Source organism: Shewanella oncorhynchi, from assembly GCF_030848765.1.
GTDB lineage: Bacteria > Pseudomonadota > Gammaproteobacteria > Enterobacterales > Shewanellaceae > Shewanella > Shewanella oncorhynchi.
This window is the reverse complement of sequence record NZ_CP132914.1, coordinates 1,153,427-1,211,097: the sequence shown is the minus strand read 5'-3', so window position 1 is coordinate 1,211,097 and position 57,671 is coordinate 1,153,427. Positions and strand designations below refer to the sequence as shown.

Sequence of the window (57,671 nt, the reverse complement as noted above, 5' to 3'; positions counted from 1 at the left end):
TTCTAATGGTGATTATGAAGAAGTAGTCGTATTTGCAAAAGAATTATCCTCCCGTGAAATTTCTACTGAAGTAATATGTGCAGCTTTAGGCCGTGCACTGTCAATCCCAATACCTGAGCCAGTTGTACTTTTTGATGAAAACAACAAGCTTTTCTTTGCTAGTGTTGATGCAGCTTATCCCAGTCTAGCCCAATACGTTATTGACTCAACAGATAGCACTGTAATGGAAAAACTTACCAATTGGCCGATTTTAAGAGACGCGGCTCTTTTTGATGAGTTAATCGCAATGGGTGACAGGCACGATGGTAATTTACTCTTTAATGGTGAAGACTTCATATTGATCGACCATGAAAATGCTATTCCACCTGGGCTAGGCTTTGACCAATGGGGGGTAGATTACTATTTAAATCAATTGTTAGATGTTGTTAAATCAAACATTGATCCACACAATGAAATTGCTCTGCAAGCTACAGTTAAGCATTCTAGAGATTGGGCTGATGCCAAAAAGCATATTGTAGTCGATGGGCTAAAAGATCAAATTCCCGATTCATTAATCGACGCCAAGACACAACATCAGATGCTAAACTTCTTAGCATTACGAATCGGAGTTATAAGTCATTTGCTCTATCAGCAGATAAAACCAATGCAGACACAGATGAATTTCCCATGCTAAACATTGATTTTATTCTTAAAAACGTACCTCCATTGCCTTCCATCAAAGCAAAGTGGGTATCTATATATTTAGAGCCTATCTTGGGTTCAGGCGAACGTTTGACTATTATCGTTGCAACAATAACTTCCACTGGCAATGTATTAGTAAAGCCTGCTATCAGGAAAGAAGTTGTTGATGCCATGTATGATGCTAAAGCTCCATCATTTAATAAGATGGTCGAGATGATAGCTAATAGCCTTGAACAGCACTTAAAAAGAACTGGAGAATTTCATAGTTGGGTTGCTCCAGTTTCTGGTATAACACTTGGTATCGAAAGAGCAGCAGCCTCAGCTACAACAGCAGGCATCTTACGCCAAGCTGTATCATTATCATCAAGCTTGTCATCATTACATGATGAAGCTGAGAGCATCGCACTAAAATCAGACATTGGAAAAGATAAATGGTCTACCCAGCTAATTGATGCAGTACTTAGTAAAGACCCCAGAAGGCAGATTTTTTTCAATCAAAACTATAGTTTTGAAGATGGACATCGACCTGCCAAAATCTTCTACCTAAGTGATACGGCGGCTATTAATACAGGGAAGCTTTTCCCCCAGAATTTAAACACTTTAGTTATTGATAGTAAGGCAAAAATTAGCGATTTATCACTCATAAAAAAACATGGGAACTTTTTTGAGCGCGACAGTCATGAGATGCTAATTTTCCGCCCGACGGATGATGACCCGGCATACAGTGATAAGAATATTCAGACAATACACAGTGCTTTTTTAACACTTCAAGATTTAGCTGATACTTATGATGTAAAAATTCAACCCGTTTACTCTATAGAAGAAGCTGCGAGCATCATTTTAAGCACTGCTGCATAAACGTAATATGTATAAAAACCTCTATGGCGGTTTTTATACATCCCCCTGCTGTGTTTTACGGCCTAATTTTTTAAATCGTAAAACTGACATCAACTCACCACCACCTCTTCCATAAAATTCATTACCAAACGAAAAATAAATCACTTTTTAGGACAAACGATAATACCCAAAGCAATATTTATTGCTTTAGGCATTTACACCTCGAATAGCTTTAGCTATATTATTATGGAGATTACCAATAAGATTTAACCAATCAGAACCAAAAGTGGCTTAACTGTGCAAGTGATCAGTAATACGTTCAACCATGCTCCGTTCTGACGGCATTGACGGGAACTGTTTTAACACTGCCATTTGTCAAATTTTGCTTGAACACAAAGCTAACCGAATGATTGGTATAGCTAAAACTAATCTAGATCAACACAACTTAAAATTCGACAGCCGAGGACAAGGAAATGATTCTAGCGAAAGTTCACACCACACCTAAGCAACGCGATGAGTTTCGTCTACTGGTTGCAATACGTTTTGCCTGCTTGATGGCGCTAGCCAAGGGCCACACCGACCCGATGGATTGCCCACGGGTGCAAGTCCGTTGCGCCGAGCTAGTCAAGCATTTTGCCTATCACCACCCTAGCGCTGCGTTTTATCGCCAGTTCATCCGCCACACGGGCGAACTCGGGCTCAATTTCTGCCTGCGCTTCACTGAGCCCCAACAAGGCTTGTACGGCAAGGTGATGGTGTGGCGCAACGATTCGCAAGCCGTCACTAATGTGCATCCGCTGCATCCGCTGCACACGATGACGCCAGCCGCGCCCGTCGGCCGCTAAGCAGCAGAGCCGCTAAGCCGCCGCGAACATTCACGATTTAGGCTATCTAGGCAAAGCAACCAAGGGGTGATGGTCCATATCCCTGTAACGATTACGGCGACAGTTTCACCTTGTTGGAGGCATTTATGTTTTTTGTTTACGGCGTGTCCATGACCTTAGCGAAAAATCAAGCGGCCAAAAAATGCAGCACCTCTGTAGGCGTGCATCCTAACCGCCGTCAACTGAGCCCCGATGAGTACCAAGCCAAGTTGGATGATATGGCGCAGCACTTGTTTGAAACCATGAAGCCACAACGTCTGTCGCATTCGTTATCGACGCCCGCGCTGTGCCAGCAATATATCGTTTTAGCCATGACCCAAGAAGCCCACCGCGATGTGCATATTCGCTATCACAAGCTGTCGGACAAGGTGAACCCAAAAACCAAGAAACCCATCATCAATCTGGTGGTGTTTAACGGCGAAGCCGCAGCCTAGCCCTGCTAATTCAAAAGGAAGGAATAGCGTATGAACCACCCAACGAGAACATCATTTTTAAACGATGTGGCCGAACATCAACTCACCATTCTTAAAGATGATGGAGTGTTCCGTCACATGGTACTCAGCCAAGGCAGCTTTGAGCATCGCTTTGAGATCACCACATGGCCGCAGCATCTGTGCATCAGTGGCGATATGGGCTGTTACGTATTTTCTCGGGTGCAGGACATGTTTAGCTTCTTTCGCCAAAGCGGTGATGACTGGGGTGTGAATGCGAGTTACTGGGAAGAAAAGGTACTGGCTGAGTGTAAAACCGACGGCACTCGCGAGTTTGATGCCAAGGAAGCCGATCAACGCCTTGAGCAGTTTTTGCAGTGGTTTATTGAAGGGCAGGATCCAACGAATGAAGAAGAGGCAGAGGCGATTAACAGCGCGACCAATGCCGTTAAGGAGTTTACCCAAAACCGCGAGAACGCCGAGTGGGATGTGGTTTATCGCCTCAATAACTGGGATGAAGGAGATGCGGGTGGCATGACATTGGATGATTTTTGGGATGGCTGGAAAGACCCCTTCACCTATCGCTTTATCTGGTGCTGTTACGCCATCGTTTTTGCCATCCGCCAATACGACGAAGCGACCCAAAGCAAGGAGGCAGCATGAGCAACGAACATGATTTTTATGCCAAACATTACCCTTGGCTCAATGCAGATCAACGTGAGTGTTTTGATTTCCTTTGTGACATTCACAACGGCGGCAATCACATGTTTGGAAAAATCCAAGCCTGTGGTGAGCTGGGGTTATCAATCAACAGTACTAGCGCGCATTACATGTCTACCTTCGACTATAGCGCCCTCACAACTGCCGTCGTTCTTGCACATGACCGCATGATCCGCTTTCAAATCGAGCCATCGGGCCCACGCATGTTGAAGCTCGTTGCACATAAACGCCATCAACGTGAGGGCCGAATGAATGAGCGTCACCCCACAATGGAAGACGCGATTAACAATGTAAGGAAGCAATACCCATGTGATGAGGTGGCAGCATGAAACAACGCCCTATTATCTTCAACACCGAAATGGTGCGTGCCATTCTTGATGGCCGTAAAACACAAACGCGGAGAACTGTTAATCCTGCTCAAGTTCAAAGCGAAAGACTTCCGCTAGAAACATCAAAAGGAATATTCAAGTTTTGGTGTTCTGATGAAGTAAGTAGTCCATTTGGCTTGGTTGGTGATCAGCTTTATGTTCGTGAGACTTGGCGACAGTTCAATTCATCTGATGAATGTGGTTGCAGTGAATCGCCTTGCTCATGTCCGGCTAACGGAACGGTTCTATTCAAAGCAACGGGTGATAGTGGCGAAAGCAAATGGAAACCATCTATCCATATGCCTCGTTCTTGCGCTCGTATTCTGCTTGAAGTCACTGCCGTTCGGGTAGAAAGGCTAAATGATATTAGCGAGCAAGATGCAAAAGCAGAAGGTTTGCAATATCACGCCCTTTACCAAAAGTGGGGTGGCGTTGAAAAGCATTCAAGCCATAAACCTCACTCGCCTCATTGGCGTTGGTATAAAAACCCACAGCATGCTTTTAAATCCCTATGGAACTCAATCTATGAAAATTGGGATGCCAACCCGTGGGTGTGGGTGATCGAGTTTAAGGTGATCAGTACCACAGGCGGTGCTGCATGAACCACTTACTCCCAGGCTTTGAATCACAAGAGCGCGTTGCGTTATTGCTGTCACTCACCCGCATTAGTTCGCCCGAGGTGATTGCCGCATTAACGCTGCATTACACCAGCGCCCTGCCCGCCGAACGTGCGGCCGCTCGCCACGGCATTGAACTGTCGAACTTTATGCGCGGGCAAAAGAAGCTAGAGCAAATCGCCGCCACGGTTGAGGCCATTAAGGCCATCGACTGGGCCAAGCTGCAATTAACTCATTTGCAATCAAGCTCTTTGCAACCGAAGCAGGTGGCCTAAATGACTCAATCAGCGGCGTTTCGCCATCTGCTAAATCATTATCGCAGCCATAAGTTAAGCCTGTTACTCAAGGCCAAAACGGGCGACAGCATCAAAATCGCGCTGGCACTCGGCGCGTTAGATTGCCTCTACTGGCAAGCATTGGGCAACGGTTTAACCAACCTCGCCAAGGGCATTAGCCGCACCATAGTGTATTCGTACCGATATCACCCTATGCGTCTGCCCTGCCATTCGCCTGTCAGCCAAGCAAGCGACAACCAAAACAAGGAGGCGGCATGAATACGTTTAGCACCAAAGATGGCGTGGTCACGTTATCTAAGCCCTACTCCACCTTGATGTGCGATCAGCAACAAATCGAAGTGAAGTACACCCCAAACAACTATCACGGTTGGGGTATTTGTAAGTCTTTTAACGCCATCGAGTGCAGCGACTTCGGCCAAGCCGACGCCGAAGTATTCGCACTCAACGCAGAATCAAAACTCAGGATAAAAGGAGAAGCAGCATGAGCACACCCAAGATTAAAGCGTTTCAAGTACAAGAACATTGCGAGGGCGCCGCGTGCATTGTGTTTCATCAACATGCTGCCGCCGCTCGCCGCATAGGTGCGGGCGAACTCAATCTGACGTTTGAAGATGATATGTCAGTGACTCGCTGCCCTGAATATGACCAATACGCTGAGCAAGGCAACGTTCCTTATCAAGTGTTACTGGCGGATGGTTGGTGTTTTACCTGTTACCACTGCGGCAACCCAATTAAAGCCGAAGACGATGAAGGCAATGCAACGGACATTGAAACGGTGATCTGCATCGGCGAGGCGTTTTATTGCAACGCGGCGTGCTATTCACAAAAACAAGCTGACATTACGCAGCACAATGCTAAGGCAGAAGCCTTTAAGCAACGACTGTTATCACTGTGCCCTGATCTGACCTTCACGGCGTTTAACGGTGCATATCCACAACTGTATTGCACTGCGACATTTACTTTTGAGGGTGCTCAATATGGCGGCTCAGTGGCCTATGACAAGGCTGGCGAGCTTGATTGGCGAGTATCAAACACTGATTTGCCCGCATGGCAAACATATCAAGCCCCGCGCCAAGGAGAAGTAGCATGAAGTCGATACAAGCAGCAACAGTAGAACGTGAAGAAGGTTATTGGACCCATCCCGATATGCCCGAGTGGGATGAAGGTGTGACCCGTGTGGAGTGTGAAGCATGGGCAGCACGCCAAGGCGGCGAGTTTGTAGCGATTTGGTTTGAACTAGATGCCACTGAACATCAGATCGAGCGCTACTTTGACGAGGGCGATAACGATATCAGCGATTGGAACCCCGTTTGCGACAAAGCCGGCTCATTCTTACTGAGTATTCACGATACCGAAGATGGCCCCGTCGCGCTGTTCTTCGCGCCGAAGGATAAGGAAGCAGCATGAAGCAATCTGCAGTGATCAAAGACGCTTTACGCCAGTGGTATACACTGCCCCGCAAACAAGCCGGCAGCTGCCAACAATTTTTAAAACGACTCGCCGAGGAATTGGCAAAGGAAGGTAAATGATGATTAAGTCTACTGCTAAACCCGTAATTAAAGGCTATTGGACCACTAAGGATTTAACTGCGCGCTATAGATGTTCAAGTCGCACAATTGTTCGGTGGATGCAGCGAGAAAAACATCCTTTCCCACTACCCAGAATATTAGCCATTGGAAGTTATAACCGATGGGCAATTGATGATGTAGAGGAATGGGAAGCAGCCGGAGTCGATACATCACAGCATGCAGCCTAATGCTAGGCCGTGATTTTACGTAGTCTTTCTACCCATCCACTATATGCGTTAGCTTGTTCTTCTAGATATTCATAGTGGTCATAAACTTGCCATTGCCCTGGCAGTTTATGGCCCAACATGATCTCGGCGACATGCGGCTCGGTTAAAGTTGAAAAGTTTGTCCGCGCCGTTTTACGCAAATCGTGTATTGACCAGTGTTCCATTTCATAGCTCATGTTCTTCTTAAGCCATTGGATAATATTGTATGGCAGAGAAAGCGATGAAGAACGCCCCATTGGCTGATCTGTGCCTTCATTATTAAATAAAAACTCACCGTCACCACTCAAAAGCACGGCTTCTTCAATCAACTCCTTTGTCTCTGGAATGATTGGCCTTAGCAATGGTTTTTTTGTTACCTTACCTGTTTTATGATTTTCAGGAGGTACAGTCCACACCATAGTGTTGAAGTCAAAATCTGATTTTTTGCTTAACCTCAATTCACCATTACGGCAGCCATAGATAAGATTGAGCTTGAGAAAGATTTTATTTTTTTGTGCAATTCTGGATCCTTCTATCGCTAACCAAAACAACCGAATTTCATCATTGTTAAGTGAGCGATCACCCACATTCTTAGTTATTTGTAGGTCGCTCTTGGCGCTGATATCAACCAATACGTTTGACTTAAGTAATTGCCGCTTGACGCCCCACTTGAGTAATTGCTTTCCATTTGTGAGTAATCTATCGGCAATTGAAGGTGAGGTTTTTGCTTTGGTCTCGATAACATCAAGCCAAATATGTAGCGAGACTTTATCTGCAGGCAAGTGACCTATCTTTGGCAGAACGTGTAATTTGAAGGATCTTAAAATTTCAGCGTGACTGGTTTTATTTGCCACACAATAACTCTCATACCACTGCATGAACAACTCAGACATTGTTAGCGCTGTAGAAACGGCTTTGTGCTCAAGTTCCTTTACGGTCTTCGGGTTATTGCCTTGCTCAAGCTCTGCACGCAATCTAACGCATTCAGTTCTTGCATCCTTAAGTGACATAAGTGGGTAAGAGCCTAAGTCAACTCGGCAGGCTTTTCCAACATAGCGGTATCTGATTTGGAAAGTAATCTTACCTTTCGGAGACACCCTAACACTCAGGCCATCACGGTCTGCGCGTTCAAAAGACTTGGGGTAACTTTTAGATAAATTAGCCTTTAACCATGTGTCAGATAAGGACATTTTAAACTCACTGTGTACAAATTTTTTAAACCGAGTGTGTACAGTCTAAATTTGTACGCAAATTTGTACAAGTTTTTGGTGTCTATAGAGAAGGGAGGACGTCATGAGGTGTCTAGCGTGAATATTCTTAACTATTGATAATTATAGCTAAATTTAATAAAAATTAACTGTTTGTCATATCGAGTCAGTAGGGGCATCTTTTGGGTGCGATATGATCGCGAAGGTGCGACGTTTATCGACCTCTACTTTATTGCCTGACATGTTAACCTATGCACTTGTATCGCTAAAAAGGCGCAAATTATAGCGCCTCAGTTCGAGCTTGGCTAGGCAAAGCCCGAGATGAACTCGGGCTGAGAGAGGTTATTTTGTGGCTTCGAGCAAACCTTTGACTTTGGCGAGTTCAATACGCGCATATCTATGTTCGACAAAATCATAGATATTGGTTGCCAATGCTAAGCGAAAATAGTTTGCAGCATCTTGATATTGCTTAGTTTCTATCGCCATTTTTGCAAGGTAAAAATAAGCTTCGCATAAACGTTCAGCATATTCTTTCGGATATGTTAAGCCTACTTTAGCGGCAGAAAACACCTCATCACGGCTTTTTTTACCTAAATAATAATCGACGATAACGGTAGCCCAAGCATCATTTTCTAAATTCTGACGATGCTGCGCTAACTGTTTTTTAGCTTCAACGGAGTCAGCTTTCAAATCAATCAAATACAGCCATAATGCCCGATAACCGTCTTTATTATCGCCAGCATAAAACGCCTGCATATCTTTAGTCGCTAAATCAATACGGTCGCCATAGTACAAAGCAATACCACGATTCAAATAGGCATAATCATAATTAGGTGCTAACTCTAATACGCCATCGAAGGCTTCATAGGCGCTGTCGTATTCACCTTCTTGGGTGTAATAAATTCCAAGGAAATTATAGGCATCAGCGAGATCAGGCTGAAGTTTTAACGCTTGCATAAAATCAATCCGTGCGAGCAGTCTTAAGCCCACACTGTCGTAAATCACACCACGATCGTAATGAAATCTGGCTCTCTGTTCATTCGTCAGTTCGACCGTAGCCAAAATCTCGTTGAGTTTTGCCAATGTCACTTCGACTTTATAATCAGGCATAACCGGCGCAACAACCAATTTACCTTCAACATCATTATGGTTATCTAAAGGAGACTGGGTGGTTGCGCATCCGGCTAACAACAGACTGGCACTCGCCAGCACAGCAACGACAGCGGTTCTAATTTTAAGACTCATCCATTTCTACCTTTTTAGATTCCCAACATACGCAGAAGAATCTTCATGATAGCAATCCCACCACAGGACCGCTATTAGGGAATTAAGATTAATACTGACTTTCTTAATACCAAAACAAAAAAGGAGATCATTTGATCTCCTTTTGATGCAATCACTTAAAAAGTGTGTGCCTATAAATAAGTCAAAGACTCATTATTCAGCAGCAGCTTCTTTCGTTTGTGCTTCTTTAATTGACAGACGGACGCGGCCTTGACGATCCACTTCCATCACCTTAACGGCAACTTCTTGGTTCAGCTCAAGGTGATCAGACACGTTAGCAACACGTTCATCACTGATTTGTGAAATGTGTACTAAACCGTCTTTGCCCGGCAGAATGTTCACGAACGCGCCGAAATCAACGATACGGATAACCTTACCATTGTAGATACGACCCACTTCAACTTCTGATGTGATTTCTTCGATACGACGGATAGCTTCTTTAGTTGCTTCGCCGTTTGAAGAAGCGATCTTCACAGTACCATCATCTTCCAGTTCAATCGTAGTGCCCGTTTCTTCGGTCAGAGCACGGATAACTGCGCCACCTTTACCGATAACGTCACGGATTTTTTCTGGGTTGATCTTGATAACTGTGATACGTGGAGCGTGATCAGAAATATCATCACGGTGTGAACCAATCGCTTGATCCATCACGTTTAGAATATGTACACGTGCACCATAGGCTTGTTGCAGTGCGATATCCATGATTTCTTTAGTGATACCTTCGATCTTGATATCCATCTGCAGTGCAGTAATACCATCACGCGTACCAGCAACTTTAAAGTCCATGTCACCTAAATGATCTTCATCACCTAAAATGTCAGAAAGAACAACGAAATCATCGCCTTCTTTCACTAGACCCATAGCGATACCCGCTACAGAAGTCTTGATAGGTACACCGGCATCCATCAGCGCGAGAGAAGTACCACATACTGACGCCATAGAGCTTGAACCGTTAGATTCAGTGATTTCAGATACAACGCGTACGCTGTATGGGAATTCAGCCGCTGAAGGCATAACAGCGTTAATACCGCGCCAAGCTAACTTACCATGACCGATTTCGCGGCGCTTAGGTGATCCCACCATGCCTGTTTCACCAACAGAGTATGGAGGGAAGTTATAGTGCAGCATGAAACGGTTAGTGCGCTCGCCCATGATGCTGTCGATCTTCTGTGCATCACGTTCAGTACCTAAAGTACAAGTTACCAACGCTTGAGTTTCGCCACGAGTGAACAATGCGCTACCGTGAGTACGTGGCAATACGCCCGCTAACACACTTAAGGCACGGATCATGTCTGGTTCACGACCATCAATACGTGGCTCGCCACGGATGATGCGACCACGAACCACTTTCTTCTCTAAGCTACCCAGTAAGTTGTCAACTTCACGTAAATCAACGCTTGGATTGCTCGCTAACAAGGCTTCTTTTGCTGCTGCTTTAACAACAGAAACTTGAGCATAACGATCTTGTTTAACTTGGATTTTATACGCATCACCTAAACCAGCTTCAGCAAGCTCTTTGATTTGGGCGACTAAATCGGCATCTTGCGTTGGTGCAGTCCAATCCCAAGTTGGTTTACCGGCTTCTGCTTTAAATTCAGCAATCGCCTTGATAACCACTTGTTGTTGATCGTGACCGTAAACTACAGAACCTAACATCACTTCTTCTGGTAATGCTTGGGCTTCTGATTCCACCATTAATACTGCACCAGCAGTACCAGCAACCACTAAGTTCAGTTGGCTGGTTGCAAGTTGTGCAACACTTGGGTTCAACACGTATTCGCCATCAATGTAACCCACACGTGCAGCACCTAAAGGACCGCTGAATGGAATACCAGAAATAGCCAGTGCCGCAGAAGTACCGATCATGGAGATGATATCTGGCTCGATTTGTGGATCGACAGATACTACGGTAATGATAACTTGAACTTCGTTTTTGAAACCATTAGGGAAAAGAGGGCGAATTGGACGGTCGATCAGACGAGCGATTAATGTCTCATCTTCTGAAGGACGGCCTTCACGCTTAAAGAAACCACCAGGAATTTTACCCGCTGCGTAGGTTTTTTCTTGATAGTTAACAGTCAGAGGGAAAAAGTCACGGCCTGCATCTGCATCTTTTTTACCGACAACAGTGACTAACACTGTCGTGTCACCCATACTCGCTAAAACGGCTGCATCAGCTTGACGCGCTATAACACCTGTTTCCAGGGTGACTGTATGTTGACCATACTCAAAACTCTTTACAATAGGATTCACGTGACCCATTCCTTAATTAATGACCTTGAATTACGCGCGTAAGTATACTGCAATTCGGATCAATAGATAAAGAGCAGATAATGATGACAAATACGTAACTTTTCACTAAAGTGGTTAAATCAACAAAGAGTTGCAGTTTATATTGATACGGAAAATCTCGCCGATGGTGAATAATTATCATGAAGGATGCGCCCGATGACAGGCCGTTTTAAGTCACTGACGTGGAAACAAACTAACCTAGTCGTATTTACTGCCCTATTTTTTGCCATTGCCATTTTTATTGTTGAAATCGCTTTAGTCGTCGTATCAACCAAACAACAACTCACGACCACTCAGCAAGAACTCCTTGATTCAGTTGAACAACCTGCAGCAAATGCCGTATGGGCATTAGATGATAATTTAGCCCGTCAAACTTTAGAGGGTGCCATCAAAGTCGAACATGTTGGCTCGGCGGTGATTGAGCTGGACGATGGCTCAATGTTTGTTTCTGTCAGTAATAATAAGCAGAATAACTCACAGACTTTTATCAGTTTAAGTAATAAATTATTTGATGATCTCAAAGAAATTTCTCGCCCTTTGTATAGACCTTTTTATTTTGAAGGTACCCAACAACAGCAACTCATTGGTACATTAACGGTTTTCTACGATACCCAAGAACTAACAAACACCCTCTTCTCGCAGTTAAGATTTAGTTTTTTTGCTACTCTCGCTCGTGCACTCTTACTCACCTTAGTGCTGTCAGTGGTATTCCATCGCTTCCTGACTCAGCCTATCGCACGCATCAGTGAGGCCATCGATAAGATCGAACCCGACTCTCCAGATGAAAATCTCTTACCTATGTCCAACGCACACAAGGATGATGAACTCGGCTTAGTAACCTCAAAATTCAACCAAATTCTTATTCAATTTAGCCAAACCCAGTCCAAACTGCGCAAAATGGCGACCCGAGATCCGCTAACAGGCTTACCGAACCGTACATTATTGCTTGAAACCATCGCAGTCACTATCCAACGCTCGCGAGTACACAAACGCAGCTTTGCATTGATGTTTATCGACTTAGACCGTTTTAAGAATATCAACGATTCCCTTGGCCACGCATTAGGCGATCAATTCCTCGCTCGTATCGCCCGCATTCTCGAACGCTTCGTTGGTGATAAAGGCACTGTTTCCCGCTTAGGTGGAGATGAATTCGTTATTCTGGCCGATACAGTTCACACCCCAGACCAAGCGGCAGATTTTGTAGATAAGCTACTGATCCAGCTCAATGTCCCGATTCAATTAAATGAACATGCAATTCATCCTGCGGCATCGATTGGGATTTCTATTTATCCCGAAGACGGTAACAGCGCTGAAGATTTGATCCGTCACGCTGACATTGCCATGTACAGCGCGAAAGCTGCAGGCTCGAATCAATGGGCCTTCTTCAAACAACAGATGACTGAGCGAGCAGCAGTTCGCTTACGCACTGAAGCATCTTTACATGATGCGTTAAAAAACAATGAATTTTTACTGTATTTCCAACCGAAACTTGATCTGCAAACAGGCAAAGTCATCGCCTGTGAAGCCTTGATCCGTTGGCAAAAAGACGGACGACTCATCAGCCCCATTTCCTTTATTCCCGTCGCGGAAGAAACCGGTATCATCATTCCTATAGGTCGTTGGGTGATAGAGCAAAGCTGTAAAGTACTTAGGGAATGGCAGAAAAAATATAACTATGCCATCCCAATTGCAATTAATGTTGCCTCACAGCAATTTGCCGATGCTAGTTTAGTTCCCGATATCAAACAGATGGCATTACGCTATCAAATCCAACCTGAGTTGCTGGAAATTGAAATCACTGAAACCTCTTTGATGAACGACATTGAACTCGCTATCGCTAAGCTTGAACAATTGAAATCAGCCGGATTTGGCATTGCAGTCGATGACTTTGGCACAGGGTATTCTTCACTCTCTTACCTGCGCCATTTGCCTATCACTACCATGAAAATCGATCGTTGTTTCGTTTCCGATCTACCAGGGGATAGCGCAATTGCATCGACCATTTTAATGTTGGGAAAGCAGCTTAATTTGACCATTGTGGCCGAAGGCATTGAAAACGAGCAGCAATTGGATTGGTTGAAAGAAAATCAGTGCCAAGTCGGCCAAGGTTTCTATTTTAGTCAGCCTCTACCCCAAGCAGAATTTGAAGCCCTGTATATAGCAACACAAACAGCAACAATAAGCAGTCTTGATGGTTTACGTGGGGCTTAGGATACTTACATTGGCACTTAAGTATCGATTCGATGCTTAATCACATCAAGCTCAGCATAACGGACCTAAACATTAGACTGATTTTGACTGTAACTTCTTTATATCTCTCGTTTACACAATAAATATTCTGTTGAATTTTAGGCAATAAAAAAGGAGGCTAAGCCTCCTTTTTCACGTTAGTCGACGCGAAATTAACGACGTAGACCTAACTTTTGGATCAGAGCAGTGTAACGTGCTAAATCAGTACGTTTCAGGTAAGCAGTTAACTTACGACGTGAGCTAACCATACGTAACAGACCACGACGTGAGTGGTGATCATGAATGTGCTCTTTGAAGTGATCTTGCAAATGGTTGATTTGCGCAGTTAACAAAGCAACTTGAACTTCAGTTGAACCAGTGTCGTTTTCACAACGGCCAAAATCAGCCAAAATTTTTGCTTTTGCTTCAGAACTTAGTGACATGTATATCTCCAAATAAATAATATGAATCTCTAGCCGATCACTAACTCAGCCAGAGGGCGCGCTATTTTACCCATAAACCCACTCTAGCGCAATAAAAGGCGGGGACTAATGCATCAACTAATTTAATCATTTGTCGATGGATAACGGGCTAATGCGTTTCTGCAGGTTCGTCATGGATAACAATGAGTCGTTTCGGCGCTAATAAGCCATCTTCGTTCATTGTGCCAATCCCCACAAATCGGCGAATGTCACCTAAAGTGATACGTACCAACTCATCGGTTTTCAAATCTGCATTAACCGGTACCCGAACTGCTTGACCTTGCATTAAGTAAGGAGCTATCGCATCCGGCACATTCACCTCTGGGAAATCGGCCACGGCCGTGTCCATAGGCAATAACAGAGGGTCGAGTAATACGCTCGGATCTATCTGTTGTTCATGTGCTTGAGCAACTAGCGCTTCAAGTTGTTCTAAAGTGACCATTCTGGCATAGGGATACTGCGCAACTTGGGTGCGGCGCAGCATAATCACATGGGCGCCACAACCGAGCATCTCACCGAGATCGTCTATGATAGTGCGAATATAAGTGCCCTTAGAACAATGAATGTCTAAGGTCAGCTCATCGCCTTCAAGACCGATGAAATTTAGCTCAAATACCGTAATAGGGCGAGATTCACGCGGCACTTCTATGCCTTCACGGGCATATTTATACAGGGGCTGACCCTGATATTTCAGCGCGGAATACATAGAAGGCACTTGCTGAGTTTCACCACGGAAGAAATCAAGCGCGGTTAATAACTGCGCCTCGGTAAAATCAATGGCGCGGGTTTGCACCACTTCACCATCGGAATCACTGGTATCTGTCCGTTCGCCAAGCTTTGCAGTGACTAAATAGCGTTTATCGGCATCCAATAGATGCTGAGAAAACTTAGTCCCTTCGCCTAAGCATACAGGTAACATACCTGTCGCTAACGGATCGAGTGCGCCCGTATGCCCAGCTTTATTCGCATTAAAAAAGCGCTTTACCCTTTGCAATGCAAAGTTAGAACTCATGCCAGTGGATTTATCCAGCAGCACTATCCCATCGATAAAACGACCTTTTGGACGACGAGCCATTAATCTTTACCTTCCGTTTCATCTGCGTCATCAGCAATATCATCACCTAAGACTTCATCTTCAACCGATGCGTCTTCGCTGCCAAATTGCTGTTGCTTCGCTTTGTCTTGGTTGATCACTTGGCTAACTAAGTTAGACATGCGCATACCTTCAACCAGCGAGCTATCGTAGATAAAACGCAGTTCAGGCATGACACGCAGCTTCATACGACCCGCCACTAAAGTGCGGATATAAGGAGCTGCGCTGATCAAAGCGTTTAGCTTTTCTTGAACGACAGCTTTGTCTTCTTCAAAAAAAGTCACAAACACTTTGGCATAGCTGAGATCGCGAGAGACGTCGACGTCATTCACAGTCACAAAGCCAATACGAGGATCTTTCATGTCGCGCTGTAGCACTTGAGCAAGTTCTTGCTGAAGCTGCTGAGCGATTCGACGAGTACGACTGAATTCTTTTGCCATAATATTTCTTACCATAGCTTAAATTGATAAGGGCGGCTAAAGCCGCCCTTATTATCGTTACAGAGTACGAGCAATCTCGACGGTTTCGAATACTTCGATTTGGTCGCCTACGCGAACATCGTTGTAGTTCTTAACGCCAATACCACATTCCATACCATTGCGAACTTCAGCAACGTCGTCTTTAAAGCGACGTAGCGATTCGAGTTCACCTTCGTAGATAACAACGTTATCACGTAGTACGCGAATTGGCGCGCTACGCTTGATGGTACCTTCGGTCACCATACAGCCAGCAATTGCGCCCAGCTTAGGTGACTTGAACACATCACGAACTTCAGCCAGACCGATAATTTGTTGTTTGAACACAGGAGACAGCATACCTGTCATTGCTGCACGAACTTCATCAATCAAATTATAGATAACGCTGTAGTAACGTAAATCAACACTTTCACTTTCGATAGTCTTACGGGCTTGTGCATCGGCACGTACGTTAAAGCCAACCATGATAGCGTTAGAGGCAGCCGCTAAGGTTGCATCCGTTTCAGTCAGTGCACCCACACCGCGAGCGATGATGTTCACTTTCACTTCGTCGGTAGACAAACCTGTTAACGAATCAGTAATCGCTTCCAGTGAACCTTGTACGTCTGCTTTAAGAACGATGTTCAGTTCTTTCACTTCGCCGTCAGTCATGTTCGCAAACATATTTTCTAGCTTAGATTTTTGCTGACGTGCCAGTTTCACATCACGGAACTTACCTTGACGATACAGGGCAACTTCGCGAGCTTTACGTTCGTCACGTACGACTGTTGCTTCATCACCTGCAGACGGAACGCCTGACAGACCTAGAATTTCAACAGGAATAGATGGACCCGCTTCAGTGATTGAACGACCGTTTTCGTCTTTCATTGCACGAATTTTACCGTACTCAAGACCACACAGAACGATATCACCTTGGCGCAGCGTACCTTCTTGAACCAGAATCGTAGCCACAGGGCCGCGACCTTTGTCCAATTGTGATTCAATGACCACACCGGCAGCCATACCATCACGTACCGCTTTCAGTTCGAGAACTTCAGCTTGCAGTAAGATACCTTCTAACAGTTCATCAACGCCTTCACCTGTCTTAGCTGAAACGAAGGCAAACATGTTGTCTCCACCCCAATCTTCAGACATAACACCGTGTTGTGACAATTCGCTCTTAACGCGATCGATATCCGCTTCCGGTTTATCCATCTTGTTCACAGCCACGATTAATGGCACGTTACCGGCTTTAGCATGTTGAATAGCTTCGATTGTTTGCGGCATTACACCGTCATCGGCAGCAACAACTAGCACAACAATATCCGTTGCCTTGGCACCACGGGCACGCATTGCGGTAAACGCGGCGTGACCAGGAGTATCAAGGAAAGTGATCATGCCATTTTCAGTTTCAACATGGTATGCACCGATATGCTGAGTAATACCACCGGCTTCGCCAGCAGCCACTTTAGCGCGGCGAATGTAGTCGAGTAACGAAGTCTTACCGTGGTCAACGTGACCCATGATAGTCACAACTGGTGCACGAGATTCTAGCTTAATGCCATCTTCATCATCACGGTCTTGTAGCACTTGGTGCTCAAGCTCGTTTTCACGGATAAGCACAACTTTGTGACCCATTTCTTCAGCAACTAGCTGGGCAGTCTCTTGATCTAACACTTGGTTGATCGTGACCATAGAACCCATTTTCATCATCTGTTTGATGATTTCAGTCGCTTTCACTGCCATTAAATGCGCAAGTTCAGAAACAGTAACAGTTTCACCGATACGCACATCACGGCTCACGGCTGCCACAGGCTTATTGAAGCCATGCGCCATAGACTCAGGTGCAGTACTGCGGTTACGCATGTGTTTTTCACGGCCGTCACGGGCATCTTTGCCGCCACGTTTTTTCGCGTTGCTCTTGTTACGAGCACGACGTCCGCGTTTTTCTTCATCCAGATCAGAAGTATCTTCAGCAGCACGAGCTACTTTAGATGTCGTGATGTGATGATCACCATTTTTCTCAGCTTCTAAACGTTGGCGCTCTTCTTCGGCCCAGCGCTTAGAATGTTCTTCAGCGAGTAAGCGAGCAGTTTCTGCCGCTTTAGCCGCTTCTTCGTCTTGCTTACGTTTAGTTGCCGCTTCTTGCGCCGCTTTCAAACGTTCAGCTTCTAGACGAGCCGCTTCTGCTTCTGGTGACATATCTTTAACCACTTTCACTTCGGCTGCTGCTTTAGCTTTCGCCTTGGCTTCTGCTTCTACTTTTGCCTTAGCATCTGCTTCAGCTTTCACTTTTGCTGCCGCAGCAGCTTCTGCTTCGGCCTTTGCTTTTGCCAAAGCTTCTGCTTCGGCTTTCGCTTCTTCTTCAGCCTTCAGAGTAGCCTCATTAGCATCACGCTTAACGAAAGTTCGTGTTTTACGAACTTCAACTTTAACATCTTTAGATTGACCACCATTACCGGCCACACTTAGGGTCGATACTGTTTTACGCTGCAGCGTCATTTTCGTTGGCGCATTTTCGCCACCGTGCTGCTTTTTCAGATAATCCAGTAACTGCTGCTTTTCAGCTTCAGTCACTTTATCAGCTTGGCCTTTCTTAATTCCAGCCTGAGAGAATTGCTCAATCAGACGTTCAACACTTTTACCCACTTCCGTGGCCAATTTCTCTACGGTAGTATCTGCCATCAGTTAAATCCCCCTGTTGATCGACTTATGCTTCTTCGCCAAACCAACAGATATTGCGGGCTGCCATGATGAGCTCACCTGCTTTTTCTTCTGTCAATTCTTCAATTTCGATCAAATCATCAATGCCTTGTTCAGCCAAGTCTTCTAGAGTCACAATACCTTTGCTAGCGAAAACATAGGCTAAGTGTCTTTCAACACCTTCAAGTGCTAGCAACTCTTCACTTGGCTCCACACCATCCAGTGCTTCTTCAGTAGCGAGAGCTCGAGTTGAGATCGCCGCTTTTGCACGTTCACGTAAAGCTTCGACGAGATCTTCGTCAAAACCGTCAATCGCCAATAGTTCAGACACAGGCACATAGGCAACTTCTTCGAGCGACGTAAAGCCCTCATCTGCCAGTACTTGTGCAAAATCTTCATCGACATCCAGTGAGTTAACAAATAAATCAACCACCTTGGCACTTTCTGCCTGATGTTTCTTATTCATATCTTCCACTGTCATAACGTTCAGAACCCAACCAGTCAGTTGTGTTGCTAAACGTACGTTCTGGCCATTACGTCCAATGGCTTGTGCCAAACTATCGGCTTCAACAGCGATATCCATAGAATGGTTATCTTCGTCGACTATGATAGAGGCAACATCGGCTGGCGCCATGGCATTGATCACGTATTGTGCTGGATTATCATCCCACAACACGATATCAACACGTTCGCCACCCAGTTCATTCGAAACGGCTTGTACACGCGCACCGCGCATACCCACACACGCACCGATAGGATCGATACGGCGATCATTCGACTTAACGGCGATCTTAGCGCGAGCGCCTGGATCACGAGCAGCGCCCATAATTTCAATCAGTTCGTCAGCGATTTCAGGCACTTCAACACGGAAAAGCTCGATCAGCATTTCAGGTTTAGTACGGCTTAAGAATAACTGTGCACCACGAGCTTCTGGACGTACTGAGTACAATAATGCACGCACACGGTCACCAGGACGGAAAGATTCGCGTGAAATTAAGTCTTCACGGAACAATACGCCGTCAGCGTTATTACCTAAGTCAACCACTACGCTCTCGCGAGTCGCTTTTTTGACCACACCAGTGATTAACTCACCTTCTTGATCTTGGAACTGCTCAACCACTTGCGCACGTTCAGCTTCACGTACTTTCTGTACGATTACTTGCTTAGCGGTTTGAGTGGTAATACGGTCAAACACCACTGACTCGATATCGTCTTCGATAAACTCACCAGGCTGGATGTCCGGATTTTCGTAACGTGCCGCTTCTAACGTGATTTCACGATAAGGGTTTTCTAACGCTTCACCGTGATCATCAACTACCATCCAACGACGGAAAGTATCATAACCACCGGTTTTACGGTCGATAGCAACACGAACGTCAATATCACCTTCGTACTTTTTCTTGGTTGCTGTGGCCAGAGCAATCTCTAGCGCTTCAAAAATTTTCTCGCGTGGAACGGCCTTTTCATTTGAAACCGCCTCAGCGACTAGCAGAATCTCTTTATTCATCTCGTCTTGCCTCGTTCACCTTGAAACCATCAAAACTTAGCGATTAAGTTGCCTTTGCGGATATTATCCAATGCGACAACTAACTCTTTACCATTCACTTTCAGCGAGAGCATTTGCCCGTCGACCGCAGTGATGGCGCCTTTTAAATTACGACTGCCGTCAACCGGCATAGTCAATTGAAGCTTTACATCCTCGCCTACATAGCCCGCGTACTGCTCAGCAGTAAATAAGGGTCTATCTACGCCTGGCGAAGAAACCTCTAGGGTATATTCTGTAGAAATAGGATCTTCAACATCGAGTACAGCACTGACTTGGCGACTTGCATTGGCACAATCTTCAATATTGATACCATTCTCACCATCAATGAACACTCGCAGTGTGGAATGCTTACCCGCTTGAACATATTCAATGCCCCACAGCTGAAAGCCTAATGCTTCCACAGGTACTTTGAGCATTTCTGCCAGTCTGAATTCTAACGTTGCCAAGATTGACCCCCGAAAAAACAAAAAAGGGCTTAATAGCCCTAGTACAACGCCACATACGAAGCATGCGACAAATTTAAAAGTCCCAGATAACAAAAAACCCCGTAATCACGAGGTCATTAATTTCAAGAACCTGTAAACCATAACGAATTCAAACACTATTCGTTACTAGGAGCTGGTTGCGGGGGCCGGATTTGAACCGACGACCTTCGGGTTATGAGCCCGACGAGCTACCATGCTGCTCCACCCCGCGTCAACTGTGTGCAAGTATATTGACTATCGTCATTTCTTGCAATAACTAAGAGAGAACTTATCTCGTCTATCTTAGTTATATTTGGTGCCGAGAGCGGGACTTGAACCCGCACGACCGTTAGGTCACAGCCACCTCAAGGCTGCGCGTCTACCAATTTCGCCACCTCGGCGACACCTTTTACTAGTCAGGAATTTTCGTTTCTGACTTTTGGGTTCCTTGCTCAACAGGTTGGGTAACCTGTTCAGTGTCTGAACCTAAATCTTTCCATGAATCTTCATTTTTTGCGTGATTTGCACTTAAGTTACCAATAAGCAGACTTAAAGTGAAAAACGCAATGGCAAGAATCGCCGTACTGCGTGTCAGGAAATTACCTGAACCGCTTGAACCAAAAAGAGTACCTGATGCACCGGCGCCAAAAGAGGCCCCCATGTCAGCTCCCTTACCTTGCTGAATTAATACTAAGCCTATTAGACCTAATGCAACCAACAAGTAAATAACTACTAGAACTTCATACATATTATGCGCTCATCGCTATGGTACACAGACTTAAAAACTCGCTAGAGTTTAAGCTAGCACCGCCAATCAGTCCACCATCAACATCAGGTTGGGCAAATAAATCTGCAGCATTACTCGGTGTCACACTACCACCGTAGAGAATCCTGATATTTTCTCCGATAAACGGAGACACTTCAGAGAGGCGTTTGCGAATAAACGCATGAACTTCTTGTGCCTGCTCTGGTGTAGCACTTTTACCTGTTCCTACAGCCCAAAGCGGCTCGTAGGCGATAATAGCGTTATCAAAAGCCATAGTGCCATTTTTCTGGATCACTATATCCAACTCTTCAGCAATCACCTCAAAGGTGCGTCTTGCTTCACGTGCCGGACCTGACTCACCCACACATAAAATTGGGGTTAAGCCATGCTTTTGTGCAGCGGCGAATTTCTCCGCTACGATATTACTCGTCTCTCCGTACATACGGCGACGTTCTGAATGCCCGATAATTACATATCGGCATCCTGAATCTTTGAGCATCTGACCTGAAACTTCTCCGGTATAAGCGCCAAAGTCATGTTGACTTAGGTTTTGTGCGCCCATCCTAACAAGTGAACCGTCTAACGCTTCCTTGTTTGCTTCTAGCAGTTGCCTAACGCTCTCTAGATAGATAGAAGGCGGGCATAAAACCACTTCAGCTGAATCATTTTGGAGCTTAGAGGCAAATTTTTTGAACAACTCTTGGGCTAATGCCGCACTGCCGTTCATCTTCCAATTGCCAGCTACCATAGGACGTCTGAGTGCCATCACTGTCTCCTCTGAAAGCGGCGTGAATAATAGCGAACCACTTATTAAGTTACAATAGCTAAATTCGAATTTTTTCAGATATCAGGTTGGAATGCTTATTTTTTACACGCCAAAGCTGTTTTCTGTTCATTTGTGCAGCTAACACCTTAATTTTAAATTGGTATCAGCCGCACTCATTACAAAATTAGCAAATATTAGCTTGCCGATTTTACCGCATCCGCAATCAAATTTGCGTGCGCCAATACTGCACTATGATCGTCACCTTCAACCATGACACGGATCAAAGGTTCAGTACCTGACTTACGTAATAATACTCGGCCACGCACGCCCAGTTGAGATTCAACCTGTGCCTGCGCCGCTTTAACTTTATCTGACTTAAGAGGGTCATGTTCGCCTTCAAAGCGCACATTGACTAACACCTGCGGCAACATTTCCATCGCAGAAGTCAGTTCTTCTAGCGTGGCATCCTGACGACGCATAGCCGCTAACACTAAAATCCCCGCAACTATGCCATCACCAGTTGTGCCGTGATCAAGATTGAGGATATGCCCTGAATTTTCACCGCCAATGCGCCAATCGAGTTCTTTAAGTAGTTCCATCACATAACGGTCGCCCACTTTCGAACGCGCAAAGGGGATGTCTAATGCTTGCAAGGCGAGATCAAGCCCAAGGTTTGACATTAACGTACCAACTACACCACCGCGTAATACGCCACGGGATTTCGCATCACAGGCCAGAATATATAAAATTTGATCGCCGTCGATCACTTCGCCTTTGCTGTTGACCATCATAATACGGTCACCGTCACCGTCGAGTGCAATACCTAAATCGGCACTTTCGGCTAGAACGGTTTCACAAATTTTACCCATGGACGTCGCGCCCACTTTATCATTGATGTTCATCCCGTTGGGTTTATCACCTATAGCAATCACCTCGGCACCTAACTCACGAAACACAGCTGGCGCTATGTGATAAGTTGCGCCATGGGCACAATCAACCACAATTTTTAGCCCAGTTAACGTGTGTTCTGCAGGAAAATTACCTTTGCAATACTCAATATAACGGCCACGGGCATCTTCAATACGCGATACCTTCCCCAATAGATGTGACTCAACACAAACGAGGGGCTTCTCAAGCTCTGCTTCAATTTCTAGCTCTAGGTTATCGTCTAACTTACTGCCGTCGGTGGAGAAAAACTTAATACCGTTATCATAATACGGATTGTGTGACGCGCTGATCACCACCCCAGCTTCGGCGCGAAACGTGCGCGTCAAATAGGCTACTGCTGGCGTTGGCATAGGTCCCATTAACATCACATTAAGGCCTGCAGCAGAAAGGCCAGCTTCTAATGCTGACTCAAACATATAGCCCGAAATACGGGTATCTTTCCCTATAATCACCTTTTTGGTACCACTGCGGGATAACACGCGCCCCGCCGCCCAACCTAACTTAAGCGCAAGCTCAGGCGTCATTTGACCTGAACCGACCTTTCCCCGAATACCGTCAGTTCCAAAAAATTTACGTTCTTTCATATCGCTCCACAAACTCAAATGTGTCCCAATGATTTGGGATCATAATATTAATTAAATGCTTAACGAGAGCATAACGATGCTTAAAAATACGCTTGTGTCGCTTGTAACACCTTGAGCATATCCACAGTTTCAGTAACATCATGCACACGAATGATATGAGCGCCCTTTTGGGCCGCTATCATAGCGCCAGCAAGGCTCCCAGCAAGACGTTCTGAGGTCGGTTTTGCTAAGAGGTTTCCTATCATGCTCTTACGAGACAATCCTATCAATATCGGTAAATCAAACTGGGCAAAACAGTCGAGCTTCGCCAGTAATTCATAGTTATGCTCTAAGCTTTTACCAAAACCAAATCCCGGATCGAGTATTAATAATTCACGGGGGATCCCTGCTCGCAAGCAAGCTTCAATCCGCTCAGTTAAAAAGGCAGAAACTTCTTCAATAACATTATGGTAAGTCGGTGCAAATTGCATGCTTTTGGGTTCACCTTGCATATGCATTAAGCATATGGGGACTTGCAACTCTGCAGCAGCTTCAAGCGCACCGGGTTCCATCAGGGCGCGCACATCGTTAATCAAATGCGCGCCCGCAGCAACAGCTTGACGCATGACTTCAGGCTTACTGGTATCAACCGAAATCCACACATCATGGTGCGCCGCAACATATTTCACTAACGGGATCACCCGCGCAAGTTCATCGGCTAAGCTCACCTCGGCAGCGCCAGGTCTTGTCGACTCACCGCCAATGTCTATCATTCCCGCGCCTTGAGCCACCATGTCATCTGCATGCTGACAGGCAAGCTCATAGGAAGAATATTGACCACCGTCGGAAAAAGAATCGGGAGTGACATTAAGAATCCCCATCACAATGGGTGAAGATAACGCGAGGCGTTTAGTGCCAGCAATCAGTTCAAACACGCATTTACTCCTGTAATACGAACACTTACGATTTTACTCACTGGCATAACTTGCGTCATTAATTTCAAGCCTTCATTTTCTATCCGAAATGACTAACTGTCAGAAGATAAATATCAATGGTGGCAGAGAGTATCAATGACAGCGCAGTCAAATTGCTAACAAGGTAAAACAAGAAAACCCCTTTACGGGGTTTTCTTTGGTTTCACAACACATTACTTAGCTGGAGATTCATCAGGATCTTTCAGTTCTGGCTCAGCAGGTGCAGTCACACTGTCTTCAGCTTTCGCTGCTGGTTCACCATGACCATTGCCTTTATCGTTAGAACCATTGTCATCCACTTGCCAATCAGCAGGCTGACGCACTTCACGGCGTTTCATTAAATCGTCAATTTGAAGTGAATCAATGGTTTCATACTTCATTAAGGCTTCTTTCATTGAGTGCAGAATATCGAGGTTATCCGTCAATATCTGTCTCGCTCTCGCGTAGTTTTTGTCGATAAAGACTTTTACTTCAGCATCGATAATGGTTGCAGTTTCATCGGACATCGCTTTAGCTTTACCCATGCTGCGACCTAAGAAGACTTCACCATCTTCTTCTGCATACAGCAATGGACCTAACTTATCCGAGAAGCCCCACTGAGTCACCATGTTACGCGCAATAGATGTCGCGTATTTGATGTCCTGTGATGCGCCAGTCGACACTTTCTCAGTACCGTAGATAAGCTCTTCTGCTAAACGACCACCGTAGGCGACCGAAATTTGGCTTTCTAACTTACGACGGCTCTGGCTCACTGAGTCAGCTTCGGGTAAGAAGAAAGTGACACCCAGCGCACGGCCGCGAGGAATGATAGTGACCTTGTGCACGGGATCGTGCTCTGGCACTAAACAACCCACAATCGCATGGCCCGCTTCATGGTAAGCAGTCATTTCTTTTTCTGCTTCAGACATCACCATAGAGCGGCGCTCAGCACCCATCATGATTTTATCTTTTGCACGCTCAAATTCTTCCATGCCTACAACTCGGCGATTTCCGCGAGCCGCAAACAGGGCAGCTTCGTTCACTAAGTTAGCTAAATCAGCACCCGAGAAACCTGGCGTACCACGGGCAATCACACTCGCCTTCACATCTTCAGAAAGCGGCACTTTACGCATATGCACTTTCAAAATCTGCTCACGACCACGCACGTCTGGTAAACCAACGACCACTTGACGGTCAAAACGACCCGGACGTAATAACGCAGAATCGAGTACGTCTGGACGGTTAGTTGCCGCGATAACAATAACGCCTTCATTACCTTCGAAGCCGTCCATCTCAACCAGCATTTGGTTCAGTGTTTGCTCACGTTCATCATGACCACCACCTAAACCCGCGCCACGTTGACGACCGACCGCATCGATTTCATCGATGAAGATAATACAAGGTGCCGACTTTTTCGCTTGTTCAAACATGTCACGCACACGGGATGCACCGACACCAACAAACATTTCCACGAAATCAGAACCTGAAATAGTGAAGAAAGGTACTTTAGATTCGCCCGCAATGGCTTTCGCCAGCAAGGTTTTACCTGTACCTGGAGGACCCACCATCAGTACGCCCGTTGGAATTCGGCCGCCCAATTTTTGGAATTTAGTTGGGTCACGCAGGTAATCAACCAGCTCTTTCACTTCTTCTTTTGCTTCATCACAACCAGCAACATCGGCAAAAGTAGTTTTAATCTGATCTTCGCTCATCAGCTTGGCTTTGCTCTTACCAAAGGACATAGCGCCTTTGCCACCGCCGCCTTGCATCTGGCGCATGAAGAAAATCCATACCCCGATAAGCAATAACATCGGGAACCAAGAGATGAAGATTTGGGTAAGGAACCCTGACTCTTCGGCTTCTTGGCCCTTCATAGTGATGCCTTTACGATCAAGATCATTAATTAAATCTTGGTCATATAACGGCATGATAGTAGTGAATTTTTCACCAGTTCGTTTAGCACCTTCAATAGTACGTTGGTCGCTCTTAACTTCAACAGTTGCGACCTGTCCATCACGGACATTATCTAAGAAGGTAGAATAATCCATCTTCTGCGATGACGAAGAAGAGGGGGAGTAACCCTGAAACACTGACATCAGCACAACGGCGATGACAACCCAGAGTATTAGATTTTTTGCCATGTCACTCAAATTACTAGACCTCATTAAGTCTTGCGATTATTAACGCTAGGTTACTACAACTTGTACCCTGTCGCCACAAGATAGACTTCGCGGGAACGAGCCCGTGAAGAGTCTGGTTTACGTGTTTTAACGACTTTAAACACTGCTTTTACCGCTTTCATGTATTCGTCAAAGCCCTCCCCCTGAAAGACTTTTACCGCAAAACAGCCATTAGGAGCCAATACTTGATGGCACATATCTAACGCCAATTCCACTAAATACATGGCACGGGGTTGATCAACACTATCTGAACCACTCATGTTGGGTGCCATATCAGACAACACAACGTCAACTTTAGCATCACCGACGCGAGTAAGTAATGCTTGAAGGACTTTATCTTCACGAAAATCCCCTTGCAAAAAATCGACGCCGACGATGGGATCCATAGGCAAAATGTCACAGGCGATGACTTTACCTCTATCTCCCGCTAATTTAACTGCCACTTGAGACCAACCTCCCGGAGCAGCACCGAGATCAACCACAGTCATGCCTGGGCGAATTAGTTGATCCTTTTGCTGGATCTCCTCAAGCTTAAACGCAGCGCGAGATCGCAAGCCCATTTTTTGGGCGAGTTTGACATAGTGATCATCAAAGTGTTCTAGCATCCAGCGATTAGAACTGGCCGTACGTTTTATACCTGACATTTAAAATCCGCAACAATTGAGAGTTACACAAAGGCTATATAAGGGTAGAATAGCCGTTTTTCAACAGTAACTCAGCAAAAGTTGGTAGAAATGAACTTAACAACCAAACAAAAACAGCATTTAAAAGGTCTAGCGCATCCGCTAAAGCCAGTGGTGCTGCTTGGTGCCAATGGATTGACTGAAGGTGTACTCGCTGAAATTGAAAGCGCACTCGCTTATCATGAACTGATTAAAGTGAAAGTAGCCTCTGCCGACAGAGAGCTAAAAAATGCCATCGTTGATGCCATAGTACGTGAAACTCAATCCGCAAAAGTGCAACTTATTGGTCATATTCTGGTGATTTATCGTCAATCACCAGAAATGAAAATTGCTTTGCCAAAGGCAAAGTAATTTTTCTTGATTTTATCGTGTTAACAAAAAGGCCATTCAATCGAGTGGCCTTTTTGTTTTCGCTGTTAATTTAAGCGATTAGCATAGCCCTAAGGTGTTTCAGAAATCACTTGTTCCTTATAATGCTCAGGCGTTAAGCCTAATAACTCAGGCAATGAGGTACCAACCGAAATCGAAGAGAATGTGCCAGTTAATATACCGATAAACATTGCAATCGAAAATCCTTCCAGCGGTCCACCGCCCATGATCCACAGCGCACCGACCGTCATTAAGGTTGTCCCTGATGTCACCATAGTGCGAGAAAACGTCGCCACAATTGCTTGGTTGTTAATGTCTTGAATCGCAAGCTTTGGCTTAGCAATCAATAATTCACGAATACGGTCAGCGATAATGATCGAATCGTTTAAGGAATAACCTAAAATCGCCAGCACAGCCGCAAGTATCGTTAAATTAAACTCCATCTGAGTCAACGCGAAAAATGCCAACACGAACACTACGTCATGCACTAACGCGAATAGGGCACCCGATGCGAGTCGCCATTCGAAGCGGTAACTTAAATAACCTAATATCGCCAGCATAGCGACTAACAACGCCAAACCGCCCTGCTCAGCCAATTCTTGACCAATCTGCGGCCCGACAACACTGCTGTTAAGCACTTGCACTTCAGAGTTAAGCGGCGCTAATACCTGCTGAATATCGATATTACCTTGCTCTGTATCGGCACTCTTTATATCGGAATAGCGCAACACCCAACGTCCCGGCTCACTGGCGGAGACTACACTCACCTCTTGCTGATAAGCGGCATTAAGTAAAGGTTGCAATTCACTGCTGGTAATTTTTCTATCGATCTGCACTTCGGTGACGACACCGCCAGTAAAATCTAAGCCCCAGTTAAAACCTTTCACGCCGATGATGGTTAATGACACTAGCATCAACAAAATTGAGATAGCACTCGAAACATAACGCCATTTAGTTAGATTAATATTTTTCATGATTATACCTTCACATGACGGCTAGCATCACGTCCATAAACTAAGTTGATCAAGGCCCTTGAAGCAAAGATACCGGTAAACATGCTGGTCAATAGACCTAGACCTAAGGTCAAGGCAAAACCTTGAATTGGACCATTACCTATGGAGTAAAGCACCACTGCAGTGATCATAGTGGTGAAGTTAGCGTCAAAAATAGTAGAAAACGCGCTATCAAAACCCGTATCAATTGCCAGCGCAAAACTGCGACCTTCCTTTAACTTATCTTTTATTCGCTCGAAAATCAGCACATTGGTATCGACAGCCATACCGACTGTTAACACCAAACCCGCAATACCAGGTAAGGTCAACACAGCGCCAGGGATAAGCGCCAGTAAACCAAACAGGATCACCATATTGGAGATCAGCGCTATATTCGCCACCCAGCCGAGACGGCGATACCAAAGCGCCATAAACAGCAAGGTAATCCCCATCCCTAAACCAAGGGCCGCAAAACCGTTTTCAATGTTTTCAGCACCCAGCGTCGGGCCAATAGTGCGCTCTTCAACAATAGTCACTGGCGCCGTCATAGAGCCAGCTCGCAGTAACAGAGCTAATTGTTGTGCTTCTTGATAGGAGCCTGCACCCGTAATGCGAAAACGGTCTCCAAGTTGGGATTGAATAGTCGCAACACTGATAATCTCTTGTGTTTGCTTTGCCTTACCTTGCTCATCACGGCTGTATTCGCTGTAAGACGTCGCCATAGGTTTGCCGATATTGGTACGGGAAAACTCAGACATTTTCTGCCCGCCCACACGGTCAAGGTTAATGTTCACCTCCGCCATGCCCATCTCACCTAAACTCGCCCTCGCATCGACAATATGATCGCCACCCAGCACTGGTGTGCGGCTCACATAAATAGGCTTACCAGACTTGTCATTGAGCACCATAGCATTAACGGAGCCAGACTCTTTAACCTCGAAAAAGGCCAGACTCGCCGTAGCACCGATAACGTTTTTAGCGGCTGCAGGATCTTGTACTCCAGGCAATTCAATCCGAATTCGATGCTCCCCTTGACGCTGCACTAAAGCTTCAGTGATACCGAGTTCTTCAATACGGCTGCGCATCACTTGTAAGTTTTGCTGCACTGTCAAATTACGCAGTTTCGTTTGCTCTTCTTGGCTCAACTTAATCAGTAAACCCGCGCCATCTGCATTGGATAGCTGCCAATTAGGATAGGACTCTTTCATCATTTGACGCACAGCAGCACGGGCGTCATTATCGGGCAACGTCATGTTTAACTGATGACTTTGGTCCAAATGCACGCTGGCACCACGAATTTTCTGCTCACGGATGAATTGACGTAGCGAATCAACAAGCGTCTCGGCCTGAGTTTGATAAACAGGATCAATATCAACATCGAGTAAGAACTGTACGCCACCGCGCAAGTCGAGCCCGAGTTTAATCGGCTGAAAGCCTAAGTTTTGTAACCAACTTGGCGCCGCACTGGCAAGGGATAAAGTCAATTCTTTTGGCTCTGCGACCATAGAAGAGACTAAAGTTTTGACTAAGGTTTGTTGGTTATCCGCATCGAGGACAATTAAGGTTTCACCATTTTTTTGGTCGATACGTTTTACCGTCACGCCTTCAGCTTGTAGCTTATCTCGAAGGGCAATAGGTGTGAGCGTTAACCCCGCCTTCGCGCCCACCTGCACCGCAGCATCCTCACCGTAAAATGTCGGCAAAGCACTGAATAGCATCACTATAATAGTGACAATAAGCACTAAGTATTTCCAAGCTGAATAGTGATTTAGCAGCCGTTGATTGGGTTTTCTTTCCATGGGATTAACTCGCTATTTAACGCTCAGCATTTGAATCAAATCGCTAAGCGAACATATTGATATCAGTCCGAAACACGTAATTGAGTCCCAGCGGCTAAGCTCGTAAGGCTCAAATCATCACTGCTTACTTAAGCAGCTATAAAAAGTTTCGGTGAGTACAAAAAGGCAACAGCATGAAAAATCGATAAGAGTAGGCTCCTATCAACGTCATGCCTAAATAGGCGAGCTAAGCGGCTTGTTGGCTAAATCGATATTGAAGATTTGAGACTTTCCAACCCGAAATTCGGGCGGGGGAAGAAACAGCAGAAAGCGTCCAATCTGATGTGATATCAAGATCAGTGGGTTCAACGACATTGGATGTCGGTTCGGCAGTAAAGTCTACAGCGAGTACATATACTGGCTTGACCTCACGCACATCGTGCTGGGCAAGACTGATAAATCGCGGCGAATTTATCGGGGCAAAATCTAAGTCATCAGAATGACTTAGATAGTCAGAGCTCGGACAAGGTGCTGGCTGTGATTCTGAGTCTGCACTGACTAGATCGGTATCATGACTATTCGGCGAGCCGCAGCTTTCAACGGTTTGCGCATCAGATTGGGCGATAACATCGGCATTGGGCAAGCTTTGAGGCTCAGCGCTTAGTTTTGTATGGGGAGTCGAGCTATCAAGACTCACAGTATGCATCTGAGCCGTTTGTTTCAGAGTAGTGTGTTTCTGACCCATATGCATCTGAACATAATGGCGAGTTGCATCACTGCGCTGTACTGAGGGTTTTGGCGCATAGCTAGCCGAGTGCGCAATCAACATGATCGCCACGCAAACTAACATCAATCCTGTACGCCAATGTTTGACCAAAGCGTGCCCTCTTATAAAACATTATCAAACTAAAGATGAACCTATTCACTGTTCGCTTTTGATGCTTAACTGTGGGTCCATAAAGTGAAACTCGCGCAAAAAAACAACATACACATTTCGCCAATGTTGATTTTGCTAGGATGGCAGCTTAGGTAAAAACCTACAAAGAGACAAATTAAACTTTGTCCATCTTACCCCGAATTCAACGCTGAAGCGCGGTCGATATCCTTGGCTAAAGCCCTAAATTCGAGCCCTAAATTCAAGCCGTAAACAAACTTAATTCGCGAATAACAAAAAACCGCCCTAGGACGGTTTTAGCGATATCGCATGAGTCACGCTCACGACACTATAAGTAAAGTATTATAAGCAGATTATAAATACTGTACTGAGATGATTTCGTAATCTGTCATACCACCTGGCGTAGTAATAGACACTTCATCACCTTCATTTTTGCCGACTAAACCGCGGGCTATTGGTGAATTCACTGAAATCAGGTTTTCTTTAATATTCGCTTCGTCATCGCCGACTATGCGATAAGTCACTTCAACATCGGTATCGAGATTTAAAATAGTCACAGTGGCGCCAAAAATGATACGACCGTTATTCACCATCTTAGTGACGTCGATAATTTGCGCGTTAGATAACTTCCCCTCAATATCACGGATACGTGCTTCACAAATACCTTGTTCCTCACGAGCCGCATGGTATTCCGCGTTTTCTTTCAAGTCACCTAACTCTCTCGCTGAAGCAATTGCTTCAGTGATTTTAGGGCGACGGTCAAACTTGAGAATATCTAACTCTTTACGCAGCTGCTCTGCACCGACAACTGTCATAGGAACCTTAGTCATAACTTCTTTCGTCTCCTTTAAAACAAAAGCAACCCGTGCCAACGCTAAGGTCAACACAGTCAAATGAGGGTGGAATTGCGCTATTCTAATCGTTATGCGCTTTTGATGCACCAAGAACTATGCATTGACGCAGCTTACCCAACCTTAAGCAGAGTTACCAGTAATCAAATTCAAATCTGTATACCTAAGGAAATTTCGCACACGTTTTAGTACGAAATGAATACAAAAATGCCCACTCGCCATTTAGACCGTGGGCATAAAGACTCAAAGCAAAAACCTCAAATTAGAGGTTAACTCACTTATTCAAGCCCAGCCTCAAAGGTCAAAAATATTTCGCTAACCGTTTTATCAGCAAGGGATTTATCTGAATTAGGGCGCTCAATTGCCGCATGTAAGAGATAACGTCCTGCTGAAGGTAAGATCATTGAAACTTTACCGTCTTTATCTGAGGTAAATTCGATTTCCTCTGGTTTGTTACGATATAAGCTACCGTCTTTCATAATGGCGACTTTAACGCCTTCAACGGGCTTACCATCGAAAACAAATTGCAGGGTAGCAGCTTCGTTCTCAACAATATCAGCAGGATGAGTCACAGGCACTAGTTCTAAATATTCCCCCTTAGGCTTTAACACTTCCTCAGTTGGCTTATTACGTGTGACATAGGTTTCAACCCGCGACACATTTAAAGAACTTTCAAGTTCATAGGCTCCCTTTGGCATAGCAGCAGTTGTGGCTTTTTTATCCATACGGCTGCGTACAACCCCTTCTTTTCCTTTAACTTTATATTGAGAAAAATAACGAGGTGAAACTTCTTTTTCAAACTTATAAGTGCCATCTTGCATCAGTTGCACATCAAACACCGACTTACGTCCGCCCGTGTAACTTGAGCTTGGAGACGTTGGTTTTCCATTTGGCTGTAACACACGCACATCACTGGCACTAAAAGGTTTATCCATCATAAACACTTGATTGCTGGCAGACACATCTGAAGTAATCCACACAATTTCTTCACTTTCAGCCGAAACGTTGAAGTGGCTAGGTAAAATCCATCTGTCGTGGCTACTTGCCAATGGGCTAATGCAAAGTGTGCTAAGTAATGCAATAAGACGTAATTTCATGCCTTTTCCTTAAGTTTAACAATTAATATACGGGCTAAATATTTAATGGATTGACTCAACGAGCCATGCCGCTTAAGCGTAAGTCGATAACGCCAGTTTCTGTCGTAGCGGGCAACTGCACAGAGAAATCTCCCGCAGCTAAATCGATATTTTGTCGTACAAGATCGCGACCACCGTGTTCACGCACCACTTCAATAAATACAGTGTAAGTGGCAGGTTCAAGCACTTTTCCCGCCTCATCTTTTAAATCCCAATCGATTTTGTAATGACCCGCGGGACGTGTCGCAGATGCAATACCGTCAACAAAGCTCATATCTTCGCGTCCGGCTTTACGCCACCAACGACGGATATCTTTCAACCATTTATGGCCTTCATCCCATACCCAAAGGCTTAAGGTTTTAACCGTTTGCCCCTTGGCATCCTCAACCCATACGGCCACATAGGGTCTGTGATATTGCCCTTCGGTAATTTCAGGCAAGGTTAAATCGACTGTCATTTTAGGCGTCGCAAACGCCACAGAACTGACAAACAAAGCACTCACCGCAATGGTGCGAATAAGATGACGCATACTCGGCCTATACTCCTTATGGAACAAAATAAACATACACAAGCCCGCAACTACTGCTGACGAGTACCATGTATAACAATGACTTTTTGAGGCGCTTGGTTTGAGGCAACAACAAATAAGCCCCAGTGAGCGAAAATAAAATGATAAGCACAGCGCTGAGATCGAGTATCCAAGCCCAAGCTGTGCCTGTGTTACGGCCCTTATGCAAATCATTCACTACGGCAACGACACCGTAATCTAAGGTTTCGACATAGGCTTGCCCGTCGAGTAAGTCCAAAGTCAGGCTGCGGTAAGTACCAGGTCCTTTGCTGACTAAACTAATTTCATCTTCATCGATATCGGCGCTCGCCATATCCATAGCCCATTCACTTTTCAACCAATGACCCGCAGCCAGACGCCATTGTGAGTCTTGGGCATTAACGGGTAACAAATAGGCAGGGATTGGCACTTGTTCCCGCTTAGGTTCCTGATCAGCTTGAGAAAACCAATTAGGATGATTTAACGTTATACCTGTCACCGCAAAAAACAGCATCAGCAACAATAAAGCCATAGACACATAAACATGAATAATGCGGGCAAAGGACAAAGATGACTTACTGACTCTTAATTTCAATGATGCACTCTCAAAAACAAACCAAAGAGAAATACCTCCAGAGTCTGCTTTCCCTATGCAGCTAAAGAGAGAAATGAGCTGCATTAAACTAATTTAATGCGCCGAGATTAAATGAGATCGATTATCAAACAGAACAAAGTTTACAAACTTTACATATTCAATACTGAAAAAGAAATTAAAAAGTAAGAAGAAAAATAAGTGCTAAAAATAAAGCACTTAGGGGTAAATCTGTTTTTAGCACTCAAAAACCATTACCTTCGATTAAATTAGCAGCAAATAATTTATTGTATCACCTGTAAATACCTTTCAAATTCATAAGGATAAAATCCAACATTTGGGTTAATTTTTTTGCTTAAAATTTACTTTGCCACCCTCTCGTTTACCTTATGCCAATCAGCTACAATCCGCCGCCGGCGACTTGCTGGTACTTCCAAGGAAATATCATCTTGAGTACATCTCTGCTCAAAAAAATGCGCTGCCTGCATATTGTGTGGCTCGCATTAATGCTCAACGCCTGCGTTGCACCACTATTATTAATGTCACCTCAAGGCCAGCTCATGTGGGCCCTGCTTAAACCCCTTGTCGGTTTAGATCCGAACGATGTCGGATTATTCGAACAACCGCTCATCAAAAACCGTATGCAGGAATTGCTGGGTAAAAATTACGATACCACCCTATCCCTGCTCAAAACGGCCGACAAGATCCAACAGGAAGGTCCACTCATCTACTTAGTGTCGACTTACACCCCTGTCCCCGAAATGGCCGAAAAAGCGGGTCTAGTTTGGAACTCAGACACCAACCAAATGGCAGTCATGCTGATGAAAGGCGGTGCACCCTTAGTGATTTCTGAGCAATTCAGTAATCAGGCAGAAAAACGGGTCCCTAGTTGGCCGAAGGAATTAGCCGACTATACCGATCCACAGAAGTTACAACAAAAAGCCTTAGAAGCGGGGGCAAATCAAGTACAGCAACAGTTAGCAATACCTGATGCAGTCAAAGCCGTTGCAACAGGTGATGTTAAAGCGGCCCAAGGTGCCGTTATTGATAGTGCGGTCACACAGAATGCCGTCATTAAGAATGCTGCAATGCCAATCAATATCACTGAAGCGGCTGCAAAAGTCGCCGTTCCAGCGGCTCCAGCAGAAATAAAATCGCCACCCGTTGCTCCTGAAGTCAAAAAGCAATAAAACGGATCACCACAGTGCCAGCTCAAATGGCACTGTGGATTAACTTTGAAAATAGCTGAATTGCCACAACCAACGGGAATTATAGAGACAAGGGAAAGGCTGGACGGGCTAATTGAAGGGAAACTGAAAGCAAAATAACGCTAAGCTGAAAATAGTTAAAAGTCAGAAAGCAAAAAGCCTGTCCGAAGACAGGCTTTTTAACTTTTTGGCTGGGGTACAAGGATTCGAACCTTGGGATGCCGAGATCAAAACCCGGTGCCTTACCACTTGGCGATACCCCAATAAACTTGTTTAATCTTCTATAGAAGATTGCATTTTGATGGTACGGGAAGAGAGACTTGAACTCTCACACCTCGCGGCACCAGAACCTAAATCTGGCGTGTCTACCAATTTCACCATTCCCGCATCAAAATGTACCAAAATTGCCTATTCAACATTTTTGGATTTTTCTCTGATAAATCACTTTAACAGAGTTAAATATGGTAGCAATGGCGGGACTTGAACCTGCGACCCCAGCATTATGAGTGCTGTGCTCTAACCAGCTGAGCTACATTGCCAATGGCTGGGGTACAAGGATTCGAACCTTGGAATGCCGAGATCAAAACCCGGTGCCTTACCACTTGGCGATACCCCAATCAACTTGGAAACTGAGAAAAAATGGCTGGGGTACAAGGATTCGAACCTTGGAATGCCGAGATCAAAACCCGGTGCCTTACCACTTGGCGATACCCCAACTAACTCTGTTTCAAACATCCGCTATCGCCGATGTTTCTAAATTCATATATCTAAAAAATGGTACGGGAAGAGAGACTTGAACTCTCACACCTTGCGGCACCAGAACCTAAATCTGGCGTGTCTACCAATTTCACCATTCCCGCACAGCTTCATGTTTACATCGTGAAGAGATGCTAGCAATCAATGCTAGAGTAAAATCGTGATTCATTTTATATAAGAAATTTATCTTAAATAAAATGGTAGCAATGGCGGGACTTGAACCTGCGACCCCAGCATTATGAGTGCTGTGCTCTAACCAGCTGAGCTACATTGCCACATCGATATTACGCGCCCCTCTCAGCGAGGAACGGGGCGTATTATGCTTATTCGAGGTATCTAGGTCAACAGCTTTTTTTCGCTATTTCCCTTAGGTTAAGCTGTTCGGCTATTACTTCACCAAACTGAGCAACAGATGTGCTAAATAACACCTTGTTGCCCATACTTAGCTTAATTTATCGAGACTTACAGCGTGAATAAGCTTTGTTATACGTTAAACAGGAAATGCATCACATCGCCATCTTTAACAATATAGGTTTTACCTTCCACCCGTAACTTACCGGCTTCTTTCGCGCCAGCTTCACCTTTGTGGGCAATAAAGTCGTCAAATGCCATCACTTGGGCACGGATAAAACCGCGTTCAAAATCGGTATGGATAACGCCTGCCGCTTGCGGAGCACTCGCACCCACTGGCACAGTCCAAGCACGCACTTCTTTCACGCCTGCGGTGAAATAGGTTTGCAGATTCAGTAATTCATAACCTGCGCGGATCACACGATCTAAACCTGGTTCTTCGATACCCAGATCCGCCATGAACTCATCGCGCTCCTCGATTTCCATCTCGGCCAGTTCAGATTCAATCGCCGCACATACGGCAACAACGATAGCGTTTTCAGTCGCAGCAATGGCGCGAACGGCATCTAAGTGCGGGTTATTTTCAAAACCATCTTCCGCAACGTTAGCAATATACATGGTCGGTTTTAAGGTTAAGAAGTTCAGGTAAGCCACCGCTTCCAGCTCTTCTTTCGATAAATCCATAGAACGCAACATTTTAGCTTCGTCTAAAATGGGGCGCATTTTTTCTAATACTTCCACTTCAAACTTAGCGTCTTTATCGCCACCTTTAGCACGTTTCTGCTGACGCTGAACAGCACGCTCTAAACTGTCTAAGTCAGCTAAGGCTAATTCAGTGTTGATGACTTCAATATCGCCAGCAGGGTCAACCTTGTTAGCAACGTGAACAATGTTGTCATCATCAAAACAACGTACTACATGACCAATAGCATCGGTTTCACGGATGTTAGCGAGGAACTTGTTACCTAAGCCTTCGCCTTTAGATGCGCCAGCCACAAGACCCGCAATATCCACGAATTCCATGGTGGTAGGTAACACACGTTGTGGATTCACAATCGCAGCTAACGCATCCAGACGTGGATCCGGCACAGGTACAACACCAGTGTTAGGTTCAATGGTACAAAACGGGAAGTTAGCCGCTTCGATGCCAGCCTTAGTTAACGCATTAAAAAGCGTTGATTTACCTACGTTAGGAAGACCAACAATGCCGCATTTAAAACCCATATGCTTACCTTTCTCTCGATTATTGGCTGACAAGTCACACTCATCAGCGAGGTTTAGTCGTCCTGCCCTATGGCAGCACATTACTGAATAATTAAATCACTTGAATCACTTAACACTTAAGTCTCGCCAAAGGCAAAACCTACTCCGCTTTAAAGGAGTGTAATCTGTTCATGGCTTTCACCATGTCTTGTTTAAACAAAATTTCGGTAGAACGCACGGCTTCATCTATCGCCGCCTCGATAAGCTCTTGCTCTTTAGCAGGTGCTTTTCCCAGTACGTAACCACTCACTTGATTTTTATCACCGGGATGACCGATACCTAAGCGTAAACGGTAGAAGTTTTTATCGTTAGCCAGTTTAGCAATAATATCTTTCAGACCATTGTGGCCGCCATGACCGCCACCGAGCTTAAACTTAGCCACACCGGGCGGCAGATCGAGTTCATCGTGAGCGACCAGAATCTCTTCCGGCGTGATACGAAAAAAATTCGCCAAAGCGCCAACCGCTTTACCGCTTAAATTCATATAAGTCGTCGGGATCAATAAGCGGACATCTTTACCGTGCAATACGGCTCTGGCGGTCAAACCAAAATACTTACTATCGGCCACTAAAGTCACGCCGCAAATTCTCGCTAACTCAAGTACGTACCAAGCCCCCGCATTATGGCGAGTGTGTGCATATTCAGCACCTGGATTAGCCAGACCAACTATTAATTTTATTTCGCTCATGACACTCAATATCGTTATTTCGTCGATGACAGCCGCGCAAAGTGCCGACTGAACTGACCATACCTGCTAAAAACGCGGCATTTTAGCACTCAAACCCCAAGTCAACAAATGCCACGTCATCGCACAGGAGCAGAACACAAGGTCAGAACACAGAACAACTCAGCGTTAATTAAGTCCCATAGCATATTTAAGGACTGTCTTTTTGAGCGGGGAATTGATGTTTGCCAACTTTAACGCGCCATTACGCAGCAGCTTTAGCGGCAGAATATCGTTGCTAAAACCGGCGTAAAACAAATCCATCGCCGTCATCATCAATTGATTATCGCGATAACGCTTGCGCTGATATTGGGCAAGCACTTCATTCGACCACCAGAGATTATTTTGAGTTAATGCCTCTTTTATTACCGCCAAAAACGCTTCGACATCCTTAAACCCAAGGTTCACCCCTTGGCCAGCGAGGGGATTAATGGTGTGGGCGGCATCGCCTAAAATCACCACGTTCTGACTATAGTAGCGCTGGGCATGCCGACGAGTGAGGCCAAAACTGCCTTTATTCTCAACGGTAAAATCAGCGTCCAAACGTGCTGGAAAATGCACTCTTATCTGATCTGCAAGCTGTTTATTATTAAGCTGCATTAACTGCTTAATTCGATTGGCATCGTCGTACCACACCAGCGAAGCGTTATTGCCAGGTAAAGGTAATAATGAACGCGGTCCTTTGGGCGTAAACTGCTGCCAAGTCACATCCTGTTGCCCCTGTGCGGTGTTGATATTAATCAACATGGCCGATTGAGCGTAATCCCAACCCGAAATGCCAATTCCCGCCCATTGGCGTACCTGCGAGTGAGCACCATCGGCGCCAACCAACAACTTAGCGGTCAGTTTACTATTTGACTGTAAGTGCACGCTCACACCGTCGCTATCGCGGGCAAATGCCACCACTTTATCGGGACAATATAAGGTGATGCCAGCCAATTGTGTCATCTGTTGCCACAGGGCAAGTTGGATTAAACGGTTTTCGACTATATGACCTAAATGGCTGGCGCCAATTTGTGAACAGTGGAATTGGGTGATGCAGCCATCGAGCTCCCAAGTTTCTAAGCCCAAATAAGGCACATTACGCATCTTGAGCAATGAGTCCAAGGCGCCAAGACGTTCAAGCAGCGTTTCAGAAGCCACACTGATGGCCGAGACTCGCACATCTAATGGCTGTTCGGCTTGATAAGCTTCTGGCGCAAAAGATTCAATCACCGCCACTTGCAAACCCTGTTGGGCTAATCCAATTGCCGTCGCCGCACCGACCATACCGCCGCCGACAAGAATGACATCGAACTCAGTACTTTCAGCATGAGTGCCTTCTGCATGAGTGACGTCAGCATGAGTCACGTTAGAATCTGTGGTGTCGGATATCATCTGTGCATGTGTCTCTTCAATCTGGCTCATCCTACTTACCACCTTAGTTAGCACCTTTAAGCCCTTCTGTATTTCTGCCTAAGCGACTTTTCACAAACCCGCTTGATTATGCCTTATATCAAGATACCACGGAAATGTTGAGCGCATTTCGATTCGAAATCCGTGAAGACATAGGCATTCAAGCCCGAATAGTTTGCTGGAAATAACGAAAGCTCAACCTGTTAACAATATTAATCTTGCCAAAATGCAGCCGAACAATAAAAACCTAGCATTTGTGAGGGTATCGCCCTTGGCAAAAGCCAACAGCTAAAAGTGTGGACAAAGCTGGTCAGCAGCCGTAACAGCAGGTAAAATGTCGCGCTATTTTTATTGGTCATCTTAGGGCGACACAACTGATGAGTAAGAAACTCCATATCAAGACTTGGGGCTGTCAAATGAATGAGTATGACTCATCCAAGATGGCTGATCTGTTAGGCGAATACCAAGGTTATACCTTGACTGAAGAAGCGTCTGAGGCAGACATTCTCCTGCTCAACACTTGTTCTATCCGCGAAAAAGCGCAAGAAAAAGTGTTCCATCAGCTAGGACGCTGGAAGACGCTTAAAGATAAAAATCCCAATTTGATTATTGGCGTGGGCGGCTGCGTTGCCTCACAAGAAGGCAAAGCCATTAAAGACAGAGCCCAATGTGTCGACATTATTTTCGGACCACAAACCTTGCACCGTCTGCCCGAGATGATCGAGCAAGTGCGTCGTGGCGACAAAGCGGTTATCGATATCAGCTTCCCTGAAATCGAAAAATTCGACCGTCTGCCAGAGCCACGCGCCGAAGGCCCAACCGCGTTTGTGTCTATCATGGAAGGTTGCAGCAAATACTGCTCGTTCTGTGTTGTACCTTATACTCGCGGCGAAGAAGTCAGCCGTCCATCGGACGATATTATCCTTGAAATCGCCCAATTGGCGGAGCAAGGTGTGCGCGAAGTAAACCTACTAGGTCAAAACGTGAATGCCTATCGCGGCGCAACTCACGATGGCGCAATTTGTACTTTTGCGGAATTACTGCGCTTCGTGGCAGCCATCGACGGTATCGACCGTATCCGCTTCACGACCAGTCACCCGATTGAATTTACACAAGATATCATCGACGTTTACGAAGATACCCCTGAGCTTGTAAGCTTCTTGCACTTGCCAGTGCAATCGGGTTCTGACCGTATTCTCACAGCGATGAAACGCGGCCATATGGCGATTGAATATAAGTCAATCATCCGCCGCCTGCGTAAAGCCCGTGAAGGCATTCAAATCAGCTCAGACTTTATCATTGGCTTCCCAGGCGAAACCAAAGAAGACTTCGCTGATACCATGAAGTTGATTGAAGACATAGGTTTCGACCACAGCTTCAGCTTTATCTATAGCGCACGTCCGGGCACGCCAGCGGCGGATTTACCCGATAACGTCGATATGGAAGAGAAAAAACAACGTCTGGCGATTCTGCAAGATCGCATCACCCAGCAAGCCATGCGCTACAGTCGCCACATGATGGGCACAGTGCAACGTATTCTGGTTGAAGGGCCATCGGTGAAAAATCCTATGGAACTGCGCGGCCGTACTGAGAACAACCGAGTGGTGAACTTCGAAGGTCAACCAAAACACATTGGTACTTTCGTGGATGTAGAAATTGTCGACGTTTACACTAACTCACTGCGCGGTGTCTTTATCCGCGGCGAAGATGAAATGGATCTACGTCGTAGCCTGCGTCCGGCAGAAATTCTGGCCAAGCGCAAGCAAGATGATGAACTGGGTGTGACTCAATTTAAGCCATAAGCGTTAAATCGGCTTAAACAGTACCGATATCAGTACCTATATAAAGAAGGGCGACTTAGTCGCCCTTTTGCTTTAACGCACTTTTATTTAAGTCTACCGAGGCAATTGCTATTTTCCGTTAGCAATTATCGGCTATGGCTCGTAAACTAAAATTATCTTGCGATGGTTAACCAACCTCGTACCCTGCTTTCTTATTCGCTATTGGGAGTGCTATTTGTCCAGTAAATTAACTACCATGAATCTGTATCTCGAACCCGCAGAAACACGCCGTTTGGCTTCACTGTGCGGTCCATTCGATGACAATATCAAGCAGATAGAACGTCGCGTTGGCGTTGAAATCGTCCGTAAGAACAATCATTTCCAGATCACCGGACTGCCACGCAATTGTTTAAGCGCCAACAACTTACTAAAAGAACTCTACATCGAGACCCAAACGGTTAAAGGCAGCACGCCCGATCTTGAGCCTGAGCAAGTCCATATCGCCATTCAAGCGGCCATTGCCCTAGAGCAAGCAGACGCTAACGACGACAGCGGTATTAATATCAAAACCCGCCGCGGTGTCATTAAGCCACGCAATCCGAATCAAAGCTTGTATGTGGCCAATATTACGCGTCACGATATTACCTTCGGTATTGGTCCTGCAGGAACGGGCAAAACCTACCTTGCCGTAGCAGCGGCAGTAGATGCGTTAGAGCGCCAAGAAGTGCGCCGCATTCTGCTGACTCGCCCTGCGGTGGAAGCGGGTGAAAAACTCGGTTTCTTACCCGGTGACTTAAGTCAAAAGGTCGACCCTTATCTACGCCCCCTCTACGATGCCCTGTTCGAAATGCTTGGCTTTGAAAAAGTGGAACGCTTAATCGAGAAAAATGTAATAGAAGTGGCGCCGCTTGCCTATATGCGCGGTCGTACCCTGAACGATGCCTTTATTATTCTCGATGAAAGCCAAAACACCACAATCGAGCAGATGAAGATGTTCCTTACCCGTATCGGTTTCAATTCCCGTGCGGTGATCACAGGCGACATCACTCAAACCGACTTACCTAAACATCAAAAGTCAGGGCTACGTCACGCGATTGAAGTGTTAAGCCAAGTCGAAGAAATCAGCTTTAACTTTTTTGTCTCCCAAGATGTAGTGCGCCATCCTGTGGTTGCCCGTATCGTTGAAGCCTATGAAGCCTTCGAGTTAAAAGAGCAAACCTTAAAAGCCAAAAAAGAAAGCCAGTACCAAAAGCAACAGCAGGAAGCCGCAACACATGAGTCTTGAGTTAGCCTTAGATATTCAACATGCCAGCACCAGTGAGTGGCTACCAACGGACGAACAATTCGCCCTTTGGGTCACTACCGCAATTGGCAATAGCATGGATGAAGCTGAATTAACCATACGTATCGTCGATAGCCGCGAGAGCCAAATGCTCAACAATACCTATCGCGGTAAAGACAAACCGACCAATGTGCTGTCATTTCCCTTTGAAGCACCACCAGAAATTGAACTTCCTTTACTCGGAGATCTTGTCATTTGCGCGGCAGTCGTTGAAAATGAAGCCCGTGAACAACAAAAACCACTAGAAGCGCACTGGGCACACATGGTTGTACATGGTTGCTTGCATCTGCTAGGGTATGATCACATCGACGATGAAGAAGCCGAAGAGATGGAGTCATTAGAGACTCAACTCATTGAAAGCTTAGGTTTTACTGACCCATATAAGGAACAATAATTAGCTAAGATAATCCCTATCAAAAGCTAATGAGAAAACTATGAGTGACGATATCCCCCCTAGTACGAACGCCCACAAGAAAGGTTGGTTTGATAGAGTAAGTCAGCTATTTCAGGGCGAACCTCAAAATCGCGAAGATCTAGTCGATGTGATTGATGGTGCCGAGCAGCGCGATTTGATCACCCAAGACACCCGCGAGATGATAAAAGGTGTATTAGACGTTTCTGATATGCGTGTTCGGGATATCATGATCCCAAGAGCTCAAATTGTCGCCCTCCAGATAGACAACTCGGTCGAAGAGTTACTTGCGACTGTGATTGGTTCAGGTCACTCGCGCTTCCCCGTTGTTAACGAAGATAAAGACCATATCGAAGGCATATTGCTTGCCAAAGATTTGATCCCTTACGGTTTCTCCAACAGTGATGAGCCCTTCTCACTGGATCGCGTGATCCGTCCCGCCGTGGTTGTGCCCGAAAGCAAACGCGTCGATGTTCTGCTAAAAGAATTCCGCTCTCAACGCTACCATATGGCGATTGTGGTTGACGAGTACGGCGGTGTATCGGGACTCGTGACTATCGAAGATATTCTTGAAGAAATTGTCGGCGAGATTGAAGACGAATTCGACCACGATAGCACTGAAGAAACCGAGATCCGCAAAGTTGGTAACACGGTTTATATGGTTAAAGCCTTGACGCCAATCGAAGATTTCAACGAAGAATTCAACACTGAATTCAGCGATGAAGAGTTTGATACCGTCGGCGGCTTAGTCTCACACGCCTTTGGCCATCTGCCAGAACGTAACGAGAGCATCATCATTGAAGGCATAGAATTTAAAGTCATCAATGCTGACACTAGGCGTTTAATCCAACTCAGAGTTAAACTCCCCGATCCTAATACTGGCGAAGACGTAGAATAATCACTCGTGCTAAAAAAAATCCGGGCTTTTGCCCAACAACAGTCCCAACCTAGTGCTGTGAGACTCGTACTGGCATTTGCCCTTGGCGCCAGTACGGCGCTTTCATTTGCGCCCTATTCCATTTGGATAATCTATCCGTTTGCCATGGCGATTGCCCTCTGGCACAGCCGAACGCTGAGCGCTAAGGCAAGCTTTTACTATTGGTTAAGCTTTGGATTTGGCTGTTTTGCCGTAGGGATCAGCTGGGTTCACGTGAGCATGGATACCTTTGGTGGTATGCCGCTCATTGCCTCCGTTGGGTTAATGGCCTTGTTAGCCTTGTATTTAGCCTTGTATCCCGCTCTAACTGGTTTAGCGCTGGTTTGGTTAACTAAAACGCTGAGCCATGATGGTAAAACTCGATTTGGTCTTTGGCGTAATCTCGCCCTATTCCCCGCGTTATGGACCTTGACCGAATGGGCTCGTGGCTGGGTAATGACAGGCTTCCCTTGGTTATGGGCGGGTTACTCGCAAACTCAAGGGCCGCTAAAACCCCTTGCCAGTATCATAGGCACACTGGGAATAAGTTTTGTATTGGCCATGTTCGCTGGTGCATTAGCGCTTTTTTTTACTAAGCGTTATAAGAGCTTACTGCTTTTATTGCCGCTCAGTATTCTGGCCGTGTGGGCTGCGCCTAAACTTTGGGACATTCATCCTACGGGTGAAAATGTTAAAGTGGCACTGGTACAAGGCAATATTCCCCAAAGCATGAAGTGGGAACCCGATGCCCTGTGGCCGACGCTGTTAAAATACATGGATTTATCCCGCGAACATCTGGATGCCGATATCATTATTTGGCCAGAAGCAGCAATTCCAGCGCCAGAATCTATGGTGCAGGACTTTTTAGATAACGCCAATAAAGTCGCCAATCTAAACCATACCTCAATTATCACAGGCATTATTAGCCATCAAAACAATGAGTTCTATAATTCATTGATTGTGCTTGGTAATCATAATCAGAAACAACAAGCAGGCCCAGACTATGAGGGCGATGGTAGCAATCAATTTAAGAAACACCATCTGTTGCCAATTGGCGAGTTTGTCCCCTTTGAAGCGCTGCTGCGCCCGATAGCACCTTTCTTTAATTTGCCCATGTCGTCCTTTACGCGAGGCGAATATCAACAGCCTAATCTCAGCGCACTAGGCCATAAAATCGCGCCAGCAATTTGTTATGAAATAGCCTTTCCCGAACAGTTGCGCGACAACGTTAATCAAGGGACAGATATACTATTAACTGTCTCTAACGATGCATGGTTTGGTAGCTCAAATGGGCCATTACAGCATATGGAGATCGCTCAAATGCGCGCGGTTGAATTGGGTCGGCCTCTATTACGCGCAACCAATAATGGCGTGACAGCCATAGTCGATGAGCATGGCAATATCACAGCGTCATTACCACAGTTTGAAATAGGTGTGCTAAGTGCAACCATTCCATTAGTCACAGGGCAAACTTGGTTTGCAAAATTAGGCCAAATGCCCCTACTGATACTCTGTGGTTTAATCGTTCTACTCGGTCTTGCCCGACGTTTTAAAACGCAATAGGATTGAGGCCATGCATTACCAAGTCAATAAACAAGATGTGGCAGGTTTTACCTTAATTGAACTTGTCGTTGTGATTATTGTGCTTGGGATCTTGGCTGTGATCGCCGCGCCTAAATTTATCGGTTTAAGTAAAGAAGCGCGGGTACAAACCTTAAGCCAAGTACAGACCAGCGTTAAAACAGCCAATATGCTAGCTTACTCAAAAACCCAAATGCCTAGCCTACTGAGCCAAGCGGTAGCTGGGCGCGATGATATTATTGATATCGATCTCAATGGTGATGGCACTCCAGATACGCGATTAAAATGGGGTTACCTCGATAATACTGATGTGGAAAAATGGATCACCTCAGATGATAAACTTATCATCCAATATCAAGGCATTGATATCACTTATATAGGCTACGATCTTAACAACAATTCCTTAGTGAATGATGACCAATGCTATTTCCGCTACACCCAAGCCAGCGATGCCAGCACTGCGCCGCAATATGATATCAACACCCAAGGTTGTTAGGCTGACACTCAGTTAACCTGTGTTATCCCGCAATTGTCTGCGAATACATTAGGCTGATTGCGCGTTCCACGTTAAGGTGAACGATTAGACGTGGCCTTATACCAATCACAGTGACTGTGTCTGCATAGCCAATATGATTGGTACCATTACCTCGTTCCTTAACCAAGGTACATAGTCAAGGCAACTCTATGGCACAGCTTCGCGTGCGCTACCAAACCCACGAATTTGGGGATCTCGACATTCATGTCAGAACCCTAAGAAATAACCAAGAATTTGAAGATCTAGATGGCGAAGCTGAAAAGCTCGGTATTTCCTCCGCAACTTGGCCATTATTTGGCATAGTTTGGCCGTCTAGCCAAGTGCTATCCCATCATATGGCCGATTATCAAATTGATAATAAACGCATTCTTGAAGTTGGCTGCGGTATAGGGCTGGCAAGTCTAGTGCTAAACCACAGACATGCCGACATCACAGCAACCGACTATCACCCCGAGTCAGAGAATTTCCTTAAGCAGAATGTCGATTTAAATCATGGTCGTGCGATTCCATTTGTTCGAACTGGGTGGGCAGATGCACAAACTAATTTAGGTTTATTTGATCTCATTATCGGCAGCGATCTCTTGTACGAACAAGAACATGCCGATCTCTTATCACAATTTATTGAGCAACATGCTAAACCAATTTGTGATGTAGTCTTAGTCGATCCAGGCCGTGGTAATCATGCAAAATTCAGTAAACGTATGGTCACCTTAGGTTACGAACACACGCAACATAAACCCATTCACACTGAATTCTTATTGGCGCCCTTTGGCGGTCAAATCCTCAACTACTCTCGTACCAACAGTTGATACAGCCTAATTAATGCAGATATGAGCCATTTAGGTCTAGTCTAATAGAACTCAAAAAAAACGACGCTGAGGCGTCGTTTTAGCTGCATAACATCATCACCTTGATTAAGGCGTAAGCGGCTCGCGGGTAAATTCTTCATGGTCACATTCAGGACAGTCTGGGATGGGACTTGGAAACTCAATACTCATTTCATTACCACAGTTAGTGCACACCATGATGCCCTGATTCACAATATCACCACTCTTGTAGTAGCCTTGGTGCTTAAAATCTTGCGTTAACTCATGCCATTCGACTTGGCTGCGGTCGGTGATTTCACTGAGCCAATGCCAAAGCGTATTCTCTAAAGTAATCACGGTTGGGCTATGACTCAAACTATCCGCGTTCTGCTCACGGAGAAAACTCGTAATATCACGCTTTAAGAATTGTTCGACTAAAGCGAGTTCATCTTCCCCTGCCTGTTCTTTAAGACGTAAATACTCCTTACCTTGAGTGACAGAATTAAATAAGTTCTTTACAGTCATAGTGTTATCTTCTGCAAATTGAGATTTCACTTCGGTAATTAAGGCTTGATACAGTCCTAGTAACGCGTTACTTCTATCATTCATAACCAATACTCCTTCATACGAACCTTTTTAATGCATCGCTTCTAGTTTATTCTATGCAGATCTTACTCGCGCTGATATGGCGTTAGATCCAATAATAGGCGGCACTGCCGGAAATAGAGTGATGCAAGAGCAATATAATCCCTCAGAAATTGAAGCCTTAGTGCAAAAGCACTGGCATGACAACAAAACCTTCGAAGTCACTGAAGACGCAAACAAAGAAAAGTTTTATTGCCTTTCGATGTTTCCGTACCCTTCTGGCAGACTCCACATGGGACACGTACGCAACTATACCATAGGTGACGTAGTTGCACGCTTTCAACGTCTTCAAGGCAAAAACGTGCTCCAGCCTATTGGTTGGGACTCCTTTGGTTTGCCCGCAGAAAATGCCGCGATTAACAACAAGACTGCGCCTGCGCCATGGACCTATGAAAACATAGAATACATGAAGAACCAGCTGAAATTGCTGGGTTTTGGTTACGATTGGAGCCGTGAAATCGCCACTTGTACCCCTGAATATTATCGCTGGGAACAATGGTTCTTCACTAAGTTGTACGAGAAAGGCCTAGTCTATAAAAAGACAGCTTCAGTCAACTGGTGTCCAAACGATGAAACCGTACTGGCGAACGAGCAAGTTCAAGACGGTTGCTGCTGGCGCTGTGATACCCCTGTGGAACAAAAAGAAATTCCACAGTGGTTTATTAAGATCACTGCCTATGCAGAAGAATTGTTAAACGATATCGATACCTTAGATGGCTGGCCTGAACAGGTTAAGACCATGCAGCGCAACTGGATTGGTCGCAGCGAAGGTGTGGAAATGACCTTCGGCGTCGCAGGTCACGATAAAAGCTTCGATATCTATACCACGCGTCCAGATACCTTAATGGGCGTAACCTATGTGGCGATTGCCGCAGGTCATCCATTAGCTGAAGTCGCCGCGCAAACCAATCCTGAGCTTGCCGCCTTTATCGATGAATGCAAAAACAGCACAACATCAGAAGCCGAACTCGCGACCATGGAAAAACGCGGTGTCGCTACAGGGCTTTTCGCCATTCATCCTATTACTGGTAAGCAAGTCCCAATTTGGGCAGCTAACTTTGTGTTGATGAACTATGGCACAGGCGCTGTGATGTCAGTTCCAGGCCACGATCAACGTGACTTCGAATTTGCGAAAAAATACGGCCTGGCGATTGAGGCTGTGATCAAGCCTGTTGATGGCGAAGTGGACATTAGCGAAGCCGCTTATACCGAAAAAGGCATACTGTTTAACTCGGGAGAGTTTGACGGTTTAGACTTTGAAGCGGGCTTTAATGCCATAGCCAACAAGTTAGTTGCCGAAGGTAAAGGCAAGCGCCAAGTCAACTATCGCCTGCGCGATTGGGGTGTTTCACGTCAGCGTTACTGGGGTGCACCAATCCCTATGGTGACCTTAGCCGACGGCACTGTGATCCCAACGCCAGCAGATCAACTGCCAGTATTACTGCCAGAAGATGTCGTGATGGACGGTATTCAAAGCCCAATCAAGGCCGATAAAGAATGGGCGAAAACCCAAGTTAATGGCCAAGATGCGCTGCGCGAAACCGATACCTTCGATACCTTTATGGAATCCTCTTGGTATTACGCCCGTTACTGCAGCCCGCATGCAGACGAAATGTTAGACCCCGCTAAAGCCAACTACTGGCTACCTGTGGATCAATACATTGGCGGTATCGAACACGCTTGTATGCATTTGTTATATTTCCGCTTCTTCCATAAGTTGCTGCGGGATGCGGGTCTGGTTAACTCTAACGAGCCAGCCAAACAACTGCTGACCCAAGGCATGGTGTTGGCCGATGCTTTCTACTACATCAACGAAAAAGGCGCCCGTGTATGGGTTTCTCCTTTAGATGTAGCGACCACAGAAAAAGACGACAAGGGCCGTATTACTAAGGCTATCGACAAAGACGGCAACGAGCTGGTTTATACCGGCATGTGCAAGATGTCTAAGTCGAAAAACAATGGTATCGATCCTCAAGTCATGGTCGAAAAATACGGCGCAGATACGGTTCGCCTATTTATGATGTTCGCCTCACCACCAGAATTAACTCTGGAATGGCAAGAGTCTGGCGTTGAAGGCGCACACCGCTTCATTAAACGTCTGTGGAAGCTTGCAAGCGAGTATATCGCCCAAGACAATAGCGAAGCCTTAGATGTCAGCAAGTTAACAAGCGACCAAAAAGCGCTGCGCCGTGAAGTCCACAAGACGATCGCCAAAGTAACCGACGATATCGGCCGCCGTCAGATGTTCAACACTGCGGTTGCCGCCGTGATGGAACTGATGAACCATCTGCAAAAAGCACCACAAACGACAGGTCAAGACAACGCCATTATCGGCGAAGCCTTATCCGCCATCGTACGTTTGCTGTACCCTATCATTCCGCATGTGAGCTTTAACCTGTGGAACGAGTTAGGCAATGCTAGCAACATCGAAGATAGCCAATGGCCAGTCGTTGATGAAGCTGCGCTAGTTGAAGACAGCAAGCTCATCGTTGTGCAAGTTAACGGTAAAGTTCGCGCAAAAATCACAGTAGCCGCCGACGCTGATAAAGAATCAGTAGAAGCCTTAGGCATGAGTGATGAACACGTGATCAAATACCTAGACGGCCTGACAGTACGTAAAGTGATCTATGTGCCGGGCAAACTGCTCAGCATAGTGGCCAATTAACGGCTGCTAATAACTCGCTATACTCAAAGCCAATGAAGTTGCAGCATAGCTGCAACTTCAAGTCAGCAGGGTATACCACGAATAGGAAACCGCGAAATCTATGCTAATCAAACGCATATGCTTCGCAATCATGGCACTAGTCATTATGACCAGCGCTGGTTGCGGTTTTAAGCTTCAACGCAGTTATCAGATCCCTGATGCCCTCAATCATTTGAGTTTGAGCAGTGTGGATGAATACAGTGAACTCACTCGTTTGGTGCGTGAACGCCTGCGCTTGAACAATATCCAAGTTGTCGACGCCGCAGATAATGTTCCAGTATTAAGATTAATCACCGACTCCCTTGAACGCTCGACCTTATCTTTGTACCCCACAGGTAACGTCGCCGAGTATGAGCTGATTTATTTAGTCGAATTTGCTGTGGCATTGCCGGGCAAAGAAGCGCAGCCTTTCAAGGTTGAAATTCGCCGCGACTACTTAGACGATCCACGTACCGCATTGGCAAAGAGCCGTGAAATGGAATTGCTGACGAAGGAAATGCGTATCCAAGCTGCCGATCGTATTCTGCAAGCAATGGCCAGTACTGAGGTGAATTAATGCGGGGCTATCATTAAATGAGAGTCTATCCAGACCAACTCTCCCGCCACCTTAACCAGTTATTTCCTTGTTATCTGATTTTTGGGGATGATCCTTGGTTGATTGAAACCACCAAAGATCAGATCCGCCAATTCGCCAAGCGTCAGGGATTCGATGAAAAAGTCCAACTCATTCAAGAGACGGGCTTTAATTGGAACGATCTGACTCAGGAATGGCAGGCCATGAGCCTGTTTTCCAGTAAACGCTTGATTGAGCTAACCCTTCCCCAAGCTAAGCCCGGTGCCGAAGGCTCAAACACACTGCAAGCCCTATTGCAGACGCCCAATCCCGATATGCTGTTGATTATCGAAGGGCCAAAGCTCGCCACAGAGCAAACCAACAGTAAATGGTTTAAGACCTTAGATGCCCATGGCATGTATCTGCCCTGCGCTACGCCAGAGGGCGAGCAGTTTATGCGCTGGCTCGATGGCCGCATCAAGCACTTTAAGCTCAATCTGCAGCCTGATGCCCGTGCTATGCTGTATTCTCTGTATGAAGGGAATTTACTAGCTGCCGATCAAGCCATGCAGTTGCTGCAACTCCTGAGCCCAACAAAACCCGTCAGTGCCGACGAACTGGGCCACTATTTTGAAGATCAGTCGCGCTTCACCGTATTCCAACTCACGGATGCATTGCTGAATAATAAACAGGATAGCGCGCAGCACATGCTAGCCCAGCTCAATAGCGAAGGCACTGCCTTACCTATCCTGCTGTGGGCCTTGTTTAAAGAACTCGGTTTGTTATTCAATTTGAAATGCGAGCAAGCCCAAGGCGTTGCGCTAAGTGCACTCTGGGGTAAACATCGAATTTGGGATAAACGTAAACCACTGTATCAAGCGGCGCTGCAACGACTCAGCCTTGAACAACTCGAACATATGCTCGCCCTCGCCTCGAAACTTGAGCTCAACTTAAAGCAACAGGGGAAAGAGGATTGGACTGGTCTGAGCCACCTGTGTCTGTTATTTGATCCTAGAGCCCATCGGCATCTGGCACATATAGCCATAGACTAATCATAGGTTAACCAAAGGCTTGATATGCGTATTGGTATTTTAGGCGGCACCTTCGACCCGATACACTATGGTCATATCCGTCCCGCGATTGAAGTGAAACAAGCATTAGCCTTGGATAAAATCCTACTGATGCCGAACCATATTCCGCCCCATAAACAGCAGCCGAACTTAACCACAACACAGCGCCTCAAAATGGTAGCCGATGTCTGTCAGCAACTCGACGGATTTGCACTGTGCGACATCGAAGCTAAACGCGACACGCCTTCGTACACAGTTGTCACGCTTGAGCAACTGAAAGCCTTACATCCGGAAGACGAGCTGTTTTTTATCATGGGGATGGACTCTTTCATTCAATTAAAAAGCTGGTATGAGTGGCAACGCCTGTTCGACTTTACCCATCTCGTTGTCTGCCAGCGCCCGGGTTGGCAGCTCGATGCAGAACATCCTATGCAGCAGATATTGACGGCCCGCAGTCAAGCGCCCCAAGGGACAGTGAAAGGTCGTGCTAGCAGTGTCTATAAAAACTGTGGGCAGATTTTCCCTGTGACAATTACGCCACAGGATATTTCCTCAACTCAAATCCGCGAACAACTGGCAAAAGGCGAAATTCCCACCGATTTACTCATGCCCGTCACGCTAGATTACATCCAAAATCAACGACTTTACTTACCTTAGCTCGAACCGTAAGCAGATATCGCCAACTCAACTGCCAATGACAATGTATTCCCAGCAGCAACACTGGTATACTACCGCGCTATTTAAAATTAATGAGGTACGCCAGCGTGCAGAGCGCGGAATTAAAACAGTTTGTTGTCGACAAGATCGACGACTTGAAAGCCAGAGACGTTGTTGTTCTGGATGTCAGCAAGCAATCTAACATCACTGACTACATGGTCATATGTTCAGGTACATCAAAGACTCACGTTAAAGCTATCGCTGAAAACCTTGTGGTTGAAGCGAAAAAAGCCGGTATTCCACCTTTAGGTGTTGAAGGCCGCGAAAGCAGCGAATGGGTTCTTGTGGACATGGGCGATGTGATCCTGCACGTTATGCAAGATCAAACCCGTGATTTCTACCAGCTTGAAAAGCTCTGGTCAGAAAAGCAAGACTGATGAAGTTACAGCTCATCGCAGTAGGAACACGGATGCCCGATTGGGTTACCCGTGGTTTCGAAGAATACCAGCGCCGTTTTCCCCGTGATATGGCGCTGGAGCTTATCGAAATACCCGCTGGAAAGCGGGGGAAAAATGCCGACATTGTCCGGATACTTCAAAAAGAAGGCGAACAAATGTTGGCGGCCATTCCCAAAGGCAATCATATTGTTAGCTTAGATCTCCCCGGCAAAAACTGGACGACCCCCGAGCTAGCAACCGCGCTGACTAAATGGCAACTCGATGGTCGCGACGTCAGTTTACTGATTGGTGGACCTGAAGGATTAGCGCCAGCTTGCAAAGAAGCGACAAACCAAAGTTGGTGTCTTTCGGCATTAACCTTACCTCACCCACTCGTACGGGTGGTGGTTGCCGAAAGTTTGTACCGCGCGTGGAGCGTGAACACGAATCACCCCTACCATAGAGAATAGCGGGATCTTGATGTTAACGAGTGTCAACCACCCGTCATGGGATCAGCTGGAGATAGCATAAGTGTCGCCAAAAAAGCGGATAACAATGCATGATCACGCCGCCGAGGCGTCTCTTTTTAAGCGCAGGGCACTTTTCACTTTTTTTTGCGTTTTCGCTCTATTTAGCGTACTAGTCACCAACCTTTATCATTTACAGGTTGAATCCTATAAAGATTATGCAACTCGCTCAAATGATAATCGCATCCGTGTTGTTCCAATTGCCCCTAGTCGTGGTCTCATTTACGATCGCAACGGCATACTTTTAGCTGAAAATTTACCCTTTTATTCCCTCGATCTCGTGCCCGAAAAAATCAGTAACATGTCAGAGACCTTAGATGAACTCGGCAAGTTAATTGAGATCAGCGATGACGAGCGCGAAACCTTTACTGACGCCCTGAGATTTCATCGCCGTTTCAAACCGCTAACACTGAAAAACCAGCTCACCGAAGAACAAGTGGCCATTTTCAGTGTTAACCAACACAGATTTCCGGGTATTTCGGTCGAAGCGGGTCTTAAACGTAACTATCCCTACGGCGCGCAAATCACTCATGTGCTGGGCTATGTAGGCAAAATTAACACGCGAGATCGCGCCCAACTTGAACGCAGCGATCTGTGGAAAAACTATGCGGCGACCAAAGACATTGGTAAGCAAGGCATTGAAAAATTTTATGAATCTTTGCTGCATGGTAAACCCGGACACTTAGAAGAAGAAGTGAACAACCGCGGCCGCGCCATTCGCACCTTAAAAATTGTTCCGCCAGAGCCGGGGCAAGATATTTACCTCACCTTAGATCTCAAGCTGCAACAAAAAGCGGTGGAACTACTCACAGGTCTGCGTGGTTCTATTGTTGCCATCGATCCCCGTGACGGTGGAGTATTAGCTATGGTATCGAGCCCAAGCTATGATCCAAACCAGTTTGTACAAGGCATTAATAGCAAAGATTACAGTGCGTTACTCAATGATAAATCCCGCCCCTTGATCAACCGCGCGACTCAAGGTCAATATGCACCTGCGTCTACCATCAAGCCTCACCTCGCACTGTTAGGCCTTGATGAGAAAGCCATTAGCGAGAGTACCCGAGTGTGGGATCCCGGTTTTTGGCAAATACCTGGTGTTGAACGTAAATACCGCGACTGGAAACGCTGGGGGCATGGCTGGGTCAACGTTTATAGCGCGATTGTAGAATCCTGCGATACCTTTTTCTATGAGTTAGCCTATAAGGTCGGTGTCGATCATATCGCCCGCTTTATGGAGCAATTTGGCTTTGGTCAAAATACAGGGATTGATATCTTTGAAGAATCGGCTGGCAACATGCCATCCAAGGAATGGAAACGCTTAAAGTACAATCAAGCTTGGTATATAGGCGACACCATTTCCGTAGGTATTGGACAAGGTTATTGGACGGCAACGCCATTACAACTCGCTAATGCCGTTGGGATTATGGCCAACAAAGGCCGCCGTCTCCCGCCACATCTGCTGAGATCCATTAAAGACAATACCGCCAAAATTGACTCACCGATTAATGAGTTACCACCAATTGAACTTAAAAATCCCCGTAACTGGAACATCATCAACGAAGCTATGCGCCAAACTGCAAATAAGTCACGCTTTACCGATGCCACTTACACTGCCGCAATGAAAACCGGTACTGCACAGGTCATCGGCGTTGCGGAAAATACTAAATACGATGCCAGTAAAATTGCCGAACATTTCCGCGATAATGCCTTAGTTGTGGCCTATGCGCCCTTCGAGGATCCTAAAATCGTCCTCGCCGTCGTGATGGAAAACGCAGGTTGGGGCGGCGCAAATGCTGGCCCAGTCGCTCGAGCTATGCTCGATGAATATATGCTTAGAGATACTTGGAAACCCATACCATGAGTACCCATAGCCAATATCAAAACATCTGGCAACGCTTGCACATAGACTTGCCTTTATTGCTCGGACTATTAGCTGTGATGGGCTTTGGCCTGTTTGTCATCTATTCTGCCAGCGGTGCAGATTTAGAGATGATGGAACGACAACTATTCCGTATGGTGTTGTCGCTAGGCATCATGTTTACCATGGCACAAATCAATCCTGAAGCGCTTAAACGTTGGGCATTACCCATTTATCTTGCGGGGGTTGTCTTGCTGCTTGGGGTACACTTTTTCGGTGAAATCAATAAAGGCGCGCAGCGCTGGTTGAACTTAGGCTTTATGGAGTTCCAACCCTCAGAGCTTATTAAACTCGCCTTCCCCATCACAATGGCTTGGTATATCAGTAAGTTCCCTCTTCCCCCCAAGAAACGTTACCTCGCTGGCGCAGGAGTGATTTTACTCGTACCAACCCTATTGATCGCTAAACAACCCGACTTAGGCACCTCAATTTTGGTGGCTGCATCGGGGATTTTCGTGCTGTTTTTATCGGGCATGAGCTGGATTATTGTTGGCAGCTTTATCGCAGCAGTACTCGCCTTCCTGCCTATCCTTTGGTATTTCTTGATGCACGATTACCAAAGAACGCGGGTATTAACCTTGCTCGATCCAGAGCAAGATCCCCTCGGCGCGGGTTATCACATTATCCAGTCGAAAATCGCCATCGGCTCAGGTGGACTTTGGGGCAAAGGTTGGCTCGAAGGCACTCAATCACAGCTTGAGTTTATTCCCGAGCGCCATACCGATTTTATCTTTGCCGTGATCGGTGAAGAATTTGGTTTAATTGGCAGTATCTTACTGTTAATTATGTACCTTTACATCATAGGCCGTGGGTTAGTCATCGCCTCCCGCGCACAAACCAGTTTCGCTCGTCTACTGGCTGGCAGTATCACGCTGACGTTTTTCGTTTATGTTTTTGTGAATATTGGCATGGTTTCAGGTATCCTGCCCGTGGTAGGTGTACCACTGCCCCTTGTCAGTTATGGTGGAACCTCCATGCTGACATTGATGACAGGGTTTGGCATTCTTATGAGCATTCATACCCATAGACGTTTCGTAGATAGATAATTTTAGGGACTTTTTATGCCTACTCTCCGAGCTTATTTGGCTCCACTCGGTTTACTGTGTTTAAGTTCATGCTTAGTCGCATGCACCACGGCAAATGAACCGACACCCGCGCAGGCACCCGCTTCAAGCACCCCAGTGGCTCCCGCAGTGGATAAAGTACTAGTACCCACCACTCCCGCTGAGCTCAAAGAAGAGTTTATCCAAGCTCAAGTAAAACAAGGTTTTACTCGGACAGAAGTGCTCGCTTTTCTAGACAAAGCAAAATACAACCAAGGGGTTATCGATGCGATGACCCGTCCATGGGAAGCAAAACCTTGGCATGTGTATTACCCGATTTTTTTAACAGAAAAACGTCTTGATGCTGGGCTCGCTTTTTGGAAAAAACACGAGAAAACCATTGCTAAAGCGGCGGCTAAGTACCAAGTCGACCCACAGATTATCGTTGCCATTATTGGGATTGAAACCTTCTACGGCCAGTTCACAGGTAATTACCCTGTAATTGATTCCCTCTATACCTTAGGTTTTCACTATCCGCCTCGCGCCACCTTTTTCCGCAAGGAATTTGGTGAGTTGATGAAATTAGTCAAAGAAGAGCACTTAGATATCAATACCCTCAAAGGCTCCTATGCGGGTGCCATGGGTTATGGGCAGTTTATTCCCT

At 45.8% G+C, this 57,671-nt stretch carries 59 protein-coding genes and 9 tRNA genes (2 of these 68 running past the window's edge); 33 read left to right on the top strand and 35 right to left on the bottom strand.

The genetic code is table 11. The features are described 5' to 3' along the window. The 14 genes from RA178_RS05520 to RA178_RS05455 form a co-directional block, all read left to right on the top strand. Nucleotides 1-673, top strand: the 3' portion of a protein-coding gene (locus tag RA178_RS05520; RefSeq protein ID WP_115334412.1) for a hypothetical protein. It extends 89 nt beyond the left edge of the window; 673 of the gene's 762 nt are visible here — the last part of the coding sequence; its start codon lies off the left edge, out of view; the stop codon is at nucleotides 671-673. Beyond that, nucleotides 667-1,539: a hypothetical protein gene (locus RA178_RS05515; protein ID WP_115334411.1), complete on the top strand. Its 873-nt coding sequence runs from the start codon at nucleotides 667-669 to the stop codon at nucleotides 1,537-1,539. Before RA178_RS05520 ends, RA178_RS05515 begins: the two co-directional genes overlap by 7 nt. Before the next feature lie 452 nt (nucleotides 1,540-1,991). Next, entirely contained in the window at nucleotides 1,992-2,363 is a 372-nt protein-coding gene (locus tag RA178_RS05510) for a hypothetical protein (RefSeq protein ID WP_306684861.1), read from the top strand. Nucleotides 2,364-2,488: 125 nt separating this feature from the next. Next, nucleotides 2,489-2,836 (top strand): hypothetical protein, encoded by a 348-nt coding sequence (locus RA178_RS05505; RefSeq protein ID WP_306684860.1) that lies wholly within the window; start codon nucleotides 2,489-2,491, stop codon nucleotides 2,834-2,836. Between the two features lie 30 nt (nucleotides 2,837-2,866). Continuing rightward, on the top strand, nucleotides 2,867-3,496 hold the full coding sequence (locus tag RA178_RS05500) for a hypothetical protein (protein ID WP_306684859.1): 630 nt from the start codon (nucleotides 2,867-2,869) through the stop codon (nucleotides 3,494-3,496). Then, complete coding sequence (locus RA178_RS05495) at nucleotides 3,493-3,882, top strand: hypothetical protein (RefSeq protein ID WP_306684858.1); 390 nt, start codon at nucleotides 3,493-3,495, stop codon at nucleotides 3,880-3,882. The genes RA178_RS05500 and RA178_RS05495 overlap by 4 nt, the downstream gene beginning before the upstream one ends. Continuing rightward, nucleotides 3,879-4,523: a hypothetical protein gene (locus tag RA178_RS05490; protein WP_306684857.1), complete on the top strand. Its 645-nt coding sequence runs from the start codon at nucleotides 3,879-3,881 to the stop codon at nucleotides 4,521-4,523. Before RA178_RS05495 ends, RA178_RS05490 begins: the two co-directional genes overlap by 4 nt. Further along, nucleotides 4,520-4,813, top strand: a complete 294-nt coding sequence (locus tag RA178_RS05485; RefSeq protein WP_012089462.1) for a hypothetical protein — start codon at nucleotides 4,520-4,522, stop codon at nucleotides 4,811-4,813. The genes RA178_RS05490 and RA178_RS05485 overlap by 4 nt, the downstream gene beginning before the upstream one ends. Next, entirely contained in the window at nucleotides 4,814-5,092 is a 279-nt protein-coding gene (locus RA178_RS05480; RefSeq protein WP_306684856.1) for a hypothetical protein, read from the top strand. It abuts the gene before it with no gap. After that, the gene (locus RA178_RS05475) at nucleotides 5,089-5,319 is read left to right on the top strand and encodes a hypothetical protein (protein WP_012586784.1); all 231 of its coding nucleotides are present in this window, start codon (nucleotides 5,089-5,091) and stop codon (nucleotides 5,317-5,319) included. Before RA178_RS05480 ends, RA178_RS05475 begins: the two co-directional genes overlap by 4 nt. Further along, complete coding sequence (locus RA178_RS05470) at nucleotides 5,316-5,924, top strand: hypothetical protein (RefSeq protein ID WP_306684855.1); 609 nt, start codon at nucleotides 5,316-5,318, stop codon at nucleotides 5,922-5,924. Before RA178_RS05475 ends, RA178_RS05470 begins: the two co-directional genes overlap by 4 nt. Then, nucleotides 5,921-6,241 carry a hypothetical protein gene (locus tag RA178_RS05465; RefSeq protein ID WP_306684854.1) on the top strand — a complete coding sequence of 107 codons (321 nt, stop codon included), beginning with the start codon at nucleotides 5,921-5,923 and terminating at the stop codon, nucleotides 6,239-6,241. Before RA178_RS05470 ends, RA178_RS05465 begins: the two co-directional genes overlap by 4 nt. Next, nucleotides 6,238-6,363, top strand: coding sequence for a hypothetical protein (locus RA178_RS05460; RefSeq protein WP_012089916.1), 126 nt, complete (start codon nucleotides 6,238-6,240; stop codon nucleotides 6,361-6,363). The genes RA178_RS05465 and RA178_RS05460 overlap by 4 nt, the downstream gene beginning before the upstream one ends. Further along, nucleotides 6,360-6,590 carry a hypothetical protein gene (locus tag RA178_RS05455; RefSeq protein ID WP_254306298.1) on the top strand — a complete coding sequence of 77 codons (231 nt, stop codon included), beginning with the start codon at nucleotides 6,360-6,362 and terminating at the stop codon, nucleotides 6,588-6,590. The genes RA178_RS05460 and RA178_RS05455 overlap by 4 nt, the downstream gene beginning before the upstream one ends. Nucleotides 6,591-6,592: 2 nt before the next feature. On the opposite strand, the gene RA178_RS05450 is transcribed toward RA178_RS05455, so the two are convergent. From RA178_RS05450 to pnp, 3 genes are all read right to left on the bottom strand, one after another. Further along, nucleotides 6,593-7,798 (bottom strand): tyrosine-type recombinase/integrase, encoded by a 1,206-nt coding sequence (locus RA178_RS05450; RefSeq protein ID WP_173243273.1) that lies wholly within the window; start codon nucleotides 7,796-7,798, stop codon nucleotides 6,593-6,595. 360 nt (nucleotides 7,799-8,158) lie between these two features. Further along, nucleotides 8,159-9,061 carry a lipoprotein NlpI gene (gene nlpI, locus RA178_RS05445; RefSeq protein ID WP_168822816.1) on the bottom strand — a complete coding sequence of 301 codons (903 nt, stop codon included), beginning with the start codon at nucleotides 9,059-9,061 and terminating at the stop codon, nucleotides 8,159-8,161. A 192-nt stretch (nucleotides 9,062-9,253) separates the two neighbouring features. Continuing rightward, the gene (gene pnp, locus RA178_RS05440; RefSeq protein ID WP_105251702.1) at nucleotides 9,254-11,353 is read right to left on the bottom strand and encodes a polyribonucleotide nucleotidyltransferase; all 2,100 of its coding nucleotides are present in this window, start codon (nucleotides 11,351-11,353) and stop codon (nucleotides 9,254-9,256) included. Nucleotides 11,354-11,548: 195 nt separating this feature from the next. On the opposite strand from pnp, the gene RA178_RS05435 reads away from it, so the two are divergent. Next, a complete protein-coding gene (locus tag RA178_RS05435) occupies nucleotides 11,549-13,603 on the top strand; it encodes a putative bifunctional diguanylate cyclase/phosphodiesterase (RefSeq protein WP_105251701.1) in 2,055 nt (684 codons plus the stop codon). Between the two features lie 191 nt (nucleotides 13,604-13,794). On the opposite strand, the gene rpsO is transcribed toward RA178_RS05435, so the two are convergent. From rpsO to rlmE, 14 genes are all read right to left on the bottom strand, one after another. Beyond that, nucleotides 13,795-14,064, bottom strand: a complete 270-nt coding sequence (rpsO, locus tag RA178_RS05430) for a 30S ribosomal protein S15 (RefSeq protein ID WP_219251202.1) — start codon at nucleotides 14,062-14,064, stop codon at nucleotides 13,795-13,797. A gap of 148 nt (nucleotides 14,065-14,212) precedes the next feature. Beyond that, nucleotides 14,213-15,178 carry a tRNA pseudouridine(55) synthase TruB gene (truB, locus tag RA178_RS05425; protein ID WP_263266342.1) on the bottom strand — a complete coding sequence of 322 codons (966 nt, stop codon included), beginning with the start codon at nucleotides 15,176-15,178 and terminating at the stop codon, nucleotides 14,213-14,215. Next, nucleotides 15,178-15,636: a 30S ribosome-binding factor RbfA gene (gene rbfA, locus RA178_RS05420; RefSeq protein ID WP_105251700.1), complete on the bottom strand. Its 459-nt coding sequence runs from the start codon at nucleotides 15,634-15,636 to the stop codon at nucleotides 15,178-15,180. The genes truB and rbfA overlap by 1 nt, the downstream gene beginning before the upstream one ends. A 57-nt stretch (nucleotides 15,637-15,693) precedes the next feature. Beyond that, complete coding sequence (infB, locus tag RA178_RS05415) at nucleotides 15,694-18,336, bottom strand: translation initiation factor IF-2 (protein WP_105251699.1); 2,643 nt, start codon at nucleotides 18,334-18,336, stop codon at nucleotides 15,694-15,696. A 25-nt stretch (nucleotides 18,337-18,361) separates the two neighbouring features. Then, entirely contained in the window at nucleotides 18,362-19,861 is a 1,500-nt protein-coding gene (gene nusA, locus RA178_RS05410) for a transcription termination factor NusA (RefSeq protein WP_028761452.1), read from the bottom strand. 29 nt (nucleotides 19,862-19,890) lie between these two features. Further along, nucleotides 19,891-20,346, bottom strand: coding sequence for a ribosome maturation factor RimP (gene rimP, locus RA178_RS05405; RefSeq protein WP_006082718.1), 456 nt, complete (start codon nucleotides 20,344-20,346; stop codon nucleotides 19,891-19,893). A 173-nt stretch (nucleotides 20,347-20,519) separates the two neighbouring features. After that, nucleotides 20,520-20,596: transfer RNA gene (locus tag RA178_RS05400), tRNA-Met, on the bottom strand. 82 nt (nucleotides 20,597-20,678) lie between these two features. Then, a tRNA-Leu gene (locus RA178_RS05395) sits at nucleotides 20,679-20,765 on the bottom strand. Between the two features lie 11 nt (nucleotides 20,766-20,776). Continuing rightward, nucleotides 20,777-21,112: a preprotein translocase subunit SecG gene (secG, locus tag RA178_RS05390; protein ID WP_028761453.1), complete on the bottom strand. Its 336-nt coding sequence runs from the start codon at nucleotides 21,110-21,112 to the stop codon at nucleotides 20,777-20,779. Between the two features lies 1 nt (nucleotide 21,113). Further along, nucleotides 21,114-21,896 (bottom strand): triose-phosphate isomerase, encoded by a 783-nt coding sequence (tpiA, locus tag RA178_RS05385; RefSeq protein WP_006082720.1) that lies wholly within the window; start codon nucleotides 21,894-21,896, stop codon nucleotides 21,114-21,116. Between the two features lie 194 nt (nucleotides 21,897-22,090). Further along, nucleotides 22,091-23,428 (bottom strand): phosphoglucosamine mutase, encoded by a 1,338-nt coding sequence (gene glmM / locus RA178_RS05380; RefSeq protein ID WP_263172660.1) that lies wholly within the window; start codon nucleotides 23,426-23,428, stop codon nucleotides 22,091-22,093. An 80-nt stretch (nucleotides 23,429-23,508) separates the two neighbouring features. Then, a complete protein-coding gene (gene folP, locus RA178_RS05375) occupies nucleotides 23,509-24,342 on the bottom strand; it encodes a dihydropteroate synthase (RefSeq protein ID WP_028761455.1) in 834 nt (277 codons plus the stop codon). Nucleotides 24,343-24,554: 212 nt separating this feature from the next. Continuing rightward, a complete protein-coding gene (ftsH, locus tag RA178_RS05370; RefSeq protein WP_168822810.1) occupies nucleotides 24,555-26,525 on the bottom strand; it encodes an ATP-dependent zinc metalloprotease FtsH in 1,971 nt (656 codons plus the stop codon). 29 nt (nucleotides 26,526-26,554) lie between these two features. After that, a complete protein-coding gene (gene rlmE / locus RA178_RS05365; RefSeq protein WP_006082724.1) occupies nucleotides 26,555-27,184 on the bottom strand; it encodes a 23S rRNA (uridine(2552)-2'-O)-methyltransferase RlmE in 630 nt (209 codons plus the stop codon). 90 nt (nucleotides 27,185-27,274) lie between these two features. Between rlmE and yhbY the strand changes: the two genes are divergently transcribed. Further along, a complete protein-coding gene (gene yhbY / locus RA178_RS05360) occupies nucleotides 27,275-27,574 on the top strand; it encodes a ribosome assembly RNA-binding protein YhbY (RefSeq protein ID WP_006082725.1) in 300 nt (99 codons plus the stop codon). 89 nt (nucleotides 27,575-27,663) lie between these two features. Here yhbY and secF read toward each other — a convergent pair whose 3' ends face one another. From secF to RA178_RS05325, 7 genes are all read right to left on the bottom strand, one after another. Continuing rightward, nucleotides 27,664-28,566: a protein translocase subunit SecF gene (gene secF, locus RA178_RS05355; protein WP_028761458.1), complete on the bottom strand. Its 903-nt coding sequence runs from the start codon at nucleotides 28,564-28,566 to the stop codon at nucleotides 27,664-27,666. A 2-nt stretch (nucleotides 28,567-28,568) separates the two neighbouring features. Further along, nucleotides 28,569-30,383 carry a protein translocase subunit SecD gene (secD, locus tag RA178_RS05350; RefSeq protein ID WP_105251696.1) on the bottom strand — a complete coding sequence of 605 codons (1,815 nt, stop codon included), beginning with the start codon at nucleotides 30,381-30,383 and terminating at the stop codon, nucleotides 28,569-28,571. 226 nt (nucleotides 30,384-30,609) lie between these two features. Beyond that, nucleotides 30,610-31,212 carry a hypothetical protein gene (locus tag RA178_RS05345; RefSeq protein WP_219251199.1) on the bottom strand — a complete coding sequence of 201 codons (603 nt, stop codon included), beginning with the start codon at nucleotides 31,210-31,212 and terminating at the stop codon, nucleotides 30,610-30,612. Nucleotides 31,213-31,610: 398 nt separating this feature from the next. After that, a complete protein-coding gene (gene greA / locus RA178_RS05340; protein WP_028761461.1) occupies nucleotides 31,611-32,087 on the bottom strand; it encodes a transcription elongation factor GreA in 477 nt (158 codons plus the stop codon). A 299-nt stretch (nucleotides 32,088-32,386) separates the two neighbouring features. Next, entirely contained in the window at nucleotides 32,387-33,205 is an 819-nt protein-coding gene (locus RA178_RS05335) for a DUF4198 domain-containing protein (protein WP_263191223.1), read from the bottom strand. 55 nt (nucleotides 33,206-33,260) lie between these two features. Then, the gene (locus RA178_RS05330) at nucleotides 33,261-33,773 is read right to left on the bottom strand and encodes a DUF2271 domain-containing protein (protein WP_263185633.1); all 513 of its coding nucleotides are present in this window, start codon (nucleotides 33,771-33,773) and stop codon (nucleotides 33,261-33,263) included. 16 nt (nucleotides 33,774-33,789) lie between these two features. After that, nucleotides 33,790-34,386: a PepSY-associated TM helix domain-containing protein gene (locus tag RA178_RS05325; protein ID WP_212599331.1), complete on the bottom strand. Its 597-nt coding sequence runs from the start codon at nucleotides 34,384-34,386 to the stop codon at nucleotides 33,790-33,792. A gap of 470 nt (nucleotides 34,387-34,856) precedes the next feature. Between RA178_RS05325 and RA178_RS05320 the strand changes: the two genes are divergently transcribed. Beyond that, complete coding sequence (locus RA178_RS05320; protein WP_306685399.1) at nucleotides 34,857-35,573, top strand: hypothetical protein; 717 nt, start codon at nucleotides 34,857-34,859, stop codon at nucleotides 35,571-35,573. A 206-nt stretch (nucleotides 35,574-35,779) separates the two neighbouring features. Here RA178_RS05320 and RA178_RS05315 read toward each other — a convergent pair. The 10 genes from RA178_RS05315 to RA178_RS05270 form a co-directional block, all read right to left on the bottom strand. Continuing rightward, a tRNA-Gln gene (locus tag RA178_RS05315) sits at nucleotides 35,780-35,854 on the bottom strand. 39 nt (nucleotides 35,855-35,893) lie between these two features. Then, nucleotides 35,894-35,978, bottom strand: a tRNA-Leu gene (locus tag RA178_RS05310). Between the two features lie 75 nt (nucleotides 35,979-36,053). Then, a tRNA-Met gene (locus RA178_RS05305) sits at nucleotides 36,054-36,130 on the bottom strand. Between the two features lie 2 nt (nucleotides 36,131-36,132). Beyond that, nucleotides 36,133-36,207: transfer RNA gene (locus tag RA178_RS05300), tRNA-Gln, on the bottom strand. Nucleotides 36,208-36,231: 24 nt separating this feature from the next. Further along, nucleotides 36,232-36,306 (bottom strand) — tRNA-Gln (locus RA178_RS05295). A 60-nt stretch (nucleotides 36,307-36,366) separates the two neighbouring features. Next, nucleotides 36,367-36,451: transfer RNA gene (locus tag RA178_RS05290), tRNA-Leu, on the bottom strand. 94 nt (nucleotides 36,452-36,545) lie between these two features. Then, a tRNA-Met gene (locus RA178_RS05285) sits at nucleotides 36,546-36,622 on the bottom strand. A 208-nt stretch (nucleotides 36,623-36,830) separates the two neighbouring features. Then, the gene (ychF, locus tag RA178_RS05280; RefSeq protein WP_028761466.1) at nucleotides 36,831-37,922 is read right to left on the bottom strand and encodes a redox-regulated ATPase YchF; all 1,092 of its coding nucleotides are present in this window, start codon (nucleotides 37,920-37,922) and stop codon (nucleotides 36,831-36,833) included. A gap of 139 nt (nucleotides 37,923-38,061) precedes the next feature. Next, on the bottom strand, nucleotides 38,062-38,649 hold the full coding sequence (gene pth / locus RA178_RS05275; protein ID WP_028761467.1) for an aminoacyl-tRNA hydrolase: 588 nt from the start codon (nucleotides 38,647-38,649) through the stop codon (nucleotides 38,062-38,064). Between the two features lie 165 nt (nucleotides 38,650-38,814). Further along, nucleotides 38,815-40,092, bottom strand: coding sequence for an FAD-dependent monooxygenase (locus RA178_RS05270; protein ID WP_306684845.1), 1,278 nt, complete (start codon nucleotides 40,090-40,092; stop codon nucleotides 38,815-38,817). Nucleotides 40,093-40,457: 365 nt separating this feature from the next. On the opposite strand from RA178_RS05270, the gene miaB reads away from it, so the two are divergent. From miaB to RA178_RS05235, 7 genes are all read left to right on the top strand, one after another. Next, nucleotides 40,458-41,882 carry a tRNA (N6-isopentenyl adenosine(37)-C2)-methylthiotransferase MiaB gene (gene miaB, locus RA178_RS05265; protein WP_006082739.1) on the top strand — a complete coding sequence of 475 codons (1,425 nt, stop codon included), beginning with the start codon at nucleotides 40,458-40,460 and terminating at the stop codon, nucleotides 41,880-41,882. A gap of 214 nt (nucleotides 41,883-42,096) precedes the next feature. Beyond that, nucleotides 42,097-43,146, top strand: coding sequence for a PhoH family protein (locus tag RA178_RS05260; RefSeq protein ID WP_028761469.1), 1,050 nt, complete (start codon nucleotides 42,097-42,099; stop codon nucleotides 43,144-43,146). After that, complete coding sequence (gene ybeY / locus RA178_RS05255) at nucleotides 43,136-43,597, top strand: rRNA maturation RNase YbeY (RefSeq protein WP_105251690.1); 462 nt, start codon at nucleotides 43,136-43,138, stop codon at nucleotides 43,595-43,597. Before RA178_RS05260 ends, ybeY begins: the two co-directional genes overlap by 11 nt. A gap of 40 nt (nucleotides 43,598-43,637) precedes the next feature. Continuing rightward, nucleotides 43,638-44,513, top strand: coding sequence for a CNNM family magnesium/cobalt transport protein CorC (gene corC, locus RA178_RS05250; protein ID WP_006082742.1), 876 nt, complete (start codon nucleotides 43,638-43,640; stop codon nucleotides 44,511-44,513). Nucleotides 44,514-44,519: 6 nt separating this feature from the next. Next, entirely contained in the window at nucleotides 44,520-46,094 is a 1,575-nt protein-coding gene (gene lnt, locus RA178_RS05245) for an apolipoprotein N-acyltransferase (RefSeq protein ID WP_306684844.1), read from the top strand. A gap of 10 nt (nucleotides 46,095-46,104) precedes the next feature. Further along, nucleotides 46,105-46,608 (top strand): type II secretion system protein, encoded by a 504-nt coding sequence (locus RA178_RS05240; protein ID WP_306684843.1) that lies wholly within the window; start codon nucleotides 46,105-46,107, stop codon nucleotides 46,606-46,608. Nucleotides 46,609-46,796: 188 nt separating this feature from the next. Further along, nucleotides 46,797-47,456 (top strand): class I SAM-dependent methyltransferase, encoded by a 660-nt coding sequence (locus RA178_RS05235; RefSeq protein ID WP_263166991.1) that lies wholly within the window; start codon nucleotides 46,797-46,799, stop codon nucleotides 47,454-47,456. A 105-nt stretch (nucleotides 47,457-47,561) separates the two neighbouring features. On the opposite strand, the gene RA178_RS05230 is transcribed toward RA178_RS05235, so the two are convergent. Continuing rightward, on the bottom strand, nucleotides 47,562-48,062 hold the full coding sequence (locus RA178_RS05230; protein ID WP_028761474.1) for a zinc ribbon-containing protein: 501 nt from the start codon (nucleotides 48,060-48,062) through the stop codon (nucleotides 47,562-47,564). 121 nt (nucleotides 48,063-48,183) lie between these two features. On the opposite strand from RA178_RS05230, the gene leuS reads away from it, so the two are divergent. The 9 genes from leuS to mltB all read left to right on the top strand — a co-directional run. Further along, on the top strand, nucleotides 48,184-50,763 hold the full coding sequence (leuS, locus tag RA178_RS05225; RefSeq protein WP_306685398.1) for a leucine--tRNA ligase: 2,580 nt from the start codon (nucleotides 48,184-48,186) through the stop codon (nucleotides 50,761-50,763). A gap of 100 nt (nucleotides 50,764-50,863) precedes the next feature. Next, nucleotides 50,864-51,358 carry an LPS-assembly lipoprotein LptE gene (locus RA178_RS05220; protein ID WP_012089938.1) on the top strand — a complete coding sequence of 165 codons (495 nt, stop codon included), beginning with the start codon at nucleotides 50,864-50,866 and terminating at the stop codon, nucleotides 51,356-51,358. A gap of 17 nt (nucleotides 51,359-51,375) precedes the next feature. After that, on the top strand, nucleotides 51,376-52,407 hold the full coding sequence (gene holA / locus RA178_RS05215) for a DNA polymerase III subunit delta (protein WP_306684842.1): 1,032 nt from the start codon (nucleotides 51,376-51,378) through the stop codon (nucleotides 52,405-52,407). 24 nt (nucleotides 52,408-52,431) lie between these two features. Further along, nucleotides 52,432-53,082 carry a nicotinate-nucleotide adenylyltransferase gene (nadD, locus tag RA178_RS05210; RefSeq protein ID WP_306684841.1) on the top strand — a complete coding sequence of 217 codons (651 nt, stop codon included), beginning with the start codon at nucleotides 52,432-52,434 and terminating at the stop codon, nucleotides 53,080-53,082. A gap of 107 nt (nucleotides 53,083-53,189) precedes the next feature. Next, nucleotides 53,190-53,519 carry a ribosome silencing factor gene (rsfS, locus tag RA178_RS05205; RefSeq protein WP_006082751.1) on the top strand — a complete coding sequence of 110 codons (330 nt, stop codon included), beginning with the start codon at nucleotides 53,190-53,192 and terminating at the stop codon, nucleotides 53,517-53,519. Then, on the top strand, nucleotides 53,519-53,989 hold the full coding sequence (gene rlmH, locus RA178_RS05200) for a 23S rRNA (pseudouridine(1915)-N(3))-methyltransferase RlmH (protein ID WP_306684838.1): 471 nt from the start codon (nucleotides 53,519-53,521) through the stop codon (nucleotides 53,987-53,989). Before rsfS ends, rlmH begins: the two co-directional genes overlap by 1 nt. A 61-nt stretch (nucleotides 53,990-54,050) precedes the next feature. Beyond that, on the top strand, nucleotides 54,051-55,907 hold the full coding sequence (gene mrdA / locus RA178_RS05195) for a penicillin-binding protein 2 (protein WP_306684837.1): 1,857 nt from the start codon (nucleotides 54,051-54,053) through the stop codon (nucleotides 55,905-55,907). Then, a complete protein-coding gene (gene rodA / locus RA178_RS05190; RefSeq protein WP_028761480.1) occupies nucleotides 55,904-57,010 on the top strand; it encodes a rod shape-determining protein RodA in 1,107 nt (368 codons plus the stop codon). The genes mrdA and rodA overlap by 4 nt, the downstream gene beginning before the upstream one ends. A gap of 15 nt (nucleotides 57,011-57,025) precedes the next feature. Continuing rightward, nucleotides 57,026-57,671, top strand: the 5' portion of a protein-coding gene (gene mltB / locus RA178_RS05185; protein ID WP_168822784.1) for a lytic murein transglycosylase B. Its footprint extends 431 nt past the window's final position; the window shows 646 of its 1,077 coding nt (coding positions 1-646); its start codon is at nucleotides 57,026-57,028; its stop codon lies off the right edge, out of view.

Coding starts and splice junctions, on each gene's coding strand:
- rodA (WP_028761480.1), top strand. CDS start 55,904: ATGAGTACCCATAGCCAATATCAAAACATCTGGCAACGCTTGCACATA.
- RA178_RS05230 (WP_028761474.1), bottom strand. CDS start 48,062: ATGAATGATAGAAGTAACGCGTTACTAGGACTGTATCAAGCCTTAATT.
- infB (WP_105251699.1), bottom strand. CDS start 18,336: ATGGCAGATACTACCGTAGAGAAATTGGCCACGGAAGTGGGTAAAAGT.
- nusA (WP_028761452.1), bottom strand. CDS start 19,861: ATGAATAAAGAGATTCTGCTAGTCGCTGAGGCGGTTTCAAATGAAAAG.
- RA178_RS05270 (WP_306684845.1), bottom strand. CDS start 40,092: ATGAGCCAGATTGAAGAGACACATGCACAGATGATATCCGACACCACA.
- RA178_RS05455 (WP_254306298.1), top strand. CDS start 6,360: ATGATGATTAAGTCTACTGCTAAACCCGTAATTAAAGGCTATTGGACC.
- RA178_RS05450 (WP_173243273.1), bottom strand. CDS start 7,798: ATGTCCTTATCTGACACATGGTTAAAGGCTAATTTATCTAAAAGTTAC.
- nadD (WP_306684841.1), top strand. CDS start 52,432: ATGCGTATTGGTATTTTAGGCGGCACCTTCGACCCGATACACTATGGT.
- rbfA (WP_105251700.1), bottom strand. CDS start 15,636: ATGGCAAAAGAATTCAGTCGTACTCGTCGAATCGCTCAGCAGCTTCAG.
- RA178_RS05335 (WP_263191223.1), bottom strand. CDS start 33,205: ATGAAATTACGTCTTATTGCATTACTTAGCACACTTTGCATTAGCCCA.
- RA178_RS05240 (WP_306684843.1), top strand. CDS start 46,105: ATGCATTACCAAGTCAATAAACAAGATGTGGCAGGTTTTACCTTAATT.
- leuS (WP_306685398.1), top strand. CDS start 48,184: ATGCAAGAGCAATATAATCCCTCAGAAATTGAAGCCTTAGTGCAAAAG.
- rlmE (WP_006082724.1), bottom strand. CDS start 27,184: ATGTCAGGTATAAAACGTACGGCCAGTTCTAATCGCTGGATGCTAGAA.
- RA178_RS05435 (WP_105251701.1), top strand. CDS start 11,549: ATGACAGGCCGTTTTAAGTCACTGACGTGGAAACAAACTAACCTAGTC.
- holA (WP_306684842.1), top strand. CDS start 51,376: ATGAGAGTCTATCCAGACCAACTCTCCCGCCACCTTAACCAGTTATTT.
- rpsO (WP_219251202.1), bottom strand. CDS start 14,064: ATGTCACTAAGTTCTGAAGCAAAAGCAAAAATTTTGGCTGATTTTGGC.
- RA178_RS05480 (WP_306684856.1), top strand. CDS start 4,814: ATGACTCAATCAGCGGCGTTTCGCCATCTGCTAAATCATTATCGCAGC.
- RA178_RS05235 (WP_263166991.1), top strand. CDS start 46,797: ATGGCACAGCTTCGCGTGCGCTACCAAACCCACGAATTTGGGGATCTC.
- pth (WP_028761467.1), bottom strand. CDS start 38,649: ATGAGCGAAATAAAATTAATAGTTGGTCTGGCTAATCCAGGTGCTGAA.
- RA178_RS05515 (WP_115334411.1), top strand. CDS start 667: ATGCTAAACATTGATTTTATTCTTAAAAACGTACCTCCATTGCCTTCC.
- corC (WP_006082742.1), top strand. CDS start 43,638: ATGAGTGACGATATCCCCCCTAGTACGAACGCCCACAAGAAAGGTTGG.
- ybeY (WP_105251690.1), top strand. CDS start 43,136: ATGAGTCTTGAGTTAGCCTTAGATATTCAACATGCCAGCACCAGTGAG.
- secF (WP_028761458.1), bottom strand. CDS start 28,566: ATGAAAAATATTAATCTAACTAAATGGCGTTATGTTTCGAGTGCTATC.
- ftsH (WP_168822810.1), bottom strand. CDS start 26,525: ATGAGGTCTAGTAATTTGAGTGACATGGCAAAAAATCTAATACTCTGG.
- RA178_RS05460 (WP_012089916.1), top strand. CDS start 6,238: ATGAAGCAATCTGCAGTGATCAAAGACGCTTTACGCCAGTGGTATACA.
- greA (WP_028761461.1), bottom strand. CDS start 32,087: ATGACTAAGGTTCCTATGACAGTTGTCGGTGCAGAGCAGCTGCGTAAA.
- yhbY (WP_006082725.1), top strand. CDS start 27,275: ATGAACTTAACAACCAAACAAAAACAGCATTTAAAAGGTCTAGCGCAT.
- RA178_RS05500 (WP_306684859.1), top strand. CDS start 2,867: ATGAACCACCCAACGAGAACATCATTTTTAAACGATGTGGCCGAACAT.
- ychF (WP_028761466.1), bottom strand. CDS start 37,922: ATGGGTTTTAAATGCGGCATTGTTGGTCTTCCTAACGTAGGTAAATCA.
- nlpI (WP_168822816.1), bottom strand. CDS start 9,061: ATGAGTCTTAAAATTAGAACCGCTGTCGTTGCTGTGCTGGCGAGTGCC.
- RA178_RS05485 (WP_012089462.1), top strand. CDS start 4,520: ATGAACCACTTACTCCCAGGCTTTGAATCACAAGAGCGCGTTGCGTTA.
- RA178_RS05465 (WP_306684854.1), top strand. CDS start 5,921: ATGAAGTCGATACAAGCAGCAACAGTAGAACGTGAAGAAGGTTATTGG.
- RA178_RS05490 (WP_306684857.1), top strand. CDS start 3,879: ATGAAACAACGCCCTATTATCTTCAACACCGAAATGGTGCGTGCCATT.
- RA178_RS05320 (WP_306685399.1), top strand. CDS start 34,857: ATGCGCTGCCTGCATATTGTGTGGCTCGCATTAATGCTCAACGCCTGC.
- rlmH (WP_306684838.1), top strand. CDS start 53,519: ATGAAGTTACAGCTCATCGCAGTAGGAACACGGATGCCCGATTGGGTT.
- RA178_RS05330 (WP_263185633.1), bottom strand. CDS start 33,773: ATGCGTCATCTTATTCGCACCATTGCGGTGAGTGCTTTGTTTGTCAGT.
- RA178_RS05220 (WP_012089938.1), top strand. CDS start 50,864: ATGCTAATCAAACGCATATGCTTCGCAATCATGGCACTAGTCATTATG.
- RA178_RS05475 (WP_012586784.1), top strand. CDS start 5,089: ATGAATACGTTTAGCACCAAAGATGGCGTGGTCACGTTATCTAAGCCC.
- secG (WP_028761453.1), bottom strand. CDS start 21,112: ATGTATGAAGTTCTAGTAGTTATTTACTTGTTGGTTGCATTAGGTCTA.
- RA178_RS05470 (WP_306684855.1), top strand. CDS start 5,316: ATGAGCACACCCAAGATTAAAGCGTTTCAAGTACAAGAACATTGCGAG.
- secD (WP_105251696.1), bottom strand. CDS start 30,383: ATGGAAAGAAAACCCAATCAACGGCTGCTAAATCACTATTCAGCTTGG.
- RA178_RS05510 (WP_306684861.1), top strand. CDS start 1,992: ATGATTCTAGCGAAAGTTCACACCACACCTAAGCAACGCGATGAGTTT.
- RA178_RS05505 (WP_306684860.1), top strand. CDS start 2,489: ATGTTTTTTGTTTACGGCGTGTCCATGACCTTAGCGAAAAATCAAGCG.
- glmM (WP_263172660.1), bottom strand. CDS start 23,428: ATGAAAGAACGTAAATTTTTTGGAACTGACGGTATTCGGGGAAAGGTC.
- truB (WP_263266342.1), bottom strand. CDS start 15,178: ATGGCTCGTCGTCCAAAAGGTCGTTTTATCGATGGGATAGTGCTGCTG.
- miaB (WP_006082739.1), top strand. CDS start 40,458: ATGAGTAAGAAACTCCATATCAAGACTTGGGGCTGTCAAATGAATGAG.
- RA178_RS05345 (WP_219251199.1), bottom strand. CDS start 31,212: ATGTTAGTTTGCGTGGCGATCATGTTGATTGCGCACTCGGCTAGCTAT.
- RA178_RS05495 (WP_306684858.1), top strand. CDS start 3,493: ATGAGCAACGAACATGATTTTTATGCCAAACATTACCCTTGGCTCAAT.
- tpiA (WP_006082720.1), bottom strand. CDS start 21,896: ATGGCACTCAGACGTCCTATGGTAGCTGGCAATTGGAAGATGAACGGC.